This is a genomic window from Streptomyces sp. MGP-P1 (genome assembly GCF_057766565.1).
The window spans coordinates 282095-339765 of record NZ_JBYMEM010000006.1 but is presented as its reverse complement, the minus strand read 5'-3'; the positions used below and the strand labels follow the sequence as shown (position 1 = coordinate 339765).

Here is a 57671-nt window from a genome sequence, read left to right as displayed (position 1 = left end):
GCGCGCTGCTGGTGGCGGGGGGCGCCACAGGTGAGAGCAAGGCCACGTCGGCGCCGGCATCGGTACGGATCAGCACCACGCCCGCCGATCACGGCTGGGACACACCGGCTCCGTGACCACCGGCGAACTCTGAACGCTCCCATAGGTGTCGTAGATCGTTTCCGTAGGAATTCCCAGGAGGAGCATCACCATGACGATCAGTTCACTCACCCCGACCGAATTCGCCGCTGACCGTGCGATCGGCTCGGAGATCGACTCGGAGATCGGTCCGGAGATCGAGCTTCGGAGCAAGATTTCCGTGGAACTCGTCGATCACACCGCGTCGGACCTCGGCGTGATCCGGGCGGCCCGCGTTTCCACCGCCGGCGAGGAGGCCCACCGGGAGGAGCGCGGCGACGATTACATGGCCGGGCTCATCCAGTACCTGATGCGCAGCCGGCACGGCAGCCCCTTCGAGCACAACTCGATGACGTTCCTGGTGAACGCCCCGATCTTCGTGATCCGGCACATGATGCGTCACCGTATGTGGTCGTTCAACGAGGAGAGCGCGCGCTACAAGAATCTGGAATCCGTCTTCTACGTTCCGGACAGCGACCGGCTGCTCAAGCAGGAGGGAAAGCCGGGGCACTACAAGTACGTGCCCGGCAGCGAGGAGGACTACGAGCTGCTGTCGCTGTCGGCGAGCACCGCCTACCGGGCCGCGTTCCGCGAGTACCAGCAGATGCTCGATGCCGGAATCGCCCGTGAGCTGGCCCGCATGGTTCTTCCGGTGGCCACGTTCTCGACGGTGTACGCGACCTGCAACGCGCGGTCGTTGATGCACTTCCTAGGCCTCCGCACCAACCGCGCGGACGCCACGTACGTATCCCATCCCCAGCGCGAGATCGAGATCGTGGCGGAGCAGATGGAGGCCGAGTTCGCGCGGCTCATGCCGTTGACCCACGCGTCCTACGAGCGCTGCGGACGCGTCAGTCCCTGACGCCGCCGGCCCCTGACAGACGGAGGAATGGTCGTATGCGCATCACTGTGTACGCGGGATCGGCGCTGGGCAACCGCACCGTCTACCGCGAAGCCGCCGAACGGTTCGCCCGAGATCTGGCGACTGCGGGGCACGAGATCGTCTACGGCGGCGGGGCCGTCGGCCTGATGGGCGTGGTGGCCGACGCCGCCCTGGCCGCGGGCGGACGGGTGACCGGCGTCATTCCCCAGTCCCTCGTGGACGCGGAGGTGGCCCATCCCGGACTGACCGACCTGCGGGTCGTCGACAGCATGCATGAACGCAAGCAGCTCATGGCCGACCTGGGCGAATGCTTCGTGGCGTTGCCGGGCGGCGTAGGGACGATCGAGGAAATCCTCGAGGTGTGGGCCTGGCTGGTCCTCGGCCACCATGACAAACCCGTCGTGCTGTTGAACACCGACGGCTATTGGGACCGCCTGGTGCGGATGACGAACCGCATGTCGGTCAGCGGATTCCTCCGCCCCGAGGAGGCCGGGACGCTCGCTTCCGTCGCGGATTCCGCGGAGTTGTTCGAAGTGATCCAGCAGTGGAAAGCCCCGCCGCCCCGGTGGGGATGATCTGAGAGGTGGCAGCGATGTCCGTCATGGAAGAAGAGATACGCGATACAGCAGCGCTCATCACCGTCGTGGACGGGTATGTTCCGGTCCTCGATCTGAGCGGTTCCCGTTCGGGACCCGCAGGCTCCCGTGAACAACTGGCCGCGACCATCGACAAGGTGTGCCGCACCAGCGGATTCCTGGTCATCGTCGGGCACGGAGTTCCTGCGACGACCATCTCCGCCATGTACCGGGCCACGCGGGAGTTCTTCTCGCTGCCGGCCCACGAGAAGGCGGAACTGCTGGCGGATCCCGGGGATCCGCTGATGCGGGGCTTCGGCCGGAAGGGCAGCCTCGCCGCTTCGAACGAGGACGCGTCGGTCGAGCGGGAGCGGGCCCTGCCGGACATCTCCGAGACGTACACGGTCAATCGTCTCGGCGAGAGTCACGGGGCGCGGTCCCTGCCCGTGGACGCCGACCCCGCGCTGCGGTCCCCGAACCGCTGGCCGGCGCTGCCCGGCTTCTCCGATGCCTATCTGGCCTACTACGCGGCGATGGAAGACCTCGCCGGGCACATCATGCGGCTCTTCGCCCTGGGTCTCGGTCTTCCGGAGGACTGGTTCGACGACAAGATCGACCAGCACATGACCAATATGACGGCGAACTACTACCCGGCGCAGGAGACGCCGCCCGAGCCGGGACAGTTGCGCAAGGGCGTGCACAGCGACTGGGGCAGCCTCACCATCCTGTACCAGGACAACGGCACCGGAGGGCTACAGGTCCAGTCGAAGACCGGGGAGTGGCTCGACGTCCCCGTCATCGACGGTTCGTTCGTGGTGAACATCGGTGACCTGATGGCCAACTGGACCAACAACCAGTGGGTGAGCACGGTGCACCGGGTAGTCAACCCTCCCGCGGAGCTCGCCGGGACCGAACGGTACTCGATCCCGTTCTTCCACCAGCCCAACTTCGATGCGGTCATCGAGTGCATTCCGACGTGCACCGGACCGGAGAACCCGCCGAGGCACCTGCCGGTGCGCTCGGGCGCGTACATCACCGGGAAGTTCCGCAAGGCCTACGGGGCCCCGTAACTCCCGCGTCCGTATCCGCCGGGAACGGCGGCGGCCACGCCGTGCCCGGCCCGGCCGGATCCTCCTGTCACCAGAAAGGCCTTCGCCATGCCCTCGGCCGCCGCCCCGCCCGCTGCGAGCAGACTGTCCCGGTTCGGGTTCCCCGAGATCCGCGGTTCCGGAAACTTCCTGTTGGCGAGCTTGATCCAGGGAACCGGGAACGGTCTGCTGCTCGCCTTCCAACTGGTCTACTTCACCGCCACCACCGCCATGTCCGCGGTGGCGGTCGGTACCGCGCTCACGCTCTCCCGACTGCTCACGCTCCCCGCACCGGCGGTGGTGGGGCCCCTGATGGACCGGTACGGGGCACGACGCGTCGTCATCGCCGGCAACGCCCTGTGCGCCGTGGCCTTCTTCTCCTTCCTCTTCGTGGAGAACTCCTGGCAGGTGGTCGTGACCGGGGTCGCGGTGCAGTTCGGCACCGCGATGTTCTGGACCGCCAACAGCGCCCTGGTCTCCATGGCCGCTCACCAGGGGGACCGCACCAGGTGGTTCGGCCTGATCCGGGTCATTCGGAACGTCGGGCTGGGCGTGGGCGGTGCGGTGGCGGCGCTGGCCACCAGCACCTCGGGGACCGCGGGCCTGCGCGCCCTGGTGATCGGCTGCGCACTGTCCTACGCCGTGGCCGGCGTTCTCATCGCCACCTGGCATCCACGGGAGAAGGGGCGGGGCGCGGCAGGCGCGCACGGCGCGGAGCAGACGCCGAAGGCGAGCTACCGCCTGGTCCTGCGGGACCACGTCTATCTGCGCCTGGTCGCGGTGAACGTGGTCTTCGTCCTGGCCGCGATGGTTCTCAGTTTCCTGCTGGCCATCTACGTCGTGGACGCGCTCTCCGCCCCCACCTGGCTCGTCGGCGTCCTGCTCATCGTCAACAGCGCCCTGGTGATCGGTGGGCAGTCGGTGGCCACCCGGCTGATCGAACGCCACCCGCTGACGAAGGTGATCGCCGTCGCCTCCGCGCTGGACGCACTGGCCTTCGGCATCTACGCCCTGCTGGACGGTATGCCGCAAGGGGCCGTCATCGCGGGCCTGTTCCTGGGGATGATCATCTTCACGGCCGGGGAGATCCTGGCCTCGCCCGGCTTGGGAGAACTCAGCGTCGCGCTGGCTCCGCCCCACGCACTCGGGCGCTATCTGGCGGTGTTCCAGCTCTCCTGGACGCTCGGCATGGCACTGGCCCCGTGGCTGTTCACCACGCTGCTGAGCGCGGGACCGAGGACGCCCTGGCTGGTGCTCTGCGCGCTCAGCGTGATCGCTATCCCGGCCGTCTGGGGCCTGCCGCGGCAACTCGCCCCGCAGGGTGAGCCCGCCGCACAGGACGCCGTCCCGTCCGGCGCGGCCGGCTGAGGGCCGTCCGCACAGCCGTCGGCCTGGACCCGTCCGCACAGCCATCCACCACCCGGACCCGTCCGCACAGCCATCGCCCCGGACCCGTCCGCACAGCCATTCACCCGGGCCCGTCCGCAATCCACCACCCGGACCGTCCGCAATCCATCCAACCGATCCCGGAACTGGGGTAACCCATCGTGACCAGAGGTGTCCTGCTCTTCGGAGCGGAGAGCAGTGCGGCGGAGGACGTCGTCGACGCTGCCCGTGACCTGGGGGTGTCCGTCCACCTGGCCACCCACTCGGAGGTGTACGACCGCTACTCCGACAGCCTGAGGAAGAAGTTCACCGGTACCGTCTTCACCGACTTCCGCTCCCCGCAGACAGCCCTGGAGGAGCTGGAGCTCTACTGCACCACCCAGGGTATCTCCGGGGTGCTCGTCGGCTGGGAGTTCCTCTCTCCGCTGGCCACGCGACTGGCCGCGCGGCTGGGGCTGCCCGGTCACGATGTGGATCGTGCCGACGCGGTACGCAACAAACGGAGCATGGCGGAGCTGTTCGGCAAGTACGCCGTACCCAGCCCGCTCTGCGTCGCGGCCACCTCGGTCGACGCGGCGGCCGCGGGCATCGGCGCCGCCCGGCTCGCGTTCCCGCTGGTGGTGAAGCCGGCGGAGAACGCGGGGTCGGTGGGCGTCGCGGTCATCGATTCCCTCGACGAGCTGCCGGAGGCATTCGAGCGGGCACGGCAGTGGTCTCGCGAATTCCCCTACGGCATCCCGCTCGACACGACGGTGCTGGTCCAGGAGTACCTCGAAGGACCGGAGTTCAGCATCGAGAGCGTGGCGTTCGAGGGCGCCTTCGACCACCTGGCGATCACCCAGAAGTTCACCACCGGCGGCGGGATCTGCGAGGAGACCGGGCACACGGTGCCGGCCCAGCTCGATCCCGCGACCCGGGCCTCGGTCCTCGACGTCGTCGAGCAGGGGCTGACCGCGCTCGGTGTACGCAACGGCGTCGCGCACACCGAGCTCAAGGTGACCCCGGACGGCCCCCGGATCATCGAGGTCGGGGCCCGGCCGCCCGGCGGACACATCATGAAGGTCGTCGAACACGCGACCGGGATCAGCGAAGCCCGCAGCTATGTCCAGGCCGCCATCGGCCGCCGGCCGGACACCCGCCCCCTGCGGACCGGCGCCGCCGCGATCCGCTTCATCAGCACTCCGAAGCACGGGGTGTTCAGCGGCCTGAGCGGCGCCCATCCCACCAAGGGAGTCGTCGCCGTGCAGTCCTACGCGGCGCCCGGCGACCGGATCGGCAACGACTACGAGAGGTTCACCCGCATCGGGCACGTGATCGTCAGGGCGAGCTCTCCCGCGCAGGCCAACCAGCTCGCCGACGACGTAGTCGCTGGAATTTCCATCGATCTGGAGAACTGAGACATGTCACGCATCGCCTTCCTGCGCTCCATCGAGATCCAGCAGGCAGACCCCTACCTGAACGAGCTGCGGGCCCGGCTGGCACGTGATGCGATCCAGGTGAAGATCTTCTACACCGACGGGCACTGCGGTCCCGGTGACTTCCCCGGCGAATCGGAGAAGGTGGACCCCGCCATATCCCCCGGGGCGCTGGTCGACGCACTCCTGGAGTGGCGCCCGGACGCGGTGATCTCCCTGTCCATCCCGGACGAGAACGCTCTGCGGGACGCCGTCGTCAAGCGGGAGCTCGCCCAGCACGGCATCCCGATGGTCATGCACGACCTGGAGACCGTCAATCTCCTGTCCAACAAATGGGAGACCAAGCAGCTCCTCGCCGCGCACGGACTGACCACCCCGCCGGCCATCCTCGCCGACGGGGACCTCCTGAACGACCGCAATCTCGTAGTCCCCGCCTACCGCGACGTCGTCCTGCTCCGGGCGCGAGCCCTGGGATTCCCGCTGATCACCAAGCCTCTGTGGGACTGTCTGGGCAACGGCATGCAGGTGTTGCGGGACGCGCGGGCGCTCAGCGCGTATCTGGACCGCCCCTACGACGGCAACCTCATGCTGGAACGGTTCGTCGCCGGCGAACTGTGCTCCGTGGAGATCGTCGGCGCCCCCGGACGCTACGTGGTCCAGCCCATGCTCTGGATGGGCCCCGCGGGCGACGGGCCGGCGGCGACCTTCGGCCGACTGCGTTACGTGGCGCCGCGCGAGGAGGCGGACCAGGCGTTCCGGCCCGTCGCCGCCTCGCTCGTCCGGCTGTGCGAGACGCTCGGCATCACCGGCGCGATCGACCTCGACATGATCTACGTCGACGGTGAGTACCACGTCCTGGAGATCAACCCGCGCGTGTCCGGCGCCACCACCCTGTCGATCGCCGGATCCGGGCTCAACACCTACGACTGCCTGGTCTCGATGGCACAGGGCGACTGGCCCGCGTCCCTCCCCGAGGACCCGGGAGCCACGCGCAGGATGGCGCTGCAGTTCCCCGTACGGGCCTTCACGGAAGCGCTTCACCGTGACATCGCGGAGAGCCTCTGCCTGGTCCGCGCGATCAGCTACCACATCGGCGACGCCGTCCTGCCGAACATCGTGATCACCAGTGAGCTCGGCGAAGCGCACCTGCTGCCGCCCACCTTGAAGGCGCTGGACGCCGAACACGGTTTCCTCGAACCCGCCGTGCTCGACCAGATCATCTCCGTGGTGCACCGCGAGCGTCCGCGCGCCGCGGCTCCGGCAGCCGTCTGACATCGCCCCGGCTGCTCGCCGGGCCCCACTCGACCCACAGGAGTCTCAGCGTGCGCAACACCGTGCTCGTCATCGGATCCGGCTACCAGGAGTTCCGGCAGTACGTACTCAAGGGGCTGTCGCACCACTGCGACGTGCTGCTCCTCAACCGCGGCGAACTGGACTGGCAGCTTCCGTTCGTCACCGACCACCGTGTCACCGACCTCGACGACCCCGAGGCCGTCGGTGAGGCGGTCCGTGACCTCGTACAGGGACGCACCGTGGCGGGCGTACTCACCTGGGAGGAGAAGCTCGTCGTGCTCGCCGCCGAGGTCGGCGCCGAACTGGGTGTGCCCACGATGCCCGTCGAGGCCGCACGAGCCTGCCGGGACAAGGCCGTGCAGCGGACCGTCTTCGCCGCCCAGAACGTGCCGTCCGCCCGGTTCCAGCTGGTCTCCACAGCACAGGAGGCGCTCCGGGCCGCGTCGGAGCTCGGCTACCCGGTGGTCGTCAAGCCCCGCGCCCAGGCAGCCAGCATCGGTGTGCAGGTGGTGCGTTCGGAGGCTGATCTGCGCGCCGCGGTGACCCTGGCCCAGGACTCGGAGTTCAGCTCGGTCGTCGACCGGCAGGTGCTCATCGAGGAGTTCCTGGTCGGCGAGGAGATCAGCGTCGACAGCTGGGTGCTCGACGGCGAGGTGCACCCGTACGTCACCGCTCTCAAGCGGACGGGCTATCCGCCCTTCTTCGAAGAGGTCGGACACGTCGCGGGCCCGGTGCTGGACCCGGCGACGCGCCGCGCCGTACGGGACGTGGTGGAACGGGCCAACCTGGCGCTCGGAGTGGACCGGTCCCTGACCCACACCGAGCTGATGCTCACCGCCGACGGCCCCAAGGTCATCGAGGTGAACGGCCGGCTCGGCGGCGAACTGATCCCGTACCTCGCGGAGTTGTCCGCGCCTGGCCTCTCCGCCGGGGAGATCGCCGCCTCCGTGGCCTGCGGCTCCGCTCCGCGATCCGTGCGGCCCACCGACCAACTGGTGGGCATCCAGTTCCTCTACCCCCAGCGGGACCTGGTGCTGGACGGCATCAGCGTGGCGGGCGAGCTCGCCGACTCCGCGTGGCTGCGCACCGTACGGCAGGTCCGCGAACCGGGCGCACAGCTCCGTCTCCCGCCTCGTGAGTTCCTGGGCCGGGCCGGCTTCGGGATCGTGGTGGGCGACGACGTGCCGACCGTGGACCGGCGGCTGGCCCAGGTGGCGGCCCAGGTCACGGTCAGCGGCCACCCGCTGGGATGACCGCGAAACCCATCGGTACCGACCTCCTCGACAAGGGACAACTGGTGAAGCTGACAGAGAGACTCGGGCTCGGCTGGCGTCTGCACGGCGACGGAAGCGCCCCGCGGCCCGGGGCGGCGGTCATGCCCGACGAACGGCTGTCCTGGCCCCGCACACTGGGCTTCGGAGCCCAGCACGTGGTGGCGATGTTCGGCGCGACCTTCGTCTTCCCGGTGGTCATGGGGCTCGACCCGAACCTGGCCATCCTGATGTCCGGTGTCGCCACAATCATCTTCCTGCTCGTCGTCCAGGGCAGGATCCCCAGCTACCTCGGCACCAGCGCGTCGTTCGTCGGCGCCGTCGCGGCCATCAAGGCGTCGGGAGGCAGCACAGCGACCGTCACCGGTGCCATCCTGGTCGCCGGCCTGGTGCTCGCCCTCGTCGGCGTGCTGGTCCATCTCGCCGGGCCGGCGGCGGTCAACCGCGTGTTCCCGCCCGTGGTCAGCGGCGCGGTGGTCCTGCTCATCGGGCTCAACCTGGCTCCGGTGGTGGCCGACATCTACTGGCCGCAGGACCAGTGGGTGGCGCTGACGACCATGACCGCGGTCATCGCGGCCGGTGTGCTGCTGCGCGGCTTCTGGGGCAGGTTGGCCGTGTTCGTCGGCCTCGTCCTGGGCTTCGCCCTGTCGTGGGTACTGGACCGGGTCGCGGGTCCGATCACCGCCGCGGACCCGACCGGGAGGGTCACCGAGCATGTCCGGGTGGACCTCACGGGCGTCTCGTCCGCCGACTGGTTCGGACTCCCCACCCTGCACGCGCCGACCTTCACCACCTCGGCGATCCTGCTCGTCCTGCCCGGCGTGATAGCGCTCGTCGCGGAGAACACCGGTCACGTCAAAGCGGTCGGCGAGATGACGGGTGCCGACCTGGACCGGAGCCTGGGCAGAGCGATCTTCGCGGACGGCCTGGCCACCGCTGTCGCCTCCTCCGTGGGAGGTGCGCCGACGACGACCTATGCCGAGAACATCGGGGTGATGGCGGCCACGCGGGTGTACTCGACCGCCGCCTACTGGATGGCCGCGGCCACCGCTCTGCTGTTCGGCCTCTGCCCCAAGTTCGGCGCGCTCATCGCCGCGACCCCCGGTGGAGTGCTCGGCGGCATCACCGTCGTGCTCTACGGCATGATCGGACTGCTCGGCGTCAAGATCTGGATCAAGGCGGGCGTGGACTTCGCCGTCCCGGCGAACCTCGTCCCCATCTCAGCGGGTCTGATCGTCGGCATCGGAGGGGTGTCGATCCAGGTGACCGACGGTTTCTCCGTCAGTGGCATCGCCCTCGGCACCGTGGTGACCGTGCTCGGCTATCACGCGATGGCCTTGGCCCGACGCAGGCCCCCCGCTCGTCCGGCGGACGTCCCGGCCGTACCGCCGCCGTACGCGACCACGGCTACCGAACGCACACCCACTCCCACACCCGTCCTCACCCCCACCCCGACAGAGGACAGGATCTCCGCCTGATCCTCCGTGGCCGGCCAGGTGCCCGGGGCGGGTCTCATGCATCGCCCCTCCCCCTCAGGGCCAGGGAGTATCCGAGCTGAAAGCGCGTCTCCACGCCGAACTCCTCCTTGAGCTTCGCCAGATGCGAGGCGTACGCGCGGGTGCTCAACCCGATCCGCTTGGCTATCTCGCTGTCACTGTCTCCGTCGACGAGGCATCGGATGATGGTCTCGCGCAACGCGGAACTGATCTCCATGGACTCCTGCGGGGTGCGGGATCCCATGAACACCTTGGCCCGCAGCCAATTCCTGTCGAACACATCCGACAGGAACCGGACGATGGCGGGGTCGCGAATGATAACCGCGCGATCCCTGCCCGCGTCCGCGGGGATGAAGGCAATACGTCGGTCCGCGATGACGAGACGATCGAAGAATTCATCCAACGTCCGCACCTCCGCCCCGAGTTCGGTCATATCCGAGACGTAGTCCCGGGTCGGACCGTCATGCCAGGCCGTGTGCTGATACAGCGTCCGTACGGATACTCCCCGGTCGAGCAGCGAGGCCGTCTCCGCCCGTATCGCGGACAGGGTGGCCTTCGCTCGGCCACCACCCGGCTGTGCGGTGAGGAGTTCCTCGCCGCACTGATTCACGGTACTGCTGATGAAGGCGCTGATCACCGCCTTCCCCTCAAGATGGACAATTGGCTCACCGGAATGCGCAACGGCGGATTCCTGGGCAACCGCGATAAGCGGACCGAGGAATTCCGAAAGATCGGCCGCCTGCTCCAGCAGAAGCAGCGCCTTCGACCGCAACGCGGAACCCATGCGCGCCTCGACGATCTGGGGATCCACCACACTGAGCCGCTGGGGACTCAGTTCGGACCGGGCCACCAGCCCCAGGGAGATGAGTTCCTGCGTCGCCCCGCCCTCGCTCGCCGACGCCTCCCCCGGGCCCGCGGATTGCCCCTGTTCCGCCCCTGCCTGCCTCAGCAGTCCGATGTACAGGGCACGGGCCTCATCACTCAGAGCGATGACCTGCGTGTCCACCTCTGTTATCGGGGAGGGATGACGCACGTTTACTCCTCATCGGAAACATATGTCGCACATTCGTTGACACGTGATTCCCACAGGGTGCCTGCACTTTCCCCGACCAAGGGTTAGGAGCTGGTAAAGGATGCCCCTGGCACGCTCTGATCAAGGCGGCCGACCGGACCGGCCGCCGAACACGCACAGCGACTTATGTACGTTGAACGCACCATGGCTGCGGTCCTGACCGAAGCATTCACCGGCCGAGGCGCGGGAACCGGGCCGCAAGCACCGCACGATCCACGACGGACGCGGCGACCGACGGGTAGCCTCGCCTTTTCCAACGAGTTCGAGTGCGGGAGTTCAAGGTTGTGCGTAGCGCCAGTGCGACACCTAGCGGTGACCGGATACGGTGGGTCGAGCTGCCGGGGGCTGAGCCCTCGCGCGTCTACGTCCACGGGCTCGGCGCCACCTCGCCCGCCTACTTCGCGGAAAGCGCGGCCCACCCCCTGCTCGCGGGGCGCCGCTCTCTGCTGATCGACATGCTCGGATTCGGGATCAGCGACCGCCCGGGCGACTTCGACTACACACTCGACGCGCACGCCGACGCGCTCGCCGCGGCGCTGGAGGCCGCCGGCGTGGCGGGGGCCGAGCTGATCGCGCACAGCATGGGCGGCTCGGTGGCCATCGTCCTGGCCACCCGACACCCGCGCCTGGTCTCCCGACTCGTCCTGGTGGACGCCAATCTCGACCCGGTCACCCCCGCCCCGGGCCCGGGAAGCGCGGGCATCGCCCGCTTCACGGAGGAGGAGTTCCTGGCAGGCGGCTGGCGCGAGGTCCGCGATGCCGCCGGCGCCCACTGGTGGTCCACGATGCGCCTGGCGGGCCTGGAGGCCCTGCACCGCAGCGCGGTGCATCTCGCACGCGGCGGTGTCCCGCCCCTGCGAACCCTGCTCACGGACCTGAGGATCCCGCGCACCTACCTGCTGCCCGAAAGCATCGGCCCGCTGCGCGGAGCGGAGCAGCTCGAAGCGGCGGGCGTGAGCGTGGTACCGATTCCCGACTGCGGGCACAACATCATGCTGGACAACCACGAGGCGTTCGTCCGCGCCACGGCGGAGGCGCTCGCGGCATAGCCGTGGACAACGGCGAACTGCTCGTGTGGGTCATCCGCGTCGGTCACGGCTCCACGGTCTACACCATATGCATCGCCGGGCGGGTCAGGGAATCCATACCCATCCGGCACAAGGGGACGAAGGGATCCGCCACCGAGGAGGCAGGCCCACCCCCGACCTGCATGCTTGGCGACTCATCTGACACGGCATGCGGCGTTCTCGGTCAGTCGGCGGTGCCGGGCTCCACGACCCACTCGGCTTGCAACCCGTTCACCGAGGCGATCACGTCGAAGTCGCCGTCGTAGTGCAGGACCGTGGCCCCGTGCCGTTCCGCGGTCGCCGCGATGAGGACGTCGGCCAGCGACAGCGTCCGGTGATAGCCGGCGTTCAGCGCCAGTGCCTGGGTCGCGAGCGCCTGCTCGAACACCTCGTCGTTGCAGGGCAAGTAGTCGAAACAACGGAGCACAGGGTACGCAGGCGCAGCGCCTCCGGCTTTCCACGTGCCGAGCACAGAACCTCATACCCTGTCGGGGCGCACACCGCTAGGAGGCCATCGCGGTCCAGCGCATCCAACCGCGCCCGCACTGCCGGTTCACCCCGGCGGTCCGGCGCCGGCTTGTCGATGAGGTAGCGCCCTCTTACGCCGCCGAAGCCCCGTCTTCGCCCTTGAGCGAGCCGTCCGGATTTCGCGGCCCCGTCTGTGCCCGAATCTCCGCGAACGCGTCATCGAACTCACCATCGTCAACGGCATCGAACAGTTCCCGGCGCAGCCGCAGCCTCACCTTCGGATCGGCCGGCAACCGCTGACCGAGCCCCTGCGCGAACTCCCCGATCCGGGACTCGGCGAACGAATCGGCGCGATGGTGCCGGAGCGGCCTCCGCAAGACACAAGACATGGGAAACCAGCAAGAACGAACCCGGTGCGGCAGACCGAGCTCCCCACGACTCCCGGCTCGTGGTATCGGGAGGACTCATCGAACCTGGCACCGTCGGCCCATCCACGCCCCAACACCATCCCAGCCCGCGAAGAACTCAAGGGCCCGACCCCGAAGAGCCGGAACCTCTCCGACCTGCACGTTTACCAGATCAGCGACATGGTGATGCGCCAGCCGCTACACGTTGAAGCGGAATGCCTGCGGTCTGACCCTGACCTGCGAAGGAGCCCCATCCAGGGCCCTGACCAGCCATTTCTCCGTTGGCTCGCGTTGGCCTGCGACGGGCGCTTACGGGTGTCCTTCGGACTCTCTGCGGACCGGACGGATACCCGTCCGCACAGTCCGCGCGGCCACGACCATGTACACCCAGAGACTTACGACCACCGGTAGCATGGGCACCATGAGCAGTAGCAAGAAGTACTCGATCAGCCTGCCCGAGGACCTCGCCGAAGCCGTACGCGCCCACGTCGGGCCCGGTGGTTTCTCCTCCTACGTCGCCGAAGCCCTCGAACAACGGGTCGCCATGGACAAGCTCCGGGAGATCGTCGCCGATTTCGCGACCGACAATGACGAGCTCACCCGCGAGGAGGTCGAAGCCGCCCGCGCGCTGCTGCGCCATGACCACCGGCAGGCCGGCGGGGCCGCAGCCTGATGCCCGGCACCCTACTGCTCGACAGCGAAGGCCTCTCCAAGCTCTACCGCAAGGACCGCACCGTCATGGCCCTGATCCAAGCGGCATCGGAGGAAGGCATCCGCGTGGCCACAAGCGCCATGACCACCCTCGAGGCCGACTACGAGCGCATTCACCCCGCCCGGATCAAGTGGGTCCTCTCCCGCGTCGACGTTCACGACGTCACCAAGGAGAGCACCGATCAGGCCGCAGCCCTCCTGCGCAGCCACCGCCTCCACGGCCACAAGTACGCCATCGACGCCGCCTTCGCCGTCATCGCCCGCACCGCACCCCAGCCGGTCACCGTCCTGACCTCCGATCCCGAGGACCTGACGCTCCTGTGCGGCCCCGCCGTAGAGGTCGTCAAAGTCTGAACGCCGACCGCAGTCGCACCAACCAGACCCGTCCCCAACACCTCAGCGCTTCGCGGCACAAGGACTCCACGCGGACGTACACCTGCGCCCGACCCACCAACAGGCGGGCCGGGCACATTTCTTGACTGCCAGTCAGACGTTGAAGCGGAATGTCTGAGCCTCGATCCTGACCTGCGACGGAGCCCCGTGCGGGGCCCTGACCTGGGGTTCCTCGTTGACATGCGTTGGCTCCCGACGGCCGCTTACGGGTGTCCTGCGGACTGGCTGCGGACTGGCCGGGGGTGCCGAGGCAGAGAAATCCATGGCACACGGGCGGGGCCTGCAAGGAGACTGCGCAGGTGAGCGACTCCCACCCCTGCCCGTGCTGCGGACACCGCGAGCTGGACGCGATGCCCGGCTCGTACGAGATCTGCCCCGTCTGCTTCTGGGAGGACGACGGGTCCAGTTCCGCTGGCCGACCATGGCCGGCGGCGCGAACAAGGTCTCCCTGATCGAGGCCCAGCGGAACTACCAGGACTTCGGCGCCTGCGACGAGCACGGCCGCCGGTACGTCCGCCCGCCGGCCGAGGACGAGCCGCTCGACCCCGCCTGGCACCCCATCGACCTGACACGGGACTCCTTCGAGGACTGGGCGGCCGAGGACCGCGCCCCGTGGCCCGACGACCGCTCGGTGCTGTGCTGGTGGCTGCCCGCCTTCTGGCGCCGAGACCACTCCAGGACGCCCCTGGCTGGCCCTCAGCCCACTTCACCGAGATCATTGACGACCTCGCCGGCCACGCCCAGGTGTCCCTCTGGAAGACGCGGGACGATCTCGTGACTCCCGGTGCTGTTGTGACTCTGAAGTCTCGTACAGCAGTCATCACCTATAGAACGCATTTAATGGCTGGCGACAGGGGACTGTCAGTGGTGCCCTGCATCCTAGAAGGCGAGCCGAGGCCAAGGGGGGCGCACCACATGGGTGGAGTCGACACAGCACGGGGCATGGGGTTCCAGACTGCGTGCGCCATCCTCCAGCTGATCCGCACCCCAGACCAGTATCCGGAGGGGGAGACCTTCCGGGTGGAGGGCGCCGACGAGGCTATCGACTTCGAGGTGAGGGACGCGCGGGGAAAGCCGCTGCTGCTCGCCCAGGCGAAGACCCGGGTGGAACCGCGCACCTGGTCGGGACCGCAGCTGGTGCGGCTCGCCCGCCGCTGGGGCGAGGCCGACCCCGACGGTACGGCGGTGCTGCGGTTCCTCTCCGACGGACCGGTTCAGGCGTCGGGGCAGGCCGTGCGGGACGCGGCGGATCGCGCCCGCGCCCTTCCCGATCCCGAGCAGTGGCTGGCCGGGTGTGCAGGTCTGGGAACCTCGATCGAACTCACGGCCAAGGATCACGCACTGATGCGCAGGCTGGAGATCAACACCCGTACCGGCCCGTGGGAACAGATCCTCGATGAAGCCAGACTCGAACTGCTGCGGCTCTCCCCCACCGCTATGGCGTCGGCCGAGATCGACGCCACCGTCGACGCGCTGTTCGTGAAGATGTTTCAGTGGTCCGGGGAACGGCGGATCGACCGGCGTACGATCCGGCTGGACGAGCTCCCGGGGCTCCTGCACGGGCGCCGCACCACGTCCGGACATGGGGCAGACGTTTCCCCGGGGCCTCGCCGCGCCCTGTTCCGAGGAATCCCCTCAGCCACCGGTCTGCGCGGGCGGACCGAGGAACTGGACGCGCTGAAAAAGATGTTCGACGAGGAGTCCGGTACCGGGACGGCACGGGTCATGGTGTCCGGGCTCGGCGGCATCGGCAAGTCGAGCGTCGCCCGCCTGTATGCCCATCGGAACCGGGAGGCGTACGAATTCGCCTGGTGGATCCCGTCCGACACCCGGGAGGACGTGATTGCCGCGTACCGGCAGTTGGTGGCCGAGGAACAGCAGGAGGCCGAGCCCGCCACCGAGGCGGAGATCATCGAGCGTGTCGGCCGTCGGCTCGGGCACCTGGGCAACAGGCTCCTGCTGATCTACGACAACGTCGCGAACCGCGAGCAGCTCCGGGGACTTCTGCCCGCCGAGGGTGCCCACGTGCTGATCACCACCCGTGACTCGGCCTGGGCCACTGCGGAAGGCGGGCTGGTCGTGGGGCAGATGGACACGGGGGAGGCCACCCGCTGGGCAGCGGAACGACTGCCCCGGGTGTCCGAGCCCGAAGTGTCCGCGCTGGTCGACGCGGTGGAACGCATCCCACTCGGAATTGCCCAAGCCACCGGTTACATCGCCGCGACCGAATGCCCGGTGGACGTCTACCTGGCGGAGCTCTCGGTGTGCCGGGCTCGTCTGCTCGACAACCCCGGCTTCGTCCCCTTTGACTACCTCGCGGGAGTAACGCTGACGGCGGCGGTGACCCTTAGCGTGGGACGGGTACTGTCCCACGCGTTGCACTCGCCCGAAGGGTCCGAACAACAGCTTGCCGCTGAACTGCTCGCCCGCTGCGCCCTGCTCGCCCCGGACTTCATCCCGCTGCACCTCGCGGCACTCGACATGCCGATCGGCACCGCCGTCTATGGTGCCGTGGCGGAGCTGCGCAGATTCTCCCTGGTCGCCCCCCAGGACGGCATGCTGGCGATCCACCGGATCGTGCAGGCGGTCGTCCGGGCCCTGATGGACGGCGAGGCCGTCGAGTCGATGTACGGACGTTTCCAGTACGAGCTGGTGACACGGCTGGTCGCCTGTCAAAGGCAGAACCGGTGGGCCGAGGCTGCGACGCTGGTCGAACACGCGGTGCATGTGGCACACCATGTGCGCGAGGGCGCCCGCGTGGACGGCAACACCGTCGCGTTGCTGGCCAACACCGCCGGGGCTATCGCCAATGTGCACGGTGACCTGGCGCGCAGTGAGAGTCTGTTGCGCGAGGCGTTGGCTGTCGTGGACGCATTCGACGACGCCGTGACGGACGACGCTGTGTACCGGAGGGCGGCGACGACCACCACCCTGGCCCAGTGCCTGCAGAACCAGCAGAGGTTCGACGAGGCGGCGGAGGCCGCACATACCGCCTGGTCCCTGTTTGAAGGTTTGGACACCCTCAGCTCCGACGGGGTGGAGCACCTGCTTCTGGCCCACGCCACCGACATGCGCGCGGCCGTGGTGACGGACCGCTTCGCCGATGTGGCCCGCGCGGCCCTGAGGTTGGAAGCGGTACTGAGGCGCGAGGATGTGGCCGCACCGGTCGAGTTGCAGGTCCGGCTGGAACAGGCGCAGGCACTCGTGTGGATCAAGAACTGGGACACCGCGGCGATGACGGTCGACGTGGCCAAGGGGCTCCTCGGCCCCGACGACGAGCCGAACGCGGAGCTGCTGTTCCTGGACGCCATGGTGAAGGCGTCCACTGGACGCCTGGAGGAGGCCCTGGCCATCACCTCGGGTATCCCAGAGCCCACGGAACACACAGCCGGGACGATCATGCGTCATCACGCGGACCAGATGGTGGACATGGCCCACGCCGTGATGACCGGCAGCCTCCAGCGGCACGAAGAAGGGACGCCCACCGACGTCTGGATTCTGAACGCCGCCGAGTCCCTGCTCGAAAGGGCCGAGGCCCTACTCGGAGCACACACCGGAACAGGACCGGACGTACTGGCCCACGTTCGGCAACGGTTCGCAGTACTGGCCTGGACCCGGCACACGCTCGGGCACCCTGGCGGCGACCCGGAACAATCGCACGCCCTCATGCGCGAGAGCCTGGAGATGTTCGAGGCGGCCGGGCAGGGCCACGTGCCGCTCGCGGTCACCGCACGCGAGTTCCTGGCGAGGGACGGGCAGGAGGACTACGACCTCGTGGAACGGGCGGTCACGGACGGGCCTCCTCGCTCCGCCCTTGGACCGTCGGGGGGCGAAGGGACGCACCCGATCTCCGCGTTCCCCTGGGAGAACGTCCTGGCCTGCGTCCGGAAGGTACCGCAGGACGCGCGTTCGCTGTACGCCCTGCTGGGAGCCACCTACTACCACCTCGCTGAGCGAACGGCACCCTCACCCGCCTTCGTCGCCCTGGCGGTCACCGCCGCGGCGCGCACCCTGGGCCTGACGTGCCGCATGATCCCCACCACGCTCCAGGTGACTCTCGACGGCGTGTCCCTCGATCTCCCGGATCAGGCGGGAGAACCGGCGCTCACACCCACCGGCGAGGTCCGCGGACACATCACGCTCTGGTGCGAGGAGGCCAGACGCTTGGTGGACCCGGCCCTACTGCTTGCCCAGGGCCGGTTCCCTGCGGGCGCCGACGAGCGGGATGCCTTCCTGGCCCCTGCGGTCTTCCCCGCACCCGATGTGGACTCGCTGTTTTCTTTCCGTCCGACCACTCCCCGCGGGCGACACCTACTCATGTACCACTTCCGCCCGGACTGGGAGGAGCACCTCATCAAGGTCCTCCCCCATCTGGACAGGACGGCGGTGGCGACTTTCGCCCAACAGATCGCCTCCACGGCGGCCCTCGCCACGACCGTCTCTTGAGCAACTGGCGATCTAGGGCGTTCACGTGGGACACCGGCCCATCGTTTACGACACCCGATTAACCGCTGCCCATACGTCGGAATATGCGCCACCCATCCAGCGCGGTGACGACGAAGGGGTCAAACTCGGCAGAGGTTCGACCCCTTCTGACGTGCACATCCGACTTAATCTCTAACGCGGAGTATGCACAGGGCTACACACCGAAGCGGAACATGTAGTACAGGGCTGCGGCCTGTGGAGACGCAGGTTTCGACGCCTAGGTCCAGCACCGGTCCAGCACGGTGCGAGTTCACCCAGCACATCAAGCACGGGGAGCTGAAACGAAGGATGCCACCCGCCCCCCTCCCGTTGTGTACACACGGGACACTAGGTACACTTGAGCGCATGACGCAGCCACTGCCCATAGAGACCATCCGCGACGTGCGCGCACATCTGGCGGAGGTCGTGGAGCGCGCCGACCGCGATGACGTGCCCACCGTGATCACACGCCGCGGCAAGGAAGTTGCCGCCGTCGTCTCCATCGAGGTCTTGCGCAAGTACCAGGAATGGGAAGAGCGCGAGATCAATCAGATCATCGACGAGCGCATGGCCAATCCCGCACCCGGCATCCCGATCGAGGACATCATGAGGGAGACGCTGGCGCGCAGTGAGTGAGTACCGAACCGTCTTCCGCCCCGAAGCACAGGCCGAGCTTCGGAAGATCCCGCGCGAGATGGCACTGCGCATCTTGGCCAAGCTGACCGAACTGGAAAGCGATCCGCTCGGCTACAACACCACCGCACTCGTGTCCCAGCCAGATCGCCGGCGTCTACGTGTAGGCGACTACCGCGTCGTCTACACCATCGACAACGGGGAACTGGTGGTCTGGGTCGTTCATGTGGGGCACCGGTCCACCGTTTACGACACCTGACCACCGCTGCCCACACGTCAGATTATCCAGCACCCATCCAAGCGCGGGGACGACGAAGGGGTCGGGCTCGACAGAGCCCGACCCCTTCTGATGTGCACGTTTGACTCAACGCCTAACACGCAGCAAGCACACGGCTACACGTTGAAGCGGAACTCCACCACGTCCCCGTCCTGCATGACGTAGTCCTTGCCCTCCATGCGGGCCTTGCCCTTGGCGCGGGCCTCGGCGACCGAGCCGGTCTCCACCAGGTCGGCGAAGGAGACGATCTCCGCCTTGATGAAGCCCTTCTGGAAGTCGGTGTGGATCACGCCGGCCGCCTCCGGGGCCGTGGCGCCCTTCTTGATCGTCCAGGCGCGGGCTTCCTTCGGGCCTGCCGTGAGGTAGGTCTGGAGGCCCAGGGTCTCGAAGCCGACGCGGCCGAGGGTGGCGAGGCCGGGCTCTTCCTGGCCCATGGACTGGAGCAGTTCGAGCGCCTCGTCGTCGTCGAGCTCGATCAGCTCGGACTCGATCTTGGCGTTCAGGAAGATCGCCTCGGCGGGGGCGACCAGGGCGCGCTGCTCGTTCTTGAAGTCCTCGTCGACCAGTTCGTCCTCGTCGACGTTGAAGACGTACAGGAACGGCTTGACGGTGAGCAGGTGCAGCTCGTGGAGGAGCCGGCCCTTCTCGGTGGCCGCCGTGACGCCCGCGGCGAACAGCGTCTGGCCGGACTCCAGGATCTTCTGGGCCTCCTCGACCGCGGCGAGGACCGCGACCTTCTCCTTCTGAAGGCGGGATTCCTTCGTCAGGCGCGGGACGGCCTTCTCGACGGACTGGAGGTCGGCGAGGATCAGCTCGGTGTTGATCGTCTCGATGTCGTCCTTCGGCGAGACCTTGCCGTCGACGTGGACGACGTTCTCGTCCTTGAAGGCCCGGATGACCTGGCAGATCGCGTCGGACTCGCGGATGTTCGCGAGGAACTTGTTGCCCAGGCCCTCGCCCTCCGAAGCGCCCCGGACGATGCCGGCGATGTCGACGAAGTCGACCGTCGCCGGGAGGAGCCGCTGGGAGCTGAAGATCTCCGCGAGCTTGTTCAGGCGCGGGTCCGGGACGCCGACCACGCCGACGTTCGGCTCGATCGTGGCGAACGGGTAGTTGGCCGCCAGCACGTCGTTCTTGGTCAGGGCGTTGAACAGGGTCGACTTGCCGACATTCGGCAGACCGACGATTCCGATCGTGAGCGACACTTTGGCGACTTCCTGGAGTGAGGAGGGGGTCAGGGGCGTCCGGGTCCGGCTCGGCTGTTCGGCCGGGTCCCGGAGTGGACCGATTCTCCAGTTTACGGGCCTGCCCCGCGGGCCCGGACAGTGCGGTTTCACGGGTCCCCGCCACTGGCTCCCGCCGACTCCCACCGGTGGGGACCGTGCCGCTGCCCGGTGGCCCTCCCGGGTCCTCCCGACGTTCGGACCGTGCGATGGCCCCGCCTCTTTCTCCGGCCGAATGGTGCGCCTTTCGGCCGTGTGACATCGAACGCAACGCCAAGGTCGGCCAAAGCGCGTGTCCAACGCCTGATTCCCCGCCCCCCGCGACCTACGTTGTGCAGGTGGAGCAGCACAGGACACGTCCCCCCCAGCGCAGGCAGCCCCCGCAGGCCGCGCCCGCCCCGCCCGCGCCGGGCCGGGCGGGCGGCGAGAGTTCCGCCGTGTACCGGGTACGGGTGCGCAGCGTGCCGCCCGTGGTTCTCGCGTTGCGGCGGTTCCCCAACCCCCGGCTCACCGGGATCGGGGCGGGGCTGTTCGCCGCCCTCACCATGTTCGTGCTCGCCTGCGTCGACCGGCTGCTGTTCGACAGTTCGGAGCTCGTCTACGGGCTGCTCTTCCTGCCCGTCAGCGCTCTGACCGCCCTCTGGGTCCGGCCCGCCGACCTGGTCACCGCGCCGATCAGTGTGCCCATCGCCTTCGCCGTCGGAGTGTTTCCGATCTCCGGGGGGTCCGAAGGGTTCGGCGGGCAGACCATGGGCCTCGTCACCGCCCTCGCCGTGCACGCCGGCTGGCTGTACGGCGGGACGCTGGTCGCGGGGGTCATCGCCTCCGTACGCAAGGTGCGCCAGATGCGGGCCCGGCGACGGTACGTACTGGCACAGGGGCGCGGCACCGCACCCGAGCGGGCGCCCGGGCGGCCGCCGCCGGGGCCGCGGCGGCGAAGCCCGTACAGGCCGGGGCCCCGGCGGCGGGCGCGGTGGCCCGTCGTCCTCAGCGGCCCTGAGCGGCTCCCGGCCCGTCTTCGCCGCCGACGCCCGTGGTGCCTTCCGGTCCGTTCAGCGCTTGCTGTGCCCCTGGCCCGCCGCCGCCATCGCCGCTCCCACGATGCCCGCGTTGTTCTGGAGCTGGGCCGGGACCATCTCGGCCCGGACCTTCTCGATCAGCGGCAGGAACTTCTCCGCCTTGCGGCTCACGCCGCCGCCGATGATGAACAGCTCGGGCGAGAACAGCATCTCCACGTGCAGGAGGTACTTCTGGACCCGGTGCGCCCAGTGCTGCCAGCTCAGGTCCTCGTCCTCCTTGGCCTTCGTGGAGGCGTGCTTCTCCGCCTCGTGGCCGTGCAGCTCCAGGTGGCCCAACTCGGTGTTGGGGACGAGCACGCCGTCGCTGAAGACCGCGCTCCCGATGCCTGTGCCGAAGGTCAACAGGATGACCGTGCCCGCGCGGCCCTTGCCCGCGCCGAAGGTCATCTCGGCGACTCCGGCCGCGTCCGCGTCGTTCAGGATGGTGACGGGCTGACCGATCCGCTCGCCCAGCAGCGTGCGCGCGTCCGTGTCGATCCATCCCTTGTCGACATTGGCCGCGGTACGTGTGATGCCGTCCGTGACGACCCCGGGGAAGGTGATGCCGACGGGGCCCGTCCAGTCGAAGTGACCTACGACCTCGGCAACGCCGTCGGCCACGCCTTGGGGCGTGGCCGGGTGCGGTGTCAGCACTTTGTGGCGCTCCCGCGCCAGGTCTCCGCGATCCAGGTCCACGGGAGCGCCCTTGATCCCGGATCCGCCGATGTCCACGCCGAAGATCTCCATGGAACCCACGGTACGGGCAGGCCGGGCCCCTTGCCCGGCTACTCGGCGGAAAGGGCGGCGGCCTCGGCGCGCAGGTCGCGGCGCAGCTCCTTGGGGAGGGAGAACGTGATCGACTCGTCGGCCGTCTTCACCGTCTCCACGTCCGCGTAACCGCGCTCTCCGAGCCATTCCAGGACGCCGTCGACGAGGACGTCGGGGACGGAGGCGCCGGACGTCAGACCGACCGTGGTCACGCCTTCCAGCCAGGCCTCGTCGATCTCGTCGGCGAAGTCGACCAGGTGGGCGGCGGGGGCTCCGGCGTCCAGGGCGACCTCGACCATGCGAATGGAGTTCGAGGAGTTCTTGGAGCCGACCACGATGACCAGTTCGGCGTCCTCGGCGAGCTTCTTCACCGCGATCTGGCGGTTCTGCGTGGCGTAGCAGATGTCGTCGCTGGGCGGCGAGAGGAGGTTGGGGAACTTCGCCTTGATGGCGTCGACCGTCTCCATCGTCTCGTCGACGGAGAGAGTGGTCTGGGAGAGCCAGACGACCTTCGACTCGTCGCGGACCTCGACGTTCGCGACATCCTCGGGGCCGTCGACCAGCGTGATGTGGTCGGGCGCTTCGCCGGAGGTGCCGATGACCTCCTCGTGCCCCTCGTGGCCGATCAGGAGGATGTCGTAGTCCTCCTTGGCGTACCGGACGGCTTCCTTGTGGACCTTGGTGACCAGCGGGCAGGTCGCGTCGATGGTGGCGAGCTTGCGCTCGGCGGCCTCCGCGTGGACGGTGGGCGCGACTCCGTGCGCGGAGAACATCACGATGGAGCCCTCGGGCACCTCCGCGGTGACGTCCACGAAGATCGCGCCCTTCTTCTCCAGGGTCTGCACGACGTACTTGTTGTGCACGATTTCGTGGCGGACGTAGATCGGGGCCCCGTACTGCTCCAGGGCCTTCTCCACGGCGATCACGGCACGGTCCACGCCCGCGCAGTAGCCACGGGGTGCGGCGAGCAGGACACGGCGGGCAGGAGTTGCAGTCATGCGTCCCATCGTAAGGCCGTGGCGAACAGGCGCGAGGACGGCCGGATCGGGAGACTGGTCACGGTGCGTTCGTGATAAATGGCTCATGGTGATGGAGGGGCGATGGCGTCGGTGCCGGAGAGCGGTTCGGTCAGCGGGACGGGCAGTGGGACGGGGAGCGGTTCGGGCGGCGGCGGTACGGGCAGCAGCACGGAACCGGGCAGGCTCCGGCGGACGTTGGGATTCCGGGATCTCGTCGTCTACGGGCTCCTCTTCATCGCCCCGATGGCCCCCGTCGGGGTGTTCGGCACCCTGGACGCCAAGTCCGGCGGCGCGGTCGCGCTCGTCTATGTGGCGGCCACGGTGGTCATGGGGTTCACCGCCTTCAGTTACGCCCAGATGGTGCGGGTCGCTCCTTTCGCCGGTTCGGTCTTCACGTATGCCCGCAAGGGGCTCGGGGAAGGGCCGGGGTTCATCGCCGGGTGGATGGCCATGCTCGACTACCTGCTGATCCCGGCCGTCGCCTACCTCTTCTCCGGGATCGCGATGAACGCGCTGGTCCCGGAGGTCTCGCGGTGGGTGTGGACCGCGATCGCCGTGCTCGTGACCACCCTGCTCAACCTGTGGGGCGTGCGGGCGGCCGCCCGGGTCGGCTTCGCGGTGCTGGCCATGGAGATCGTGGTGCTGCTGGTCTTCGTGGTCTCGGCCGTGGTCGTCCTCGTACGGGACGGGGCGCAGCGCGGCTGGCTGACGCCGCTGACGGGGGACTCCGGGTTCTCCATGACGGCGGTGCTGGGGGCGGTGTCGATCGCCGTGCTCTCCTATCTGGGCTTCGACGCCATCGCCTCGTTCGCCGAGGAGGTGACGGGCGGCTCGCAGAAGGTGGCGCGGGCGGTGTTGTTCTGTCTGGTGCTGGCCGGCGTCCTGTTCGTGGCGCAGTCGTATCTGGCGGCGCTGCTGGAGCCGGTGAGCTCGGCGGAGCTGGCGGCGGACCCGGCGGCGCAGGGGTCGGCGTTCTACGACGCGGTGGACGCCTCGGTGGGGACGTGGCTGCATGACCTGGTGGCGGTCAGCAAGGCGATCGGCGCCGCGTTCGCCGCGCTGGCGGGGCAGGCCGCGGCCGGGCGGCTGGTCTTCGCGATGGCCCGGGAGCGGCGCCTGCCGCACTTCCTCGCGAAGGTCGACCCGTCGTCGGGCGTGCCGAGGGTGGCGATCCTGTGCGCGGCGATCGTGACGCTGGTGGCCGCCGTGTGGGCGGCCCGACGCGACGACGGCCTGGACCATCTGGTCTCCGTCGTGGACATCGGCGCGCTGACGGCGTTCATCCTGCTGCACGCGTCGGTGGTCGGCTGGTTCGCCGTACGCCGGATGGAGGGCCCACCGGTGTGGTGGCGGCACGTCCTGATCCCGGTGGTCGGCGCGGGGGTGCTGGTCGCGGTCATCGTGGAGGCGACGGCCTCCTCCCAGGTGGTGGGCGTCTGCTGGCTCGGGGTGGGGCTCGTGGTGCTGGCGGTGCAGGGGACGGGCCGGCGGGGCGGTATGGAGGACCCGGGCGGCGGCGCGGGGAAGGGGGCCCCGGTCCCGTAGGGCTGCCAGGACTCGCGTTCGGTACGGCTTCGTGGCACGTAGGACTTCGTGTCCCGTACGACTCCGCGTCCCGTACGGCTTCAAGTCCCCGCACGGCTTCGCGTCCGGACGGCTCCGCGCTACGTACGGCTTCGTGCCCCGTACGGCTCCGCTCCCCGTACGGCTTCGGCGGTGTGCGGGCTACGCAGGCCCCGCGCGGGGCGGGGGGCCTGTCGGTGGCTGCCGATACGCTCGCCCGTATGGCTCTCAACACGTCCGCGGAAGCGCCGCTGCCCGTCGGTGAGGTGTCCCGGCTCATCGGCGGCTGGATCGACCGGCTCGGCGCCATCTGGGTGGAGGGGCAGATCACCCAGCTGTCGCGGCGGCCGGGCGCCGGGGTCGTCTTCCTGACGCTGCGCGATCCGTCCCACGACATCTCGGTGAGCGTGACCTGTTTCCGGCAGGTCTTCGACCGGATCGCCGATGTCGTGACGGAGGGCGCGCGCGTCGTCGTGCTGGCCAAGCCCGAGTGGTACGCGCCCCGGGGGCAGCTGTCGCTGCGGGCGACGGACATACGGCCGGTCGGCATCGGTGAGCTGCTCGTGCGGCTGGAGCAGCTGAAGAAGTCGCTCGCCGCCGAGGGGCTCTTCGCCCTGGACCGCAAGAAGCCGCTGCCGTTCCTGCCGCAGCTCGTCGGGCTGGTCTGCGGGCGGGCTTCCGCCGCCGAGCGCGACGTCCTGGAGAACGCCCGCCGCCGCTGGCCCGCCGTGCGCTTCGAGGTCCGCAACACCGCCGTGCAGGGGGTGAACGCGGTCGCCCAGGTGGTGCAGGCGGTCGAGGAGCTGGACGCGCTGGCGGACGTCGACGTGATCGTGGTGGCGCGGGGCGGCGGCAGCGTCGAGGATCTGCTGCCGTTCTCCGACGAGCAGCTGATCCGGACCGTGGCCGCCTGCCGTACGCCGGTGGTCTCGGCGATCGGCCACGAGCCCGACTCGCCGCTGCTGGACCTGGTCGCCGATCTGCGCGCGTCCACGCCCACGGACGCGGCCAAGAAGGTCGTCCCCGACGTGGGAGAGGAGATGGAGCGGGTGCAGCAGTTGCGGGACCGGGCGCTGCGCACCGTACGGGGGCTGCTGGACCGCGAGGAGCGGGGGCTCGCGCACGCGCTGGGCCGCCCCGCGATGGAGCGGCCCCACCGCCTGGTGGACGAGCGCGAGGCCGAGGTGGACGCGCTCCTGGGGCGCAGTCGCCGGGTGCTGGGTCATCTGCTGGACCGGGCCGATTCGGAGCTGTCGCACACGCTCGCCCGGGTCGTCTCGCTGTCGCCGGCCGCGACCCTGGAGCGGGGCTACGCGGTGCTCCAGAGGCCCGACGGGCACGTGGTCCGCTCCCCCGAGGAGGCCGGGGCGCCCGGCGAGCCGCTGCGGGCGCGGGTGTCGGAGGGCGAGTTCACGGTGCGGGTGGACGGGTGAGGCCGGGGGGAAGTGGAGCGGTGAGGCCGGAGGGGAGTGGAAGGCCGGATGGCCGCACCCGCGAGGGAACCGGAAGGCCAGGTGGCCGCACCCGCGAGAGAACGGGGAGCGGGACGGCCCGGGAGCCGCGCCCGGCGGGGCCGGAGAGCAGGGCGGCCGGACGGCCGTATCGCAGGGGCCGCAGCGCCCCCATTGTCGTAACAGCTCACGCTTAGGGTGGATCACATGACGGACGACGACGGGACGACGGCGGCTGCCGCCACGGGCACGCTCGGCTACGAGCAGGCGCGGGACGAGCTGATCGAGGTCGTACGCCGGCTGGAGGCGGGCGGCACGACGCTGGAGGAGTCGCTGGCCCTGTGGGAGCGGGGCGAGGAGCTGGCGAAGGTCTGCCGGCACTGGCTGGAGGGCGCCCGCGCCCGGCTGGACGCGGCCCTGGCCCGCCCGCAGCAGGACGACGACCAGGGCTGAGCGAGCGAGCGCCCGCGCGCCCAGCGATCGCGTGCCCAGCGATCGCGTGCCCAGCGATCGCGTGCTTAGCGATCGCGTGCTTAGCGATCGCGTGCTTAGCGATCGCGTGCTTAGCGGTCACGCGGTGATGGTCCGCGGTGGCGCGGGGGCTGCGGCCCGGGGCGGTGCGGGGGCCTCCGCGCTCGGGCCGGAGGCCGTCGCGCAAGACAGATGTACTGTGCAATGGATCACTCCCGCTCGGGTTTAGTTGAAAGTTAACCTATCTCTGGCGTACGGTCGAGCCTTCTCCCCACCGCGTACGTTCGGAAGGTTTGCACCCGATGTCCCTCGTTCTCGACCCCGCCGCCCAGGACCTCCTCTTCCGTGAGGCCCGTACCGCCAACACCTTCACCGACGAGCCGGTGACCGACGAGCAGGTCCAGGCGATCTACGACCTGGTCAAGTTCGGGCCGACCGCCTTCAACCAGTCGCCGCTGCGCGTCGTCCTGGTCCGCTCCGCCGAGGGCCGCGAGCGCCTGGTCCGGCACATGGCCGAGGGCAACCAGCCGAAGACCTCCACGGCCCCGCTGGTCGCGATCCTGGCCGCCGACAACGAGTTCCACGAGGAGCTCCCGGCGCTGCTCCCGCACTTCCCGCAGGCCAAGGACATGTTCTTCTCGGAGCGCCCGGTCCGCGAGTCGGCCGCCGGCCTCAACGCCGCGCTCCAGGCCGCCTACTTCATCATCGGCGTCCGCGCCGCCGGCCTGGCCGCCGGCCCGATGACCGGCTACGACGCCGCGGGCATCCAGAAGGAGTTCCTGGACGACGACCACGCCCCCCTGATGGTCGTCAACATCGGCAAGCCGGGCGAGGACGCCTGGTTCCCGCGCAGCCCGCGCCTCTCCTTCGACGAGGTCGTCACGACCGTCTGAGCCCAAGGCTTCACCCGAGCCCGGCCGCCCGTACGCGAAGGGGCCCCGGAACACCAGGTGCACTGGTGTTCCGGGGCCCCTTCGCGTACGCGGTTCGGCGCGGGCCGCGCCTCAGGAAGCCGGCGCGGCGGGCGGCGTCGTCTTCAGTGCGGCGGCCATCTCGACCAGGCTCTCCTTCGGGGCCGAGCCGGTCACCACCGTGGTGTGCCCCTTGCCGGGCAGGACGAGGGCGTTGTACTTCGCGCCCTCCCAGTACTGCCACTCCCGGCCGGCCACCGTCTCGGTGCGCCCGGTGTCCTTGGCCTTACGGCTGACCTCGGGGACGTACGTACCCGCGGCGACGGTGGACTGCTCGACCGCGACGTACCTGCGGTCCGCGTCGAGGAAGCCCAGGTGCCACGCGTCGCCCGCGACGTCGTCGTACCGGACGGAGGTCGCCTTCCACTCCTTCGGCAGCCCCTCGGGCGCGGCCACCGGGTAAGGGGCGGCGGTCCGCACGGTCGCCAGTTCCACGGTGAAGTCGACGGCCTTGAGGGGATCGGCGTGCTCGTCCTTCGGGATGAACAGGTAGATGACGCCCGCGCAGGCGGCGATCACCAAGGTCGACAGGAGCATGTCCCGGACTGTCTGCTTGCCTCGCTTGCTTGCCACGGGATCCATGGTGGCACGCGGCCTGACACGCCCGGCCGCAGGGTGCCGCTCACGGTCGCGCCGCCGGAGGCGCTCATGCGTGACCCGGCCTGCTCATTTTATCGACCTACCGCTAGAGTCACAGCACCCTCATATCCGGTCGTCGCCGTACAGAAAGGTGCGCTCCGATGTCCGAGCATCATCTGCCGTCCCATCTGGAGGTCTCCCCGGAGGCCCCCGACCGCAACCTGGCCCTGGAGTTGGTCCGGGTCACCGAGGCCGCCGCCATGGCTGCCGGGCGCTGGGTGGGCCGCGGCGACAAGATCGGCGCCGACGGCGCCGCCGTGAAGGCCATGCGGACCCTCGTCTCGACCGTCTCGATGAACGGCGTCGTCGTCATCGGCGAGGGCGAGAAGGACGAAGCCCCCATGCTGTTCAACGGCGAACGGGTCGGCGACGGCACCGGCGCCGAGGTCGACATCGCGGTCGACCCGATCGACGGCACCACGCTCAACGCCAAGGGCATGCCGAACGCCATCGCCGTGCTGGCGGCGGCCGACCGGGGCGCGATGTTCGACCCGTCCGCGGTCTTCTACATGGACAAGTTGGTGACGGGGCCCGAGGCGGCGGACTTCGTCGACATCAACGCGCCCGTGTCGGTCAACATCCGGCGTGTGGCCCGGGCGAAGAACTCCACGCCCGAGGACGTCACGGTCGTCATCCTCGACCGGCCCCGGCACGAGGGCATCGTCAAGGAGATCCGGGAGACGGGCGCGCGGATCAAGTTCATCTCCGACGGCGACGTCGCGGGCTCGATCATGGCGGCCCGCGAGGGCACCGGCGTCGACCTGCTGATGGGCATCGGCGGGACGCCCGAGGGCATCATCTCGGCGTGCGCCATAAAGTGCCTCGGCGGTGTCATCCAGGGCAAGCTCTGGCCCAAGGACGAGGCGGAGCGGCAGCGGGCGTTGGACGCGGGCCACGATCTGGACCGGGTGCTGTCGACCGACGACCTGGTCAGCGGCGACAACGTGTTCTTCGTGGCGACGGGGATCACCGACGGTGAGCTGATGCGCGGTGTGCGGTACCGCGCCGAGACGGCGACCACCGAGTCGATCGTGATGCGCTCCAAGTCCGGCACGATCCGGACGATCTCCTCGACCCACCGGCTGTCGAAGCTGCGCGCCTACAGCGCCATCGACTTCGACCGCGCGAAGTAGTCGGCGACCACCACGGCTGCCGGAACGGGGAGGGGTGCGGGGAGCGATGGTCCGCTCCCCGCACCCCTCCCTCATACGTGCGCGCGTTCCGCGGGCGGGGGCTCGTTCAGCCCGCCGCCGCTATGTGCTCCGACGCCGTCGCGGCGGCCGTGAGCTCGATGTCCCGCCGTCGCCGCCGGGCCAGCGCCACCCGGCGCTCCGCGGCGGTGAGCCCGCCCCACACCCCGTACGGCTCGGGCTGCATCAGCGCGTGCTCCTGGCACTCGACCATGACCGGACACCGGGCGCAGACCCGCTTGGCGGCCTCCTCGCGGGCCAGCCGGGCAGCGGTCGGTTCCTTCGACGGGGCGAAGAAGAGGCCGGCCTCGTCGCGGCGGCAGGCCGCATCGGAATGCCAGGGGCCCGCGTCGTCCTCCCGGGCGGGGGTCCGCTGGGCCGGAACGGCGGCGACCTGCAGAGGCTGATGCGGCGGTTGCAGCACGGTCTACTCCTGACGACGGCTACGGCTTCGCGAGCGAGAGTCGATGCAGCACTCCCTACCCGCTGTGCGTACGCCTATGCACTGAGTGGCACCAGCGCGCGGCGCACCGTAATGCGCCCCTGGGGCTTTATGGCCGATTACCGGAGGTCGCGCGCCCCGCCGTATGTCGTGCGCCCCGCCGTATTCAGTAGCCGAGGTGTTTGCGCAGCCGCTGCTGGAGGTCCGCGACGAACTTGCCCCGCTTCGGCCTGGCTTCCACGCTTCCGAACACGGAATAGCCGTTGACCACGACGACCGGTGCTTCCGGATCCGGCGATTCGAGCGTCCGCACTTCGAAGCTGCCGAAGACGCCCGTACCGCTGCCGCGCAGGGAAATGTTCTCCGGCACCCGGACGTCGACGCTGCCGAAGATGGACGTCGCGTTGATGACGGTGAGGCGTTGGCCGAAAAGCGCTTCGGTCAGATCGATCTCCACACTGCCGAAGAGCGCGAAGGCGTTCGTCCGGCCGCCGACCCGCCAACGGCCCTTGCGGTTGGCGCTGCTGAAGACCGCGACGAGATTCTCCGCGGGGCCGTCGGGGGCCTCGGGGCCGTAGGCGTACGGCTGGGACTCCGGGCGGGCCGTGGAACCGGAGGCGGCGGGCAGGTCCCGGACCATCGGCTGGAGTTCGCCGACGGTCTTGGCCCGGTAGACCAGGTCGATCCGCTCCGCGTGCTCGTCCGCCGTCAGACGCCCCTCGGCCATCGCCTCCCGCAGGATGTCCGCGATCCGGTCGCGGTCGGCGTCGGAGGCGCGGATGCCATCGCCGTCCAGGGCTTCGGCGGGCGGCCGGGCGGCCGGCGCGTGGGGCTGCTGGGGCTGCTTCTCTAGGTCCACCGCCCCAGCGTACCCAAACGCGATAGATCGCGACTACCCCTCCAACCGGCGTGCCCCGGCCCCGCACCCGCCTTCCGGCGGCGGTATCCAGGTGAGCCCTACCTCACAGGATCCTCCCGGGGGCGGCGCTCTACCCTGGTGGATGCGCTGCCCGAGGGAGGTCAGCCGCCGTCGCCGAGTGAGGAATGGCCGTCATGGCAGAGTTTGCGTACTCCGATCTGCTCCCCCTGGGGGAGGACACCACGCCGTACCGTCTGGTGACCGCCGAGGGCGTCTCCACCTTCGAGGCCGACGGCCGGACGTTCCTCAAGGTCGCGCCGGAGGCGCTGCGCACCCTGGCCGCCGAGGCGATGCACGACATCTCGCACTACCTGCGCCCGGCCCACCTGGCGCAGCTGCGGCGGATCGTCGACGACCCGGAGGCGTCCTCCAACGACAAGTTCGTGGCGCTGGACCTCCTGAAGAACGCGAACATCGCCGCCGCGGGTGTCCTGCCGATGTGCCAGGACACCGGTACGGCGATCGTCATGGGCAAGCGCGGGCAGAACGTGCTGACCGAGGGTGGTGACGAGGAGGCCCTGTCGCACGGGATCTACGACGCGTACACCAAGCTCAACCTGCGCTACTCGCAGATGGCCCCGCTGACCATGTGGGACGAGAAGAACACCGGCTCCAACCTGCCGGCCCAGATCGAGCTGTACGCCACCGACGGCGGCGCGTACAAGTTCCTCTTCATGGCGAAGGGCGGCGGCTCGGCCAACAAGTCGTTCCTCTACCAGGAGACGAAGGCCGTCCTGAACGAGGCCTCCATGATGAAGTTCCTGGAGGAGAAGATCCGTTCGCTGGGGACCGCGGCCTGCCCGCCGTACCACCTGGCGATCGTGGTCGGCGGCACCTCGGCGGAGTTCGCGCTGAAGACCGCCAAGTACGCCTCCGCGCACTACCTGGACGAGCTGCCGGCCGAGGGCTCGCCCACCGGGCACGGCTTCCGGGACAAGGAGCTGGAGGAGAAGGTCTTCGAGCTGACGCAGCGGATCGGCATCGGCGCGCAGTTCGGCGGCAAGTACTTCTGCCACGACGTGCGCGTGGTGCGGCTCCCCCGGCACGGGGCCTCGCTGCCCGTCGCCATCGCCGTGTCCTGCTCGGCCGACCGCCAGGCCACGGCGAAGATCACCGCCGAGGGCGTCTTCCTGGAGCAGCTGGAGACGGACCCGGCGCGCTTCCTCCCCGACACCACCGACGAGCACCTCGACGGGGCGGGCGGGGACGTCGTGGAGATCGACCTCAACCGGCCGATGGACGAGGTGCTGGCCGAGCTGACCAAGTACCCGGTCAAGACCCGGCTCTCGCTGACCGGGCCGCTGGTCGTGGCCCGCGACATCGCGCACGCCAAGATCAAGGAGCGGCTGGACGCGGGCGAGGAGATGCCGCAGTACCTGAAGGACCACCCGGTGTACTACGCGGGCCCGGCGAAGACGCCCGAGGGGTACGCCTCCGGTTCCTTCGGCCCGACGACGGCCGGCCGGATGGACTCGTACGTGGAGCAGTTCCAGGCGGCGGGCGGCTCGAAGGTGATGCTCGCCAAGGGCAACCGCAGCAAGCAGGTCACCGACGCCTGCGACGCGCACGGCGGGTTCTACCTCGGCTCGATCGGCGGCCCCGCGGCCCGCCTCGCCCAGGACTGCATCAAGAAGGTCGAGGTCGTCGAGTACGAGGAGCTCGGCATGGAGGCGGTCTGGCGCATCGAGGTCGAGGACTTCCCCGCGTTCGTCGTCGTCGACGACAAGGGCAACGACTTCTTCACCGAGCCCGCCCCGGCTCCGACGTTCACCAGCATTCCGGTGCGGGGGCCGGGTCTCGGCTGACCCCGCAACGCAGCCGTGACCGGCAGGGCCCGTCCGCGCGGACGGCCCTGCCGCGCGTTCTCAGCCGTCCAGCAGTCCTGATGTCGCGACCAGATACCCCAGCTGGGCGCGGCTGTTGCTGCCCAGCTGCTCGGAGACCTTGCGCATGTGCTCGGCGACGCTGCGGCGGCTCATGCCGATCCGGCGGGCGATGGCGGCGTCCGTCTCGCCGTTGACGACGGCCTGGAGGATGGTGCGCTGGAGGTCGGAGGTCACGACGGGGGTGCGCAGCGGCGCGCGCTCGGGGCGGACCGGGACCGCGCGGGACCACGCCTCGTCGAAGTGGCGGACCAGGAAGCGGACCAGCGACGGGTGCTGGACGCGCAGGGCGGTGTGCGGTTCGTCGGAGAACGGGATGAGGGCGAGGTCCCGGTCGAAGACGATGAACCGGTCGGCGACCTCCGCCAGGGTCCTGACCTCGGCGCCCTCGGCGGTCACCTGCTCGATGTAGGCGAGCGTGGTGCGGTCCGAGCGGACGGTGTGCTGGTAGAGGGTGCGCTGCCGGATGCCGCGGCGCAGGTTGCCCAGGTCGCGCGGGAGCGACTGCTCCAGGACATGCGCGGGGCGCCCGCCGCCGGGGTGGGCGGTGCGGACCTCGGCCCGGCAGCCGCTGACCCCGGCGTCCAGGGCCTTGCCGATGACCGCCGTGCCGGAGAGCCGGGTGAGGGCGGGGCGTTCCTGCCGGTGCATCTCGGCGTAGAGCCCCTCGAAGGCGGCGAGGGTGGCGCGGGCGGAGCGCAGGGTGCGGCGCCGCTCGACGATCGCCTCCTCGATCGGGGCGAGCGCGGCGAACGAGGCGGTCTCCGGCGGTACGGGGATGAGGTAGCCGGGTGATTCCTGGTCGGCGACCATCAGGTGCAGGGACCGCAGGCAGGGGGCGCCGCGCCGGCCGGGAGGCGGCCCTCCGCCAGCGCACGACGATAGGCCGCGAGCGCCGCCTCGCAGGGTTGTTCCGGTATCGACCGGTCCGAGGGTGATTCACGGCAATCACATACCGGTGAGGGGGAATGATCGTCCTTCACAAGGATGCAGATTACCTTTGTGCAATCGTGAGGCCCCCGTCCGGCGTCCGTGCTCGACGAGTATGTCCGGGTGACATCTGGAATGGGCAGTACGGACGGGCCGAAGGCGGACGAGGCGGACGGCGGTGCCCGGAAGTCCCGGGAGGCCCGGGATACCGCGGTCTCCGAGCGGCGTTTTCGATTCCTCGTCGCCGGTTACGCGGTGTCCTCCTACGGCACTTTCCTGAATATGGTGGCGCTGAATCTCTTCGTCTACGAGACGACGGGCCGGGCGCTGGCCATGGGGCTGTTCATGGCGGTGCGGCTCGCCTCCGGATTCGTCGCCGGTCTGGTCGTGGGCGGTCTGCTCGCCCGTTTCAGCGCGAAAAGCATCATGCTGTGGGCGAATGTCGGACAGGGCGCCGTGATGCTGGTGCTCATCCTGGCGCCGGACGGTCTGTTGACCGGGGCGCTGATGGCCGTCTCGGTGGTGATCGGGGCGTGCGGGACGCTGTTCATGGTGGCGTTGCGCAGTTCGATCCCGGAGATGGTCGGGGAGGACCGCAGGGCCTGGGCGAACTCCCTCTCGATCAGCGGGCGTTCGCTGGCCATGGTGGCGGGATTCGCCTCGGCGGGGGTGGTGGTGTCCCTCGTGGGGTACACGGCGGCCTTTGTTGTCGACATGGCGACGTTCGTGGCCTGCGCGGTGACGGTGGCCCTGCTGCCGATCGCCGGAGGCAAGGGAGCGGGCGGCGAGGGAGCGGACGCCACGGGAGCGGGTGGCAAGGGAGCGGGGGGCACCGGCGCGAAGGGCTCCGGGGCCGAGCTGGACACCTCGGGCGCCTCGGGCGCCGCGTCCGCGAAGGGCGGCAGGCGCTGGCGGCCCGTGGCCTTCCTCGCGCTCGCCGCAGCCCCGGGGATGGGCCTGATGGTGGCCCTGCGGGGGGTCGACGCGTTCGGTTCGTCGTCCCACAACGCGGCGCTGCCGATCTACTCCACCTCGCTCGACGCGTCGAATCCCGCGGTGTTCGTCAGCGCGTTCTGGTGTGTGTGGGCGCTCGGCAACATCGGGGCCCAGCAGGTGATCCAGCGGTACGCGCAGCGCACCGGACGCTCCGTGGGGGCGCTCGGATTCGGCTACGGCACGGTGGTGATGTCGGCGGCGTTCATCGCGGCGTTCGCCGGGTTCCCGCTGGCCGTGACCGCGGTCATCGCGCTGATCGCGGGGGCCGCGGACGGCCTCACCGAAGTCGCGTACACCTCGCATCTCCAGACACTTCCGGCCACCTTGCGCGGCCACGCCTTCGGTCTTTCGGCCACTTTCGAGAACCTCGGCTTCGGCGTCGGCATGATCCTTGTGGCGGCGGCCCTCGACCGGTTCTCCCCGCTGGCCGTGGTGGGCTGGTCCCATGGCGCCGCCATCGTCGTCGCCGGGGTGTTCCTGCTGAGGGTGGCGGGAGTACGACGGGCGGGGCGTGCGGGGCGTGCGGGGCTGCGAAAGGAAGAAGCCGTTGAGGGACGACCGGATCGCGGTGATCGGGACGGCGCTGAGGTTTCCGGGGGCTGACACCCCGGAGACGTACTGGCGCGACATCCGGGCGGGGACCGGCCACGTACGCCGTTTCACCCGGGCCGAGTTCGCCGCGGCGGGGGTTCCGGCGGCGGAGTACGAGCGAGGGGGGTTCGGCGGGGCGAGCGCGCTCCTGGCGGACGTGGACGGCTTCGACGCCGGGTTCTTCGGGATGAGCGGGCGGGAGGCGGAGCTGACCGATCCGCAGCAGCGGCTCTTCCTGGAGTGCTGCTTCCACGCCCTGGAGGACGGGGGTTACGCGGGCGGCGACGGCGGCTCGTTGCGGATCGGGGTGTACGGCAGCTCCGGCTACCGCCTGTACTCGCTGCACAGCTATCTGGCGGAGAACCTGGCGGCGGAGGCCGGCTCGGGCGACTGGATGACCGCCAAGCAGGTCCAGGTCGGCAACTACCCGGACTTCACCGCCACCCGGGCCGCCTTCCGGCTCGGTCTGACCGGTCCCGCGCTGACCGTCTCGACGGCCTGCTCCAGCGCTCTCGTCTCGGTCCACCTGGCCTGCCAGGCGCTGCGCGCCGGGGACGCGGAGCTGATGCTGGTGGGCTCCGCCGCCCTGCATCTGCCGGGGGTCACCGGCCACGTCCCGGTGAAGGGCTCCACCCTCTCCCCCACCGGCACGGTCCGGGCCTTCGACGCGGACGCGGACGGCACGGTGGGGGGGAACGGGGCCGCCGCCGTCCTCCTCAAACCCCTGGCCCGGGCGCTGGCCGACGGCGACACCGTGCACGCGGTGATCCTGGGATCGGCGGTCACCAACGACGGCTCGGACAAGGCGACCGGCGACGGCCCGGGGAGAGGCGGGTTCGCCGCCCCCGGGGTCGCCGGGCAGCGGGACGCGGTGCTCGGGGCGCTGCGCGCGGCGGACGTGGACGCGGCGTCGATCGGCTACGTGGAAGCGCACGGCACGGGCACGCTGAAGGGCGACCCGATCGAGTTCGCGGCCCTGACCGAGGCGTTCCGCGCGCACACCGACCGGACCGGCTTCTGCGCGCTCGGCTCGACGAAACCGGCCATCGGCCACCTGGACAGCGCGGCGGGGCTCGCGGGGCTGATCAAGGCAGTCGAGGTGCTGCGGCACGGGGTGGTCCCGCCGCTGGTGAACTTCTCGCGGCCCAACCCGGCGCTGGCGGTGGACGACAGCCCGTTCCTGCTGCCGGTACGGGAAAGCGCCTGGCCGCTGACGGGGGTGCGGCGAGCCGGTGTGCACTCCATCGGCATGGGCGGTACGAACGCTCATGTGATCCTGGAACAGGCGCCTGAGACCCCGCGCACCGCGTCGGTCTCCGGCGACGTGCCCGTGCCCGCGCTGCTGCCGCTCTCGGCCGCCGACGGGGACGCGCTGCGGGCGTACGCCGTCTCCCTGCGGGACCGCCTGGCGGGCGGATCGCCCCCCTCCCCCGCCGATCTGCTGACCACCACCGCGCTCGGGCGGCGTCATCTGCCGCACCGGCTGGTCGTCACGGGTGCGGACCCGGTGACCGGTCTCGACGCGTTCCTGTCCGGGGCCCCGGAGGGCGAGGCGTACACGACCGGGGTGGCCGACGGCGTACGGGAGCGGCGGCCGGTGTTCCTCTTCAGCGGCCAGGGCGGCGGGCATCCGGGCATGGGCGCGGAACTCGCCGCGCGCTTCCCGGTCGTGGCCGAGGTGCTCGACGCCTGCGCCCGGGTGTACGCGGAGGAGACCGGGCGGGACGACTTCCTGGACCGGGTCGTCGGCGGACGGGGTCCCGAGCGGTGGGACACCGCCTTCGCGCAGCCCGCGCTGTTCGCCCTCCAGATCGCCCAGGCCCGGCTGTGGGAACGGCTCGGGATCACCCCGGCCCGGGTCGCCGGCCACAGCGTCGGCGCGTACGCGGCGCTGTGCGTGGTCGGGGCGCTGGAGACCGAGGACGCGATGCGGCTGGTGTGCGGGCGCGGGCGGCTGATGCTGGAGCGGGCGGCCCCGGGCGCGATGGTCTCCGCGTTCGTCCCCCGGGCCCGGGTGCGGGAGCTGCTGACCGCCGTCCCCGGTCTTGAGCTCGCCGTGGTCAACGGGGCCGCGCACCACGTGCTGGGCGGCCCGCCGGAGGCGGTGGACGCGGCACGGGCGCTGCTGGCCGCGCGGGGTGAGGCGTACGAGGTGCTGGCGGTGGACCGGGCGTTCCACACAGCGCTGCTCGACCCGGCGCTGGAGGACTTCCGGGTGCTGGCCGACAAGACGGAACTCCGGCCGTCGCACACGGAGTTCGTCGACGGCATCGACGGCACGGTCCGCCCCGCCGGGTGGCGGCCGGACGCCGCGTACCTGGTCGCGCAGGCCCGCCGCACGGCGGACTTCGCCGCCGTCCTGGACCGGCTGGCCGGGTCCCCGCTGCTGCTGGAGCTGGGCCCGTCCGCCGTGCTGACGGGGATGGTCCGCCGGTCGCTGCCGGACGCGGTCTGCGTACCGACGCGGCGGTGGGAGCGGGCGGTGGCCGCGCTGCACTGTGGCGGGGCCGGGGTGGACTGGGCGGCGCTGTTGGAGCGTTGCGGCGGCCGGCGCGTGCGGCTGCCCACGTATCCCTTCCAGCGCCGATCACACTGGAGGGGCCCGGCCCCGTACGCACCCCCGGTACCGCCCGGCCCGCCGACCCCGCTCCCGGAGTTGCCCGCGCCGGCCGGCGGGGCCGCTCACTCATCCCCACGCTGCACGGAGGACCGCATGACCGAACAGGCCGTACTGGACAGGGTGCTGGAGCTGACCGCGCGCCATCTCGGCCACCGGCCCGACGAGGTCGCCGCCGACCGCACCTTCGTCGGCCTCGGCGCGGACTCGCTCCAGCTCATCGGGATGGTGCGGCAGTTGGAGGCCGAGTTCGGCACGGAGATCAGCATGCGGGAGGTTCTGGAGGAGGCGGGCACACCCCGGCTGACGGCAGCGCTGATAGCCGGGCGGCGGACTCCCCCGTCGACGGCGGCGGAGCCTCCGCCCGCACCGGTGCCCGCGCCCGTGCCCACGCCTGCATCCGTGCCCGTACCCACGCCCGGTTCCGTGCCCGCGCCCGTGCCTGCGGCCGACGGGCCCGCGTACGCCACCCGGGCCGAGGTCGCCGCCCTCTCCGAGCAGCTGCGCCAACTGGCCGAGACCCAGGCCGCGATGCTCACCCAGCTCTCCGAGGCCGTGGCCCTGCTGACCGCCCGCACCCCGGGGACGGACGGCCGATGAGCGCGGGTATACCCGCATCCGCCGAGGCCGGGACCGGGACCGGGAGGGACGCCGACACCGACACCGTCACCGCCGCCGTCACCGCCGCCGACGCGGCCGCCGACGCGGCCGCCGAGGCCGTGGCGCGGGCGGCGGAGCTGTCCCGCGCGCTGACCGCCCGGCTCGCGGAGGCCCGCCGCCAGGTCGCGGCGCAGGACACGGAACCCGCCGCCGGGGAGGCCGCTCACGGCCCGCGGCTCGTCGTGGACGCGGCGGGCGGGATGGCCGGGGCGGGGGCCGACGAGGCCCAGCGGGCCCACACCGCCTCCCTGGTCCGGCGGTTCACCGAGCGCACCCGCACCTCCAAGGAGCTGGCCCAGCGGCACCGTTCGGTGCTCGCCGACAGCCGCGCCGTCGTGGGGTTCCGGGACGCCACGAAGGAGATGCTCTACCCGGTCGCGGCCCGCTCGGCGCACGGCTCCCGGCTCACCGACGTGGACGGCAACACCTACACCGACATCACCATGGGGTTCGGCGCGCTGCTCCTCGGCCACGAGGCGGAGCCCGTCACCGAGGCCGTGCGCCGCCACCTCTCGGACGGGCTGCGCTTCGGTCCCCGGTCCCCCGACACCGGGGAGGCCGCGGCCCTGCTCGCCGCGCTGACCGGCCTGGACCGGGTCGCCTTCGCCTCGTCCGGTACGGAAGCGAACTCGGCCGCGATCCGGCTGGCCCGCGCCGCCACCGGGCGCGACAAGGTCGTCATGTTCCGGGGCTCGTACCACGGGCACATCGACTCCGTCCTCGGCCGGCCGGGCGGGCCCGGGCAGCACGCCGTGCCCGTATCCCGGGGCATCCCGGCCAGCGCGGTCGCGGAGCTGATCGTGCTGGAGTACGGGGCCCAGGAGTCCCTGGAGACGATCGACGCCCTCGGGGACGCCATCGCGGCCGTCCTCGTCGAGCCCGTGCAGTGCCGCAACCCGGGCCTGCGACCGGTGGAGTTCGTCCGCTCGCTGCGCGAGCTCACCGCCCGCCGGGGCATCGTGCTGCTCTTCGACGAGATGCTGACGGGGCTCCGCCCCCACCCGCGCGGCGCACAGGAGCACTTCGGGGTGGTGCCGGACCTCGCCACGTACGGCAAGGCGCTCGGGGCGGGCTTCCCCATCGGCGCGGTGGCGGGGCGGGCGGATCTGCTCGACGGTGTGGACGGCGGGTTCTGGCGGTACGGGGAGCCCGGCGGCCCCTCGCGCGAGACCACGTTCATCGGCGGAACGTACATGCAGCACCCGCTGTCGATGGCGGCGGCCCGCGCGGTGCTCACCCACCTCACCGAGCGGGGACCCGGCCTCCAGAACGGCCTGAACGCCCGCACCCAGGCGCTCGCGGACCGGCTCAACGCCTTCTTCCACGACGAGGAATTCCCCCTGGAGCTGACCCACTTCGGGTCGATGTTCCGCTTCCGGCACCGCGCCGACATGGAGTTGCTCTACCACCACCTCCAACTGCGCGGCGTCTACGTCTGGGAGTGGCGCAGCTTCTACCTCTCCACCGCCCACACCGAGGAGGACGTGGACCGGGTCGCGGAGGCGGTGGAGGGATCGCTGCGCGAGCTGCGCGACGGCGGGTTCTTCCCCCGGACCACCCGGCCCACCGCCGTGCCGCGTGCCGAAGTACAGCGCCCCGCGCCCGACTTCGGCGTCTACTTCTTCGGCGACTATCCGGAGACCGGCGGGAGCGCCGGAGCCGGCGGAAGCGGCGGAAGCGGCGGAAGCGGCGGAAGCGGCGGGAGCGGCGGGAGCGGCAAGGCCGACGGGAGCGGCGTCCCGGAGGCGTACGACACCGTCCTGGAGACCGCGCGCTTCGCAGACGAGCACGGCTTCTCCTCCGTCTGGCTGCCCGAGCGGCACTTCGACTCCTTCGGCGGGATCTTCCCGAACCCCGCCGTGCTTGCCGCCGCCGTGGCCCGGGAGACCGGGAACGTCCGGATCAACGCGGGCTCGGTCGTGCTGCCGCTGCACGATCCGGTGCGGGTCGCCGAGGAGTGGTCGGTGGTGGACAACCTCTCCGGCGGCCGGGTCGGCATCGGCTGCGCCACCGGCTGGCACGCCCGCGACTTCGCCCTGCACCCGGACCGGTTCACAGACCGGCGGCGGATCGCCTTCGACCACCTCGACGAGGTGCGCCGGCTGTGGCGCGGGGAGGCGGTACGGCGACGCACGGGCGAGGGCGCGGAGGCGGAGATCCGGATCCGGCCGCGCCCGGTCCAGGAGGAACCGCCGTTCTTCCTGGCCACATCCGGGCAGCGGGCGTCGTACGAGGAGGCGGCCCGGCGCGGCCTCGGCGTCGTCACCAACCTGATGAGCCAGACCGTGGACGAGTTGGCCGCGAACATCGCGCACTACCGGCGTACGCGTGCGGAGTGCGGGCTCGATCCGGCGGCCGGGCGGGTGACGGTGCTGGTGCACACGTATCTCGGCGACGACCACGCCACGGCCCGGGCCGAGGCGCTGGAGCCGATGGTGCGGTATCTGCGGTCCTCGCTGCTGATGCGCTCGGCAGCCACCGCCGCGGGGTCCCGGCGCGAGGACGTGGCGGCGGCGGGCGAGGAGGACCTGGACTATCTGTTCCGCCGCGCGTACGACCGCTACTGCGACCGGCGGGCCCTGATCGGCACGCCCGAGAGCGTCGCCCCGTTCGTCGACGCGCTGCACGGGGCCGGGGTGGACGAGATCGCCGCGCTGGTCGACTTCGGGATGGACCGGGAGCGGCTGCGGTCGGGGCTGGAGCGCCTGGACGTGCTGCGCCGCCGGACGAAGGAGCGCCACGCCCGGCCCGAGGACACGGTCGCGCCCGCCACCTCGGCGCAGCGGCGGCTGTGGCTGGCCGCGCAGCTGATGGAGAACCCGGCGGCGTACAACGAGACGGGGGCCGTACGGCTGCGCGGTCCGCTGGACGTGGCGGCGCTGCGGGCGGCGGTGGACGGCCTGGTCGAGCGGCACGCGGGGCTCCGCACGGTGTTCCGGGCCGAGGAGGAGACGGGCGTCGTCCAGGTCGTGCGGAACGGGCTCCGCATCCCGTTGACGGTGACCGACGCCCGGGGGCAGGACGCCGAGCGGGCGATCGGGGCGCTGCTCGCCGAGGAGAGCGGCCGGGCCTACGACCTGGCCGGGGGGCCGCTGTTCACGCCCCGGCTGCTGCGGCTGGCCGAGGACGACCACGTCCTGGTGCTCGGTACGCACCACATCATCACGGACGCGCACTCGGCCGCGCTGATCGCCGGAGACCTCCAGGAGCTGTACGCGGCGGCCCGCGCCGGACGGACGCCGGTCTTCGACCGTCCCGCCGGGACGACCGTCGGCGCCCCGAGCCTCCGGCCGACGCGGCCGACCTGGCCTGGTGGCGCGAGCTGTTGGGCGACCGGCCGCCGGTGCTGGTCCTGCCCACGGACCGGCCGCGCGGTCGCCGGGTGGCGGGGCGCGGCGGGGCGGCGGCCCGGACCGTGGCCCGGGAGCGGGCCGACCGGCTGCGGGAGTGGAGCGGGCAGCAGGGCGTGACCCTCTTCGCCACGCTCTGCACGGCGTGGCAGCTGGTGCTGCGGCGGCGGTCGGGGCAGGACGCGTTCCTGCTCGGCACGACGTTCGGGCGGCGGTCGCCCGCGACGGCGGACACGGTCGGGTTCCATGTGGCGCTGCTGCCGTTGCCGCTGTCCGCCACCGAGGCGACCCCGTGGCCGGAGGCCGTACGGGCCACCGGGCAGGCGCTGTTCGCGGCGGACGAGCACAGCGGGGTGGACCTGGACGCGCTGCTGGCGGACGTCCATCCGGACCCGGGGAATCCACGCCCGCTCGTGACCGTTTCGGTCGATCTGGACCGGGCGACGCTGGCCGGAATCGACCTGCCCGAGCTGCGGGCCGAGGGCGTGGCGGCCGGGACGGAGTCGGCACCCCTGGAGCTGGCCCTGATGGCCACCCACGTTCGGGGCGGAGGCCTGCGGCTGCGGCTGCGCTACGACGCGGATCTGTTCGACGCGGCGACGGCGGAGGGGTATCTCGCCGAGCTGGCAGCGCAGTTGGACGCGATGTCGGACCCGGTCGAGGAAAGCACGGCGGCCGGAGCGGACACTGCGGGAACGCAGGCCGGAGGCGGCACGGCCGGCTCGGACACGGCGGGTGCGCGGGCCGGTTCGGACACGGCGGAGCCGGGCGACCGGACGGCGTCCGACACCGCAGCGCTCCTGCGTGAGGTCTGGGAGTCCGTCCTCGGCCTGCGCGGATTCCCCGCCGACAGCAACTTCTTCGACCTGGGCGGCAATTCGATCGCGGCGATCCGCCTGGTGAACCGGGTCCGGGACACGCTCGGCGTCGCCTACCCGCTGGCGGACTTCTTCGCCGACGCCACCCTGGGGGCCATGACCGGGCAGCTGGCGGGCGGCCAGGAGACGGACGGGCCGAACACGGACGGTACGGAGCCGGAGAGGCCGGACACGGACGGGCCCGGGACGGACGGGCCGGACACGGGCGGGCCCGGGACGGACGTCGTGACCGTCGTCGACCGCGCCCACGTCAGCGACCAGCAGGCCCGGATGATCGCCGGGCACCACGCCATGCCCGACCCCGCCGTGTGGAACGTGCCGACCCGGATCACGTTCACCGGGGCGCTGGACCCGGCGGCCCTGCGGTCCGCCGTGACCGAGCTGGTCGCCCGGCACGACGGGCTGCGGACCAGGTTCGCGCAGGAGGGGGCGCCGGACGGGCCGTGGTGGCAGGAGGTGCTGGCGGCGGAGCCGGTGCCACTGCCGGTGGAGGATCTGACCGGGCTGCCCGCCGCCGAGCGGCGGCCCCGGGCGGACGCCCTGTGCCGGGCCGACGCGGCGGCCCCCTTCGACCTGGGGCGCTCGCTCCAGCCCCGGACGCGGCTGCTGCGGGTCGAGGAGGACCGCTGGGAGCTGATGTTCGTCCTGCACCACGTCTGCGCCGACGGCTGGTCGCTGTCCGTGCTGCTCACGGAGATCGCCGCGCTCTACACGGCGGCCGCCGCGGGCGTCCCGCACGGCCTGCCCGATCCGGCGATGCAGGCGCCCGGGTACGCCCGGTGGCAGCGGGAGCGGCACGATCCCGGCGCCGAGGCGGAGCGGGCCGCGTTCTGCGCCCGTTACCTGGACGGAGTGCCGTCCGCCGTCCCCGTACCGACGGACCGGCCGCGCCCGCGGAAGCTGAGCGGGCACGGGGACACCGTGCGCGGGGTCGCGACGGGTGAGGTGCGGGCGGCGGTGGAGAAGCTGGCGGCCGAGCGGCGCACCACCCCGTTCGCGGTCGCGGCGGCGGCCCTCGGGGTGTTCCTGGCCCGGCTGTCGGGAGAGGAGGACACCCTGCTGAGCGTGCCGTACGCCAACCGTGAGGACACCGCTTCGGAGTCGCTCGTGGCGATGACGTCCACCGCGGTGATGGTTCGCGTACGACTGGATTCAGCCAATCTTGACGAGACCTGCGCGGAGCTCGCGGTCCGTACGGGCGCGGGCGCGCTCGGTGCCATGGCGCACGTGCTGCCCACCGCGCGCATCATGCAGGCGATGCGGGACGCTGGCGCTGTCAGCGTCCCCGACCGGGTTCCGCACGTCCTGGCGTTCCAGAACTCCGTCGACACGGACATCGAGATCCCCGGGCTCCGGGTCGAGGTGGCCGATCTGGCACCGCCGCTTTCCCGCACCGAACTGTGCTTCGGACTTGCGCCGCGCCGGGACCCCGCGAAGGGTTATCGAACATTCCTGGAATTCTCCACCGACCTGTGGGACCACACGACCGCCCACGACCTTCTCGCGTCGTACACCGACCTGCTCGCGGAGTTCAGTGCCCAGCCCGACCGGCCGGTGCGGGAACTCCTCGGGGAGCGCCCCCGGCAGGGGCCCCCGGGCCGAGGCTCCGGAGACTCAGCCGGGGACGCCAGCGCCGGGCCCGACCGGCCCGGCGGACCGTCACCCTCCCAGTCATTGCCGAACACCGGAAAGGCGGACGCCGTATGACTCCGGCCCCCCACCGCAGCCACACCGACGACCTGCTCTCCTTCATCGCCGCCAGCCCTTCCCCGTACCACGTGGTGGCCAGTGCGGCCCAGCGTCTGGAAAAGGCCGGTTTCCGCGAACTGCGCGGCACGGACGACTGGACGGGGGCGACCGGCGGCTGCTTCGTCAGCCGCGCCGGTGCGCTGATCGCCTGGTACGTCCCCGAGGACGCGCCCGCCCACACGCCGTTCCGGATCGTCGGCACCCACACCGACTCCCCGAACCTGCGGATCAAACCGTCACCGGACACCGGGTCCTCGGGGTGGCGGCAGATCGGGGTCGAGATCTACGGCGGGGTCCCGCTGAACACCTGGCTCGACCGGGACCTGGGCGTCTCCGGCCGCCTCGCCCTGCGCGGCCCCGACGGCGCCCCGCGCAGCCGGCTCGTACAGATCGACGAACCCCTGCTGCGGGTACCCCAGTTGGCCATTCACCTGGACCGTTCGGTGAACGAGGGCGTGGCCCTGGACCGGCAGCGGCACATCGCGCCGATCTGGGCGCTGGGCGACCCGCGGGAGGGCGAGCTGCTGCGCCGGGTCGCTTCGGCCGCCGGGGAGGACCCGGCGGACGTGCTGGGCTGGGACCTGATGCTGCACGACGTGCAGCCGCCCGGATATCTCGGCGTGGACCAGGAGTTCCTGGTGGCGTCCCGGCTGGACAACCAGGTCTCGGTGCACGCCGGGGTGACCGCCCTGGTGGACGCGGCGACGGGGGCCACGCAGCCCTCCTTCGTGCCGGTGCTGGCCGCCTTCGACCACGAGGAGGTCGGCAGCGGTTCCGAGACGGGTGCGCAGAGCCCGCTGCTGGAGCGGATCCTGTCGCGGTCCGTGTCGGCGCGCGGCGGCAGCGACGAGGACTGGTCGCGGGCGCTGGCGGGCGCGTTCTGCGTCTCCGCCGACATGGCGCACGCGGTCCACCCCAACTACGCGGAGCGGCACGACCCGGACCACCGCCCGGCCCCCAACGGCGGCCCGACGGTCAAGGTGAACGTCAACCAGCGGTACGCCACCGACTCCACCGGTTTCGCGGTGTTCACGGCGGCGGCCGAGCGGGCCGGGGCCCCTTGGCAGCCGTTCGTCTCCAACAACGCGATGCCCTGCGGTACGTCGATCGGCCCGCTCACGGCGGCCCGCCTCGGCGTCACCACGGTGGACGTCGGGGTGCCCGGCCTGTCGATGCACTCGGCGCGCGAGCTGTGCGGGGTGCGCGACCCGGGCTATCTCGCCGCGATCCTCACCACGATCATGGTCGGGGACTGACCGACTCCGGTAGCACCGAACTCCGGTAGCAGAGAAAGAGAGCAGGAACGACCGTGGCCGACGACGAGACCGTCCTCATCTGCCTGCCCTTCGCCGGGGCGGGTCCCTCCTTCTTCACGCCCTGGCAGAAGCTGGCCCCGGAGGGGCTGCGGATCCTCCCGGTGTCGCTGCCGGGCCGCGAGAAGCGGTTCACCGAGCCCGCCCACACCTCGGCGGCCCCGGCCGTCGACGACGCGTACGCGCAGGTGACGGCGGCCCTCGGCGAAGAGGACGGGAGCGGCGGCCCGGTCGTGCTGTTCGGGCACAGCATGGGCGCGGTCCTCGCGTACGAACTGGCGCACCGGATCGAGCGGTCGGGCGGGCCGATCCGCCTGGCCGCGCTCGTGGTCAGCGGTGCGCCCGGCCCCTGGACGCCGCGCACGGACCGGGCGGACGGACTGCCGGACGAGGAGTTCGCCGCCCGGGTCCGGGCGTTCGCCGGATACGACCACCCGGCGCTGGCCGACCCGGAGATGCGGGAGCTGCTGCTGCCGACGCTGCGGGCGGACGTCCGGCTCCACGAGACGTATGTGCCGTCCACGGAAAGCCCGTTGCGTGTCCCGGTCATCTCCGTCCGGGGGCGGGAGGACACCCTGGTCGGGGCGGCGGAGGCCGCCGAGTGGGGCCGGGTGACGACGGGGAAGCTGACGGTGGCCGAGCCGGCCGGCGGGCACATGTACCTCACCGAGCGGCCGGGCGAGCTGCTGGAGCTGGTGGCCGCCGAGGTGCGGGCGGCGGGGAGCCGGTGACGGGCGGCGACGCCATCGGCCGCCCGGGGCCGCTTGCGGCCGGCGGCGGTGCGGGGCGTGCGGCGGGCAGCGGTGGCGCGGATCGTGCGGCCGGCAGCGGTGGTGCCGGGCGTGCGACCCGGGGCGCTGCTACGGGGAGTACGGCCGACAGCACTGGTGCGGGGCCCTCGGCCGGGGGCGGGGCCCGGCTCGCCGGGCGGACGGCGCTGATCACGGGAGCGGCGCGCGGTCTCGGCCGGGCCTGTGCGCTGGCGTTCGCCCGCGAGGGTGCGGACCTGGTGCTGCTGGACGTGGCGGGCGAGCTGCCCGGGGTGCCGTATCCGCTCGGTTCCGCCTCGCAGCTCGCGCACACCGGGCGGCTCTGCCGCGAGGCGGGGTCCGCCGTGCTGACCCGGCAGGCCGACGTCCGGGACCTGGCGGCGCTGGAGTCCGCGGCGGAGGCGGCCGAGGAGCGCTTCGGGCGGATCGACGTCCTGGTCAACAACGCGGGCATCGCGGCCCCTTCGGGCCGCCCGGCACACGAGATCACCGAGGCCGAGTGGCAGCTGATGATCGATGTGGATCTGGGCGGTGCGTGGCGGGCGATCCGCGCGGTCGGCGGCCGGATGGTCGCTCAGGGGTCCGGTTCGATCGTCAACATCGCCTCGACGGCCGGCCTGGTGGGCTACCGGCACTTCGCGGGGTACGTCGCGGCCAAGCACGGCCTCGTCGGCCTGACGAAGGCGGTGGCCCTGGACTACGCGCCCCGGAAGGTCCGGGTCAACGCGGTGTGTCCGGGCTCGGTGCGGGACGACGAGGCGATGGAGGGCCGGATGCTGGCGGAGATCGCCCGCTCGCTGGAGGTCCCGGTCGCGGAGCACGGGGCCGCGTTCGTCCGGGACCAGCCGATGAACGCGCTGGTGGAGCCGGGCGATGTGGCGAACGCCGTGCTCTGGCTGGCCTCGGACGAGTCCCGGCAGGTGACCGGCAGCGTCGTGACCGTGGACGGAGGGTTCACCGCCCGCTGACCGCCGTACCAGCCGTTCCCGCTCCCTTTTCTCTCCGGTTTCCCTCCGTTTCCCCTCCGTGGACGAGGAGTTGTGCACGTGCCGCCTGCCCATCACGCCCTGACGGTCCGCCTGCCGCCGGCCGTCACCGACACCGCGCTCGCCGCCGCCCTCGCTACGGCGGCGGAGCTGTGGTGGCCCGGGGAGCGCCGCCCCCGGCTGTGGACGGAGACCGTGCCCGCCCCGGCCGGGGCGACCGTCCTCACCCCGGTCGAGGCGACCGTCCTCACCCCGGCCGGGACCGACGCCGCCGCCCGGCGTCGCGCGGCCGAGGCCCGCCGCCCGGTCGCGCCCGGCCGCCGGCTGCGCGCGGTGCTGCTGCGGTACGCGGGCGGGCAACACGCCGATCTCGTCCTGACCGCCGACGGTGCCGCGCTGGACGCCCGGTCGCTGCGGATCGTCGCGCGGGTGCTGCTGGGCGAGGTGCCCCCGGACGCCGTGGCACCGTACGACGGGCCGCTCCCCCCGGACCTGCGCATCGACGGACCGACCCGGAGCCTCGCCGCCGCGCTCGCGCTCACCGCCGGGCGGTACACGGGCGCGACCTCGGTGCGCGTCGGCGTCCCCGTACCGGCCCGGGACCGGCCTCCGTACGCGCTGGGGGCGCTCGACGGGTACGCGGTGTTCACGGCGGACCTGTCCCCGGGGCGCACGGTCGCGGAGCTGCTCGCCACGGAGCCGGCCACCCCGGACGGGGGCGACGGTCCCCCCGCGCTGATGCTGGTGGCGGGCGACGGGGACGGACCCGCCACGCTGCCGACCGGCCCGGACGCGCTCCCCGTACCGGCGAGCCAAGTGGAGCGCGTACGAGCGCAGTTGGTGGGCGGCTCGCCCAGCACCCCGCTCTCGTTCGTGGATCCGCTGAGCAGGGCGGAGTCGGCGGCACAACTGACCGTCGGCTCACCACGAAGGACCCCGGCCGCCCTCCGCGTCGACGAGGCCTTCGCCGCCCGGGCCGCCGCCCGCCCGGACGCCCCCGCGCTCACCGCCGGGCCCACCACCCTCTCGTACGCCGAACTGGACCGCCGGGCCGAGCGGTTCGCCGACGGTCTGTACGCCCACGGCGTCCGCCCGGGCGATCTCGTGGGGCTCTGCCTGCCCCGCGGAGCCGACCTGGTGACGGTGATGCTCGGCGTCCTGAAGGCGGACGCGGTCTACGTACCGCTGGACCCTGAGCATCCGGCGGACCGGCGGGAGCGCACCGCGAAGGACGCCGGGGTCCGGCTGACCGTCGAGGACCCGGCCGCCCTGACCGGCCACCCGCCCCGGCCCGTCGCGGAAATGCGGGAGGGCGGCGCCCCGCGTACGTCATCCACACCTCGGGCTCGACCGGCCGCCCCAAGGGGGTCCTCGTCCCGCACGCCAACGTCACGGCCCTGGTCGACGCCGTCCGCGACGACTTCGGCCTCTCCCCCGACGACACCTGGACGTGCTTCCACTCGGCGGCGTTCGACTTCTCGGTGTGGGAGATCTGGGGGGCGCTGCTGACGGGCGGCCGGCTGGTCCTCGTGGACCACTGGACCTCGCGCTCGCCGGAGGACTTCCACGCGCTGCTGGTCCGGGAACGGGTGAGCGTGCTGAGCCAGACCCCGTCGGCGTTCACCCAGCTCGCGGCGGCCGACCGGACGGGCGGTGAGCTGTCCGCCCTGCGGCTGGTGGTGCTGGGCGGCGAGCCGCTGGACACCCGCCCGCTGCTGGGCTGGTTCGACCGGCACCCGGAGGACCGCTGCCGGCTGGTCAACATGTACGGGATCACCGAGACCACCGTCCATGTCACGGCGGCCACGGTGACCCGCAGCGAGGCGCTCGCCGGTTCCCGGTCGGTGGGGCGGCCCCTGCCGGGCTGGTCGGTGCGGGTGCTGGACGCGTACGGGTGGCCGGTGCCGCCGGGTGCGCCCGGGGAGATCCATGTGGGCGGGGCGGGCGTGGCGCTGGGCTATCTGGGCCGGCCCGCCCTGACCGCCGAGCGCTTCGTCCCGGACCCCCTGGACCCGGCCGGGCGGCTCTACCGCAGCGGCGACCTGGGGCGGCTGCTGCCCGACGGGACGCTGGAGCACCTGGGCCGGATCGACGACCAGGTGAAGGTGCGGGGCTTCCGGATCGAGCCGGGCGAGATCCGGCACGTTCTGCTGGAGGACCCGGCGGTGTCGGCGGCCGCGGTCACCGTGACGGGCGGCGGGGGCGGGGACGCGGCGGCCGTGCGGATCGACGCCTACGTGGTCCCGGCCCCGGGAGCGGGCGAGGACACCGGGCCCGTACGGGAGCGGGCGGCCCGGCTGCTTCCCCCGCACATGGTGCCCGCGACGGTGACCGTGCTGCCGGCCCTCCCCCTCACCGCGAACGGCAAGCTGGACCCGGCCCGGCTGCCCGCACCCGGAGTGCGCCGGCCCCCTGCCGCGCCGCCCCGCGAGCCCGCCCCCACCCCCGCCGGCGTCCTCGCCGGTATCTGGCGGGACGTCCTCGGCGTCGAGGAGATCGGCCCGGACGACGACTTCTGGGACCTGGGCGGCAATTCGCTGTACGCGATCCGGATCGGCACGCTCGCCCGGGAGCGCGGGCTGCCCGGCATCCCGCTGCGGCAGCTGTATCTGACGCCGACGCTGGGAGCGCTGTCCGAAGCGCTGGCGCGGGAGGCGTGAGAGGGGGCTTGGCGAGGGGCATGCCGGAGGGCACGACGAGGGGTGTGACGAGAGAGACATGGCGAGGGGGGCGACCGCACCGCGCCGGTCGCCCCCCTCGCGCACGGTGGCTACACGAAGCGCTGGTTCGCGCCGCCGTCGCACGTCTGGAGCTTGAGCGGGTCCTTGGCCCCCGCCAGCGTCAGACACAGGTTCGTCGCGGCGGCCGGGCGGACGGTGCCCGCCTGCCGGACGAACTTCTGGTTGGCCGCGCCCGAGCAGTCCCACACGACGAGCGTGGCGCCGGCGGTGTACTTGGCGCCCGGCACGTCCAGGCAGCGGTCGTGGCTGAGCGCGGTGCGGGCCGTCCGCGTACCGGCGTCGTACCACCAGCTCTGGTTGCGCCCGCCGTGGCAGTCCCAGCCGCCCATCGCCGTGCCGTTACGGGTGACCGAGGCGGGCACGTCCACACAGGCCCCGGTCGCCTCGTTCCTCAGGGGGGCGAACAGGTCGTCGAAGGCCGCACCCGTCAGGACCGGGTTCCCCGTGCTCGCCGGGTCGGCGCAGCTGGCCTCGCGCAGCCCGGAGTCGTACAGCTGGGTGAGGCAGGAGGCGAAGGCCCGGTGGCCGGCCGCGTTGGGGTGGAAGGACTGCCGGACGGAGTTCTCGTCGGGCAGGCCCGGCTTGGTCACGTCGATGAAGAGGCCGCGCGCCCAGGTGTTCTCGGTGCAGACCTCGTGGCCGTGGAAGAGCCGCGAGTTGTCGAGGTAGGTGGCTCCGGTCGCGGCGGCGGCCTTGCGCATGCCGACCTGGAAGGCGGGCACGGCGGTGTCGCGGCCCCAGGCGGTGTCGGAGTCGTAGCCGAGTCCGCCGCAGACGAGCTTGCCGGGGAACTTCGGGTTGTCGCGGAAGTCCGGGCCGATCGGGCTCGGATAGCCCATCAGGACGAGCTTGTAGTCGTTGTCCGCGTACCCGGCGTCCGTCATGACGGTGCGCAGGTCGCGGACGGTCTGCTCGACCTTGGGGACCAGGGCGTCGACGCGGGCCTGCCAGCCGCCCGCGTACTTCGGCTCGCAGGGGCCCTGGAGGCTGATGTAGCGGACCACGCAGTCGGTCATGACCGGGCCGAACTGGAGGTCGTCGTTGGCCCCGGCGACCAGGACGATCATCTTGATCCGGGTGTTGCGGGCCTTGATCGCGAGGCTGTCGCTCTGCACGAGTTCGTCGGCGTACTGCTTGTTTCCGCCGATTTTGATGTTTCCGGTGTAGGCGCCGGAACACGAGACGTTGTACGTGACGTCCGCCGCGATGCCCGTGCGGTGGATGGCGGCGTCCGGTGAGCGGTGGCACCAGTTGTCCGGCCCGTTGGTGCCGGGGTCGTAGGCGCCGACGCCCTCGCCGGAGATCTCGCTGTCGCCGAGCGAGATCAGCCCGGTCTTGCGGTCGCCGAGCGGCCGCTCGGCGGGGCTCCCGTACAGCTGGGTGGCCTCGGCGGCCCGGACGGCTTCCAGCGCGGGCGGGAGAGGGGTGGATGCGATAGAGCTGGTACCCGACTCCGTCGCGCCCGCGGGTCCGGCGGCGGCCATACCGCCGACGGCGGTCGTGAGAGCGACGGCGGCCGCGACCGTGACGCGGAGCCGGCGAAGGCTTCCGAGCCGTCGAAGTCTGGTGCTGGTGCGCCTCATTGCGCCTCCCGGTAGTGGTTACCCCCGGTATTTACCGGTCGGTAGGCGACTTGGGAATACATGGAACAAGAGAAATGCTCATCTTTTTCAGGAGGTTTGAACACCATGGTCGACACGTCAGGTGACACGCCCCGTGACAACGGGTTCCGGATCGAGCACGACTCGATGGGCGAGGTGAAGGTTCCCGCGGACGCCAAGTGGCGCGCCCAGACCCAGCGGGCAGTGGAGAACTTCCCCATCTCGGGGCAGCGTCTCGAGCGGGCGCACATCGAGGCGCTGGCCCGGATCAAGGGCGCGGCGGCCAAGGTCAACGCCGAGCTGAAGGTACTGGATCCGGACATCTCCGCCGCCATCCAGGAGGCCGCCGCGGAGGTCGCCTCGGGCCGCTGGGACGAGCACTTCCCGGTCGACGTGTTCCAGACGGGTTCGGGCACCTCGTCGAACATGAACACCAACGAGGTGATCGCTACCCTCGCCGCCGAGCGCCTCGGCCGCGAGGTCCACCCCAACGACCATGTGAACGCCTCCCAGTCGTCCAACGACGTCTTCCCGTCCTCCATCCACATCGCCGCCACCGCCGCCGTCACCGCCGACCTGATCCCCGCCCTGGACCACCTGGCGGAATCCCTGGGGCGGAAATCGGCCGAATTCGCGGAGGTCGTGAAGTCCGGCCGTACGCATCTGATGGACGCCACCCCGGTCACCCTCGGCCAGGAGTTCGGCGGCTACGCGGCCCAGATCCGCTACGGCGTGGAGCGGCTGCGCGCCTCCCTCCCCCGGCTCGCCGAACTGCCCCTGGGCGGTACGGCGGTGGGCACCGGCATCAACACCCCGCCCGGCTTCTCCGCCGCCGTGATCGCGGAGGTCGCGGACGCCACGGGGCTGCCGCTCACCGAGGCCCGCGACCACTTCGAGGCGCAGGGCGCGCGGGACGGGCTCGTGGAGACCTCCGGCCAGCTGCGGACCATCGCCGTGTCCCTGACCAAGATCTGCAACGATCTGCGGTGGATGGCGTCGGGGCCGCGCACCGGCCTCGCCGAGATCGCGCTGCCCGACCTCCAGCCCGGCTCCTCGATCATGCCGGGCAAGGTCAACCCGGTGATCCCCGAGGCGGTCCTGATGGTCGCCGCCCAGGTCACAGGCAACGACGCGACGGTCGCCGTGGCCGGCGCGGCGGGCAACTTCGAGCTGAACGTGATGCTCCCGGTCATCGCGAAGAACCTGCTGGAGTCCGTACGGCTGCTGGCAGGCGCCTCCCGGCTGCTCGCGGACCGTACGGTCGACGGCATCACCGCCGACGTGGAGCGGGCCCGCGCCTACGCCGAGTCCTCGCCGTCCGTGGTGACCCCGCTGAACAAGTACATCGGCTACGAGGAGGCGGCGAAGGTCGCCAAGAAGTCCCTCGAGGACGGGACGACGATCCGCGAGACGGTCCTGGCCTCGGGCCACGTCGAGCGCGGCGACCTGACGATGGAGCAGCTCGACGAGGCGCTGGACGTGCTGCGGATGACGCGCCCGTGAACGGCGGGCGCGGAGCAGCCCGGTGACGGATGAGGGCGCCCGGCGGCCTCTGGGGCCGCCGTGACGCCCGGGGCGACCGCGAGACGCCTGGGGTGACCGTGAGACGCCTGGTGTGACCGTGACGCCCGGGGCGGCCGCGAGACGCCTGGGGTGACCGTGGCGCCCGGGGTGACCGTGACGCCCGAGGAGTCGCGAGACCTGGTGCCCCAGGGGTCCGTGGCGCCTGAGGGGTCCGGCGGATCGGGGCCGGGTGACCTGAGTCGCAGCGGGCCGGTGGAAGCGCTCCGTAAGATCCCTCCATGACAGGTACGGGAGAGTGCGCACGCTGGGCGCCGGGGGACCAGATCCTCTGGCGCTACCGCGACAACGGCCGGGCCCACCGGACGGCCGGCGTCCCGCCCGTGCACATCTGCCGTCCGGTGACCGTCGTCCAGGACACCGACGAGCTGCTCGCCGTCTGGATGGCGCCCGGCACCGAGTGCGTGCGGCCGGTGCTGCTGGACGGCACCCAGGTGCACGCCGAGCCGCTGGCCACCCGCTACACCGCGCCGCGCACCACGGCCCGCTCGACCTGGTTCGGCTCCGGGGTGCTGAAGCTGGCCAGGCCCGGGGACCCGTGGTCGGTGTGGCTGTTCTGGGACCGGGGCTGGATATTCCGCAACTGGTACGTGAATCTGGAGGAGCCCCGGACCCGGTGGTCCGGAGGGGTGGATTCCGAGGATCACTTTCTCGACATCTCCGTGAACCCCGACCGGAGCTGGAAATGGCTCGACGAGGACGAGTTCGCCCAGGCCCAGCACGTCGGTCTGATGGACCCGGAGACCGCGGCCCGGGTCCGGGAGGCGGGCCGCGCGGCGGTCGAGGTGATCACGGGGTGGGGCGCCGTTCCGGGACGGCTGGGAGCACTGGCGGCCCGATCCGCGGTGGCGGGTGCCGCCGCTGCCGGATGACTGGGACCGCACCCCTGCCCGTATGCCGTCGTGAGACCCTGGAGAGACCCTTCGGGCGGTCCGGTCGGCAGGTCCGGGCGCGCGGAGGGATGATCGCCGCAACCAGCGGGCACCACACCGGAACTGACCACAAGTCACCACACCGGTCGTGCGGAGGGACGGGCCACGGACCCGGACGTTCCGCTCGGTCGCGGGAGCCACTACGAGGGGGTGGAGACGTGCACGCTGTCCGCTGCCCTCTCGCCGCGTCCGCCGCCGGAGGGGCCGCCCGTCGGCCATCTCCGGGGCGTTCGGTTTCGGCCCCTTCATCGGGGGCATCCGGTGACAGCCGTTGTTCTTCCCGCGCTTGCCGGGGCACAGTAGCGCCCCACGAGGTGACTGCCTCATACAACCGGCCCGGACGGACGGAATCCCACGCGTGACGGAGCATCCCACCTCCCACGAAGGCCGGCAGCCCCTGGCGGCCCGGCAGCAGGAGCGCACCCGGCCCCGGCAGCAGGACGCCGCGGCGGCGGCCGCCGCCGCCGCGGTCCCGGCTCCGGCCGCCGCGCCGAACACGGGACCAGGAGCGGCCGCCGTCTCCGAGGCGCAGGCGGCCACCCGCCGCGAGGGCGACCGGCTGCGCTTCGTCGGCGCGGCGACCCGGCGGATCGCCCGGGGCATAGACCTGGACGAGATCGTCCTCGGGCTGTGCAGGGCCAGCGTGCCGACGTTCTCCGACGCGATCCTGGTCTATCTGCGCGACCCGCTCCCTGTGGGCGACGAGCGCCCGGTGAGCCCCTTCGTCCTGCGGCTGCGCCGCAGCGACCGGCTGCGCGTCAGCGGCGAGGAGGGCGGCGAGGCGTCCGGCTCCGAGACCGAGCGGCTGCGCCCGCTGATCCTCGACCCGCAGGCCGACCTGATGCCCGCCGCCGAGCTGTGCGAGGTGCGGGCGGGCGGTGCGCTGGCCGAGGTGCTGCGCGGGGTGCGGCCGGTCTTCGGCGACTCCGCGGCGGCCCGGGCGGCCCTGCCGGAGCTGCTCGGCCCCGGCCGGTCCGTCCCGACCGGGCACCGGGCGATCCTCGCCCCGTTGCGCGGCCGGCGCCGGGTCATCGGGGCCGCGGTGTTCGTGCGCGGCACCGAGCGCACCCCCTTCGAGGCCAGCGATCTGCTGGTCGCCGCACAGTTGGCGACGCACACCGCGCTCGGCATCGACAAGGCCGTGCTGTACGGGCGGGAGGCCTACATCGCCGACGAGCTGCAGCGCACGATGCTGCCCGACTCGCTGCCCCAGCCCACCGGCGTCCGGCTCGCCTCGCGCTACCTCCCGGCGGCCGAGACGGCCCGGGTCGGCGGCGACTGGTACGACGCGATCCCGCTGCCCGGCAGCCGGGTCGCGCTGGTCGTCGGCGACGTGATGGGCCACTCCATGACGTCGGCGGCGATCATGGGCCAGCTCCGGACGACGGCGCAGACCCTGGCGCAGCTCGACCTGCCGCCGCAGGAGGTCCTGCACCACCTGGACGAGCAGGCGCAGCGCCTGGGCAGCGACCGGATGGCGACCTGCCTGTACGCGGTCTACGATCCGGTCGCGCACCGGATCACCATCGCCAACGCCGGACACCCGCCGCCCGTGCTGCTGCACCTGGGCGGGCGGGCCGAGGTGCTGGTGGTGCCGCCGGGCGCCCCGATCGGGGTGGGCGGCGTCGACTTCGAGGCCGTCGAGCTGGACGCCCCGGCCGGCGCCACGCTGCTCCTCTACACCGACGGTCTGGTGGAGTCGCGGCTGCGGGACGTGTGGACGGGCATCGAGCAGCTGCGGGAGCGCCTCGCGGCGACCGCGCAGCTCACCGGCCCGGACCACTCGCCGCCGCTGGAGGCCCTCTGCGACGACGTGCTGGACATGCTCGGCCCGGGTGACCGGGACGACGACATCGCGCTCCTCGCCGCCCGCTTCGACGGGATCGCGCCGAGCGACGTGGCGTACTGGTACCTGGAGCCGGAGGACGCGGCTCCGGGTCGGGCCCGTCGACTGGCCCGGCGGGCGCTGAGCCGCTGGGGTCTGGACGAGCTGGCCGACGAGGCGGAGCTGCTGGTCAGCGAGGTCGTCACCAACGCGGTGCGCTATGCGGAGCGTCCGGTGACGCTGCGGCTGCTGCGGACCGATGTCCTGCGCTGCGAGGTCGGCGACGACTCCCCGCAGCTGCCGCGGCAGCGCCGGGCGCGGGAGACGGACGAGGGCGGGCGCGGGCTGTTCCTGGTCAACCGGCTGGCCCGGCGGTGGGGAGCGACGCGTCTTTCGACGGGCAAGGTCGTCTGGTTCGAGATGGCGACCCGGGGCCAGTAGCCGCGAGTCGGCCGACGTCATGCGTGTGGGGCGGGCCCGGAGGCCCGCCCCACACGCATGACGTCATGCCGTCAGTGGCCCACTCTCACTCTCCGAGCAGTCCGTTGCCGCCCGGCCGTTCGCCCGGCCGGCCGTCGTCCTCCCCGGGCTGGGGCGGCACCTCCGGGCTCGTGGGGGGCGTGGTGCTGGGCGTGGTGCTGGGCGAAGGCGGCGGCGTGGACGACGACGGGGTGTCGCTGGGCGTCCCGCTGGGCGTCTCCTTGGAGGGCGTGTCCGACGGGGTCGGGTCCTCGGACGGGGTGGGGTCCTCGGAGGGGGTGTCGGACGGCGTCGGCGGGGCGGGCACCTCGCCGACCTCCACGTCCTGGAGGTCGAACGTCTTGCCGGACCCGCCGTCGAGGGCGCCGAGGGTGTAGTCGGCCCAGATCCTGGCCGGGAAGCCGCTGCCGCTGGCGCGGCCCGAGTTGGCCGTACCGGTCAGGGAGACCTGCTTGCGGCCGCCGTCGCCCTCGCCGAAGAGGGCCACGACCGTGGTCAGTTCCGGGGTGTACCCGGCGAACCAGGCCGACTTGTTGTCCTCGGAGGTGCCGGTCTTGGCCGCCGCGTCGTAGGCGGGGCTGTTGGCCGCGCCCCCGGAACCGGCGTCGACGACCCCGGTGAGCCCCTTGGTCACGGTGTCGGCCGAGGCGCGGCTGATGGCCTGCTCCCGCTTGGGCTTCTCGGCGTTCACCGTGCGGTCGCGGTGCTCGGCGGACTGGAGGATGTGCGGGGTGACCTTCCGGCCGTGGTTGTCGAGCGTGGCGTACACGCCGGCCATGTCCCAGGTCGAGGCGTTCATGGTGCCGAGGGTGACGGCGGGGCGCTCGGGGAAGTTCTTGTCCGGTACGCCGAGGGCGAGCGCGGTCTCCTTCACGGCGGCGGGCGTCACGTCGACGATCATCTGCGCGAAGACGGAGTTGACCGAGCTGTTCAAGGCCTTCTGGACGGAGACCGGACCGTAACTGCGGTCGTCCTGGTTCTGCGGGGCGAACGGGGTGTCGCTGCCGACGACGGGCCGCTTGCTGGTGCCGTCGTACATCGTGTTGAGCCCGATCAGG

40 protein-coding genes and 6 pseudogenes (2 of these 46 running past the window's edge) are annotated in these 57671 nt (G+C 71.6%); 34 read left to right on the top strand and 12 right to left on the bottom strand.

Annotated elements, in window-relative coordinates; genetic code table 11:
- The 9 genes from AC3CH1_RS17250 to AC3CH1_RS17210 form a co-directional block, all read left to right on the top strand.
- Positions 1-116 carry the 3' portion of a hypothetical protein gene (locus AC3CH1_RS17250; RefSeq protein ID WP_488463757.1) on the top strand. It extends 67 nt beyond the left edge of the window, so only the last 116 of its 183 coding nucleotides appear in the window; its start codon lies beyond the left edge, outside the window; it ends in the stop codon at positions 114-116.
- 74 nt (positions 117-190) lie between these two features.
- On the top strand, positions 191-979 hold the full coding sequence (gene thyX / locus AC3CH1_RS17245) for an FAD-dependent thymidylate synthase (RefSeq protein WP_488463756.1): 789 nt from the start codon (positions 191-193) through the stop codon (positions 977-979).
- A 35-nt stretch (positions 980-1014) separates the two neighbouring features.
- Positions 1015-1575 (top strand): LOG family protein, encoded by a 561-nt coding sequence (locus tag AC3CH1_RS17240; protein ID WP_488463755.1) that lies wholly within the window; start codon positions 1015-1017, stop codon positions 1573-1575.
- A gap of 17 nt (positions 1576-1592) precedes the next feature.
- Entirely contained in the window at positions 1593-2645 is a 1053-nt protein-coding gene (locus AC3CH1_RS17235; RefSeq protein ID WP_488463754.1) for an isopenicillin N synthase family dioxygenase, read from the top strand.
- A gap of 87 nt (positions 2646-2732) precedes the next feature.
- A complete protein-coding gene (locus tag AC3CH1_RS17230; RefSeq protein ID WP_488463753.1) occupies positions 2733-4031 on the top strand; it encodes an MFS transporter in 1299 nt (432 codons plus the stop codon).
- Between the two features lie 179 nt (positions 4032-4210).
- Positions 4211-5446 (top strand): ATP-grasp domain-containing protein, encoded by a 1236-nt coding sequence (locus tag AC3CH1_RS17225; protein ID WP_488463752.1) that lies wholly within the window; start codon positions 4211-4213, stop codon positions 5444-5446.
- A gap of 3 nt (positions 5447-5449) precedes the next feature.
- Positions 5450-6736 (top strand): ATP-grasp domain-containing protein, encoded by a 1287-nt coding sequence (locus AC3CH1_RS17220; RefSeq protein WP_488463751.1) that lies wholly within the window; start codon positions 5450-5452, stop codon positions 6734-6736.
- 50 nt (positions 6737-6786) lie between these two features.
- Positions 6787-8010, top strand: a complete 1224-nt coding sequence (locus AC3CH1_RS17215) for an ATP-grasp domain-containing protein (RefSeq protein ID WP_488463750.1) — start codon at positions 6787-6789, stop codon at positions 8008-8010.
- A gap of 122 nt (positions 8011-8132) precedes the next feature.
- Complete coding sequence (locus tag AC3CH1_RS17210; protein WP_488464424.1) at positions 8133-9506, top strand: uracil-xanthine permease family protein; 1374 nt, start codon at positions 8133-8135, stop codon at positions 9504-9506.
- A 34-nt stretch (positions 9507-9540) separates the two neighbouring features.
- Here AC3CH1_RS17210 and AC3CH1_RS17205 read toward each other — a convergent pair whose 3' ends face one another.
- A complete protein-coding gene (locus AC3CH1_RS17205) occupies positions 9541-10530 on the bottom strand; it encodes a LuxR family transcriptional regulator (protein ID WP_488463749.1) in 990 nt (329 codons plus the stop codon).
- 350 nt (positions 10531-10880) lie between these two features.
- Here AC3CH1_RS17205 and AC3CH1_RS17200 point away from each other — a divergent pair, with 350 nt between their 5' ends.
- On the top strand, positions 10881-11645 hold the full coding sequence (locus AC3CH1_RS17200; protein WP_488463748.1) for an alpha/beta fold hydrolase: 765 nt from the start codon (positions 10881-10883) through the stop codon (positions 11643-11645).
- A 202-nt stretch (positions 11646-11847) separates the two neighbouring features.
- On the opposite strand, the pseudogene AC3CH1_RS17195 reads toward AC3CH1_RS17200, so the two are convergent.
- Both AC3CH1_RS17195 and AC3CH1_RS17190 read right to left on the bottom strand, forming a co-directional pair.
- A pseudogene (locus AC3CH1_RS17195) lies at positions 11848-12248 on the bottom strand (PIN domain-containing protein).
- A gap of 14 nt (positions 12249-12262) precedes the next feature.
- On the bottom strand, positions 12263-12520 hold the full coding sequence (locus tag AC3CH1_RS17190; RefSeq protein WP_488463747.1) for a hypothetical protein: 258 nt from the start codon (positions 12518-12520) through the stop codon (positions 12263-12265).
- Between the two features lie 439 nt (positions 12521-12959).
- On the opposite strand from AC3CH1_RS17190, the gene AC3CH1_RS17185 reads away from it, so the two are divergent.
- The 6 genes and pseudogenes from AC3CH1_RS17185 to AC3CH1_RS17160 all read left to right on the top strand — a co-directional run bounded on the left by AC3CH1_RS17185 (position 12960) and on the right by AC3CH1_RS17160 (position 18998).
- Positions 12960-13211 carry a hypothetical protein gene (locus tag AC3CH1_RS17185; protein WP_488463746.1) on the top strand — a complete coding sequence of 84 codons (252 nt, stop codon included), beginning with the start codon at positions 12960-12962 and terminating at the stop codon, positions 13209-13211.
- Positions 13211-13603, top strand: coding sequence for a DNA-binding protein (locus tag AC3CH1_RS17180; protein ID WP_488463745.1), 393 nt, complete (start codon positions 13211-13213; stop codon positions 13601-13603). The genes AC3CH1_RS17185 and AC3CH1_RS17180 overlap by 1 nt, the downstream gene beginning before the upstream one ends.
- Before the next feature lie 389 nt (positions 13604-13992).
- Positions 13993-14420 (top strand): annotated as a pseudogene (locus AC3CH1_RS17175) (CPCC family cysteine-rich protein).
- A 164-nt stretch (positions 14421-14584) separates the two neighbouring features.
- Complete coding sequence (locus AC3CH1_RS17170; protein WP_488463744.1) at positions 14585-18088, top strand: AAA family ATPase; 3504 nt, start codon at positions 14585-14587, stop codon at positions 18086-18088.
- Positions 18089-18472: 384 nt separating this feature from the next.
- Positions 18473-18742, top strand: coding sequence for a type II toxin-antitoxin system Phd/YefM family antitoxin (locus AC3CH1_RS17165; protein WP_488463743.1), 270 nt, complete (start codon positions 18473-18475; stop codon positions 18740-18742).
- Complete coding sequence (locus AC3CH1_RS17160) at positions 18735-18998, top strand: type II toxin-antitoxin system RelE family toxin (RefSeq protein WP_387009396.1); 264 nt, start codon at positions 18735-18737, stop codon at positions 18996-18998. The genes AC3CH1_RS17165 and AC3CH1_RS17160 overlap by 8 nt, the downstream gene beginning before the upstream one ends.
- Positions 18999-19132: 134 nt before the next feature.
- Here the strand turns inward: AC3CH1_RS17160 and ychF are convergent, their stop codons facing one another.
- Complete coding sequence (gene ychF, locus AC3CH1_RS17155; RefSeq protein ID WP_488463742.1) at positions 19133-20221, bottom strand: redox-regulated ATPase YchF; 1089 nt, start codon at positions 20219-20221, stop codon at positions 19133-19135.
- Between the two features lie 455 nt (positions 20222-20676).
- On the opposite strand from ychF, the pseudogene AC3CH1_RS17150 reads away from it, so the two are divergent.
- Positions 20677-21239, top strand: a pseudogene (locus tag AC3CH1_RS17150) (DUF6542 domain-containing protein).
- Between the two features lie 52 nt (positions 21240-21291).
- Here the strand turns inward: AC3CH1_RS17150 and ppgK are convergent.
- Both ppgK and AC3CH1_RS17140 read right to left on the bottom strand, forming a co-directional pair.
- Entirely contained in the window at positions 21292-22044 is a 753-nt protein-coding gene (ppgK, locus tag AC3CH1_RS17145; RefSeq protein ID WP_488463741.1) for a polyphosphate--glucose phosphotransferase, read from the bottom strand.
- A gap of 38 nt (positions 22045-22082) precedes the next feature.
- Positions 22083-23072, bottom strand: coding sequence for a 4-hydroxy-3-methylbut-2-enyl diphosphate reductase (locus AC3CH1_RS17140; protein WP_215111729.1), 990 nt, complete (start codon positions 23070-23072; stop codon positions 22083-22085).
- A gap of 93 nt (positions 23073-23165) precedes the next feature.
- Between AC3CH1_RS17140 and AC3CH1_RS17135 the strand changes: the two genes are divergently transcribed.
- The 4 genes from AC3CH1_RS17135 to AC3CH1_RS17120 all read left to right on the top strand — a co-directional run bounded on the left by AC3CH1_RS17135 (position 23166) and on the right by AC3CH1_RS17120 (position 27462).
- Positions 23166-24629, top strand: a complete 1464-nt coding sequence (locus AC3CH1_RS17135; protein ID WP_488463740.1) for an APC family permease — start codon at positions 23166-23168, stop codon at positions 24627-24629.
- Positions 24630-24868: 239 nt separating this feature from the next.
- Positions 24869-26080, top strand: a complete 1212-nt coding sequence (gene xseA, locus AC3CH1_RS17130; RefSeq protein ID WP_488463739.1) for an exodeoxyribonuclease VII large subunit — start codon at positions 24869-24871, stop codon at positions 26078-26080.
- A gap of 225 nt (positions 26081-26305) precedes the next feature.
- Entirely contained in the window at positions 26306-26551 is a 246-nt protein-coding gene (locus AC3CH1_RS17125) for an exodeoxyribonuclease VII small subunit (protein WP_488463738.1), read from the top strand.
- Between the two features lie 320 nt (positions 26552-26871).
- Entirely contained in the window at positions 26872-27462 is a 591-nt protein-coding gene (locus tag AC3CH1_RS17120; protein WP_361874333.1) for a malonic semialdehyde reductase, read from the top strand.
- A 111-nt stretch (positions 27463-27573) separates the two neighbouring features.
- Here the strand turns inward: AC3CH1_RS17120 and AC3CH1_RS17115 are convergent, their stop codons facing one another.
- Positions 27574-28122, bottom strand: a complete 549-nt coding sequence (locus AC3CH1_RS17115) for a DUF4245 domain-containing protein (RefSeq protein WP_078625624.1) — start codon at positions 28120-28122, stop codon at positions 27574-27576.
- Positions 28123-28280: 158 nt separating this feature from the next.
- Here AC3CH1_RS17115 and glpX point away from each other — a divergent pair, with 158 nt between their 5' ends.
- Positions 28281-29312 carry a class II fructose-bisphosphatase gene (gene glpX / locus AC3CH1_RS17110; RefSeq protein WP_488463737.1) on the top strand — a complete coding sequence of 344 codons (1032 nt, stop codon included), beginning with the start codon at positions 28281-28283 and terminating at the stop codon, positions 29310-29312.
- 106 nt (positions 29313-29418) lie between these two features.
- Here the strand turns inward: glpX and AC3CH1_RS17105 are convergent, their stop codons facing one another.
- Together AC3CH1_RS17105 and AC3CH1_RS17100 are read right to left on the bottom strand one after the other, a co-directional pair.
- Positions 29419-29793, bottom strand: coding sequence for a WhiB family transcriptional regulator (locus tag AC3CH1_RS17105; protein ID WP_361874327.1), 375 nt, complete (start codon positions 29791-29793; stop codon positions 29419-29421).
- A gap of 184 nt (positions 29794-29977) precedes the next feature.
- Entirely contained in the window at positions 29978-30670 is a 693-nt protein-coding gene (locus tag AC3CH1_RS17100; RefSeq protein ID WP_018956175.1) for a DUF1707 SHOCT-like domain-containing protein, read from the bottom strand.
- A gap of 194 nt (positions 30671-30864) precedes the next feature.
- On the opposite strand from AC3CH1_RS17100, the gene AC3CH1_RS17095 reads away from it, so the two are divergent.
- Positions 30865-32535 carry a fumarate hydratase gene (locus AC3CH1_RS17095; protein ID WP_488463736.1) on the top strand — a complete coding sequence of 557 codons (1671 nt, stop codon included), beginning with the start codon at positions 30865-30867 and terminating at the stop codon, positions 32533-32535.
- A gap of 60 nt (positions 32536-32595) precedes the next feature.
- On the opposite strand, the gene AC3CH1_RS17090 is transcribed toward AC3CH1_RS17095, so the two are convergent.
- Entirely contained in the window at positions 32596-33426 is an 831-nt protein-coding gene (locus AC3CH1_RS17090; RefSeq protein ID WP_488463735.1) for a LuxR C-terminal-related transcriptional regulator, read from the bottom strand.
- 252 nt (positions 33427-33678) lie between these two features.
- Here AC3CH1_RS17090 and AC3CH1_RS17085 point away from each other — a divergent pair, with 252 nt between their 5' ends.
- The 8 genes and pseudogenes from AC3CH1_RS17085 to AC3CH1_RS17050 all read left to right on the top strand — a co-directional run bounded on the left by AC3CH1_RS17085 (position 33679) and on the right by AC3CH1_RS17050 (position 50113).
- On the top strand, positions 33679-35142 hold the full coding sequence (locus AC3CH1_RS17085) for an MFS transporter (protein ID WP_488464423.1): 1464 nt from the start codon (positions 33679-33681) through the stop codon (positions 35140-35142).
- Positions 35087-38347: a type I polyketide synthase gene (locus tag AC3CH1_RS17080; RefSeq protein WP_488463734.1), complete on the top strand. Its 3261-nt coding sequence runs from the start codon at positions 35087-35089 to the stop codon at positions 38345-38347. Before AC3CH1_RS17085 ends, AC3CH1_RS17080 begins: the two co-directional genes overlap by 56 nt.
- Positions 38344-44342 (top strand): annotated as a pseudogene (locus AC3CH1_RS17075) (MupA/Atu3671 family FMN-dependent luciferase-like monooxygenase). Before AC3CH1_RS17080 ends, AC3CH1_RS17075 begins: the two are co-directional and overlap by 4 nt.
- Positions 44339-45640: a M18 family aminopeptidase gene (locus tag AC3CH1_RS17070; RefSeq protein ID WP_488463733.1), complete on the top strand. Its 1302-nt coding sequence runs from the start codon at positions 44339-44341 to the stop codon at positions 45638-45640. Before AC3CH1_RS17075 ends, AC3CH1_RS17070 begins: the two are co-directional and overlap by 4 nt.
- Before the next feature lie 53 nt (positions 45641-45693).
- Positions 45694-46428, top strand: coding sequence for a thioesterase II family protein (locus tag AC3CH1_RS17065; protein ID WP_488463732.1), 735 nt, complete (start codon positions 45694-45696; stop codon positions 46426-46428).
- Positions 46429-46634: 206 nt separating this feature from the next.
- On the top strand, positions 46635-47435 hold the full coding sequence (locus AC3CH1_RS17060; protein ID WP_488464422.1) for an SDR family oxidoreductase: 801 nt from the start codon (positions 46635-46637) through the stop codon (positions 47433-47435).
- A 756-nt stretch (positions 47436-48191) separates the two neighbouring features.
- Positions 48192-48650: pseudogene (locus AC3CH1_RS17055) on the top strand (AMP-binding protein); the annotation flags it as partial.
- A 134-nt stretch (positions 48651-48784) separates the two neighbouring features.
- On the top strand, positions 48785-50113 hold the full coding sequence (locus tag AC3CH1_RS17050) for a non-ribosomal peptide synthetase (RefSeq protein WP_488464421.1): 1329 nt from the start codon (positions 48785-48787) through the stop codon (positions 50111-50113).
- A gap of 110 nt (positions 50114-50223) precedes the next feature.
- Here the strand turns inward: AC3CH1_RS17050 and AC3CH1_RS17045 are convergent, their stop codons facing one another.
- Positions 50224-51777 carry a ricin-type beta-trefoil lectin domain protein gene (locus AC3CH1_RS17045; protein WP_488463731.1) on the bottom strand — a complete coding sequence of 518 codons (1554 nt, stop codon included), beginning with the start codon at positions 51775-51777 and terminating at the stop codon, positions 50224-50226.
- A 105-nt stretch (positions 51778-51882) separates the two neighbouring features.
- Between AC3CH1_RS17045 and AC3CH1_RS17040 the strand changes: the two genes are divergently transcribed.
- From AC3CH1_RS17040 to AC3CH1_RS17030, 3 genes and pseudogenes are all read left to right on the top strand, one after another.
- On the top strand, positions 51883-53298 hold the full coding sequence (locus AC3CH1_RS17040) for a class II fumarate hydratase (RefSeq protein ID WP_488463730.1): 1416 nt from the start codon (positions 51883-51885) through the stop codon (positions 53296-53298).
- Between the two features lie 299 nt (positions 53299-53597).
- A pseudogene (gene fomD, locus AC3CH1_RS17035) lies at positions 53598-54282 on the top strand (cytidylyl-2-hydroxypropylphosphonate hydrolase).
- 384 nt (positions 54283-54666) lie between these two features.
- Positions 54667-56574, top strand: coding sequence for a SpoIIE family protein phosphatase (locus tag AC3CH1_RS17030; protein WP_488463729.1), 1908 nt, complete (start codon positions 54667-54669; stop codon positions 56572-56574).
- 85 nt (positions 56575-56659) lie between these two features.
- Here AC3CH1_RS17030 and AC3CH1_RS17025 read toward each other — a convergent pair whose 3' ends face one another.
- Positions 56660-57671: the final stretch of a transglycosylase domain-containing protein gene (locus AC3CH1_RS17025; RefSeq protein WP_488463728.1), read on the bottom strand. Its footprint extends 1226 nt past the window's final position; 1012 of the gene's 2238 nt are visible here — the last part of the coding sequence; the start codon falls outside the window, past its right edge; its stop codon occupies positions 56660-56662.

Coding starts and splice junctions, on each gene's coding strand:
- AC3CH1_RS17095 (WP_488463736.1), top strand. CDS start 30,865: ATGGCAGAGTTTGCGTACTCCGATCTGCTCCCCCTGGGGGAGGACACC.
- glpX (WP_488463737.1), top strand. CDS start 28,281: ATGTCCGAGCATCATCTGCCGTCCCATCTGGAGGTCTCCCCGGAGGCC.
- AC3CH1_RS17235 (WP_488463754.1), top strand. CDS start 1,593: ATGTCCGTCATGGAAGAAGAGATACGCGATACAGCAGCGCTCATCACC.
- xseA (WP_488463739.1), top strand. CDS start 24,869: ATGGCTCTCAACACGTCCGCGGAAGCGCCGCTGCCCGTCGGTGAGGTG.
- AC3CH1_RS17125 (WP_488463738.1), top strand. CDS start 26,306: ATGACGGACGACGACGGGACGACGGCGGCTGCCGCCACGGGCACGCTC.
- AC3CH1_RS17090 (WP_488463735.1), bottom strand. CDS start 33,426: ATGGTCGCCGACCAGGAATCACCCGGCTACCTCATCCCCGTACCGCCG.
- AC3CH1_RS17190 (WP_488463747.1), bottom strand. CDS start 12,520: ATGTCTTGTGTCTTGCGGAGGCCGCTCCGGCACCATCGCGCCGATTCG.
- AC3CH1_RS17045 (WP_488463731.1), bottom strand. CDS start 51,777: ATGAGGCGCACCAGCACCAGACTTCGACGGCTCGGAAGCCTTCGCCGG.
- AC3CH1_RS17140 (WP_215111729.1), bottom strand. CDS start 23,072: ATGGGACGCATGACTGCAACTCCTGCCCGCCGTGTCCTGCTCGCCGCA.
- AC3CH1_RS17165 (WP_488463743.1), top strand. CDS start 18,473: ATGACGCAGCCACTGCCCATAGAGACCATCCGCGACGTGCGCGCACAT.
- AC3CH1_RS17230 (WP_488463753.1), top strand. CDS start 2,733: ATGCCCTCGGCCGCCGCCCCGCCCGCTGCGAGCAGACTGTCCCGGTTC.
- AC3CH1_RS17180 (WP_488463745.1), top strand. CDS start 13,211: ATGCCCGGCACCCTACTGCTCGACAGCGAAGGCCTCTCCAAGCTCTAC.
- AC3CH1_RS17210 (WP_488464424.1), top strand. CDS start 8,133: ATGCCCGACGAACGGCTGTCCTGGCCCCGCACACTGGGCTTCGGAGCC.
- thyX (WP_488463756.1), top strand. CDS start 191: ATGACGATCAGTTCACTCACCCCGACCGAATTCGCCGCTGACCGTGCG.
- AC3CH1_RS17170 (WP_488463744.1), top strand. CDS start 14,585: ATGGGGTTCCAGACTGCGTGCGCCATCCTCCAGCTGATCCGCACCCCA.
- ppgK (WP_488463741.1), bottom strand. CDS start 22,044: ATGGAGATCTTCGGCGTGGACATCGGCGGATCCGGGATCAAGGGCGCT.
- AC3CH1_RS17040 (WP_488463730.1), top strand. CDS start 51,883: ATGGTCGACACGTCAGGTGACACGCCCCGTGACAACGGGTTCCGGATC.
- AC3CH1_RS17070 (WP_488463733.1), top strand. CDS start 44,339: ATGACTCCGGCCCCCCACCGCAGCCACACCGACGACCTGCTCTCCTTC.
- AC3CH1_RS17135 (WP_488463740.1), top strand. CDS start 23,166: ATGGCGTCGGTGCCGGAGAGCGGTTCGGTCAGCGGGACGGGCAGTGGG.
- AC3CH1_RS17120 (WP_361874333.1), top strand. CDS start 26,872: ATGTCCCTCGTTCTCGACCCCGCCGCCCAGGACCTCCTCTTCCGTGAG.
- AC3CH1_RS17220 (WP_488463751.1), top strand. CDS start 5,450: ATGTCACGCATCGCCTTCCTGCGCTCCATCGAGATCCAGCAGGCAGAC.
- AC3CH1_RS17115 (WP_078625624.1), bottom strand. CDS start 28,122: ATGGATCCCGTGGCAAGCAAGCGAGGCAAGCAGACAGTCCGGGACATG.
- AC3CH1_RS17085 (WP_488464423.1), top strand. CDS start 33,679: ATGGGCAGTACGGACGGGCCGAAGGCGGACGAGGCGGACGGCGGTGCC.
- AC3CH1_RS17240 (WP_488463755.1), top strand. CDS start 1,015: ATGCGCATCACTGTGTACGCGGGATCGGCGCTGGGCAACCGCACCGTC.
- AC3CH1_RS17185 (WP_488463746.1), top strand. CDS start 12,960: ATGAGCAGTAGCAAGAAGTACTCGATCAGCCTGCCCGAGGACCTCGCC.